This window comes from Furfurilactobacillus curtus (assembly GCF_054657915.1).
The window spans coordinates 1,438,527-1,496,197 of sequence record NZ_BAAHXU010000001.1 but is presented as its reverse complement, the minus strand read 5'-3'; the positions used below and the strand labels follow the sequence as shown (position 1 = coordinate 1,496,197).

Here is a 57,671-nt window from a genome sequence, read left to right as displayed (position 1 = left end):
CAGCAATTTCACCTCTACGCTGAAGCTTGTGGTCGTTTGCTAGCTATCGATCACTGTCAAACACCAACTGCTCCCATGATTGATGGGTACATTGATAACGACAAAGATTTTGATTTAGCGATGACGCAATGGGCAGAAGCCTATGTACCACAGGTGGAAGCTGATTACGCTGCATTTTTGAAGGAGCATCCTAACCACTAACCAAAATATCTCTTTCGTTGTAGCAATTCCATGATTATCCGGATCAACTTCAATAACTTTATTTTCCAACAAAAAATGGCCATCCCTTGAGATGGCCATTTTTTGTTGGTATTCCTTACCAATCAGCATGCTATTGCCTGTTTAATCGAAACTTGTTTCACGTGAAACACGCATTATTTTTCTGGACTAATCCAAATTTCAAAACTGTGCGGGGTACTCGTCTCACTGTCCGTTGGATCAGTAAACAACTGATCCACAACCCAATCCATCTTCGGACTATCAAAGTCGATGCGTTTATGTGGTTCATTACTCTTACTCATTTGTGGCTCACTCCTTCAGTCTTGTCAGAGTTCTAGTCAACAAAAGTAATTATACAGGTTCAAACGGCAATTCGTCAGTAATCGTGCTCAAAGCATGGCAAAACTTTATAATTACCGATTATGGTCATAAATAATTGATTAAAACGACTAGGCTAGCGTATGGTAACAGTATGGCAATGCAGATGTTTGAAAGGAGCTGTAATTATGGCAAATAATGACATGCACATTGAGGGGGTAGCGTTTGCCAATTTATCAAAAAATGAGTTGAATCTCTTTTTTGCGATTTTGACGCGAATGCACCACTTACGAACCACTTCTGTTGTTTTTAACTATGACGAACTGCAATGGTTAACTGGCGGTACTACAACCGACTTTAACCAACTGTTAACTACGGTCATCGATCACATCAGTCAGACCAGCACGACTTACGATCTTGGTGATGGACCAGTGAAACACGACTTTTTCAGTAAAATTGGTCTAGTTAATGACCAACAAATCGTCTCGGTTCAACTTAATCCTGATTTTGAATTTCTAGTGCAGATTGACGAAGCGCACTGGAAAAAATAAATTTTAAGCTTAATAACAATTAAGATTCACCCTGCTGATTTCGTGCCTGAAGGTGCTCAAGTCAGCATTTTTTTATGGAAACATCCTAGACAGCAATCCGTCCTATAAGTTATGTCATAATAAATTCAAAAATCAAATTGGAGGCAGTTAAAATTGAATAAGGAACGTTTAACCGCGTTTACAGACGCAGTTCTTGCCATTGCTATGACTATTTTGGTCTTAGAACTTAAGCAACCCGACGCAGCAACTTGGGCCGCAATTTGGGCATTAAAGCAAAGTTTTATCGCCTATTTTATTTCATTTATCGCCTTGCTGGTGATGTGGAATAATCAACATCACATTTTCCAACTTGTTCGCAGAATTAACGGTAGTGTCTTGTGGGCCAATGGGTTCATGCTGTTCAGCGCCTCATTTTTCCCGTATGCCAGTAAATTCGTGGATGAACACTTCAACGCTTTCCCGGCCGAACTTTTTTACGGTGTCGTCTTCATTTTGTTGTCCATTGGCTACTTTGCCTTAGAGTGGACCTTGGTTTTAGCAGATCCTGAAAACAAGAAATTGCGCTACGCCATCTCACGGCCTGGTAAAATTACGACTTACATTCTCATTCCACTGATCGGAATTGGAATCGGCTTTTGGTGGTCACCGATGATTTTAATCAGTACCTTCTTAGCCATCCTCATTTGGTTTATTCCTGAACGGCGGGTGGAAGAAGAACTTAATCGTCCGAATCATGATTAGGTTCTGTGTTCAACCGGGCTAATTGACCAGCGAATTCCGTTTGATGTTGGGCAATTTCACGCATTGAATTTTCACTATCGTCAACATGTTCACCATGTTCACTCTCATCTAGGCCCAGACGTTCGGCCGCGGGTGATACTCGCATTGAAATAACCAGTCGCAAACCCATCACGACTACCGTGCTCGCCACTGCAACTATGACAACTGTCAACCCAGTGCCTATCAACTGACGACCAAATAGCTGCCAACCACCACCATATAATAACCCGTTGCGCAAAATTGAATGATTGACCTGCCGAGTGGCAAAAACACCAGTTAAAATTGAACCGGTAATACCAGCAACGCCATGGCATCCAAAAGCATCTAACACATCATCAATCCCAATTTTAGCCTTTAAATAATGGACAAATCCATAACTAGCTAGCGTGGCCAACATCCCGATCCAAAAGGCCCCAGCCACCGTAACATAGCCAGCTGCCGGCGTGATCCCTACCAGACCACACAATGTTCCCGTACAAATTCCGGGGAGCGATACTTTACCTCGCAATGTCATTTCAAGTATCAGCCACACAACCATTGCGCTCGCAGTTGCCACAGTTGTCGTTAGCATGGCGGTCACAGCTATCTGATTAATGGCTAATGCGCTACCTGCATTGAACCCATACCAGCCAACCCATAAAATCGCTGTTCCACACAATACCCACGGCAAATTGTACGGATGCGACTCATCTGTTGATTGAGTCGTTTTTAGTCGACGTCCTAAAAAAGCCGACAAGACATAAGCTGTGACCCCGGCATTAATATGGACAACCGTACCACCAGCAAAATCAAGCACTCCTAAGCGAGCTAACCACCCATGTGTACTCCAGACTAGATGCACCATTGGGTAATAAACCAATAAGCTCCAGCAGATGATAAAAGCAAGAAGAAAGTTAAAGCGAATTCGACCGACTACCGCACCAACAAATAGGGCTGGCGTAATGATGGCAAACATCATTTCAAAGAGGAAGTATAACCCTTCTGGAATTCCGGTCGCGGTGAGCTTAGTTAAAGATACGCCATGTAGAAAGAAGTGATTGACGTGTCCAATCACACCAGCAAGGTCACCGTTGAACGCCAATTCATAGCCCACGACAATAAATAATAAGATTGCGATTCCACAGATAACAAATACGGATAGCATCGTATTCACAACATTACGTTTGCTGACTAATCCGCCATAGTAAAAGGCTAATCCCGGCGTCATGAATAACACTAAAATGGTTGCTAAGGCCATAAAGGCCGTGTTGGCTGCATTCATCTAACCACCCTTTTCTAATCTCTCTTTGCCTATGGTTGAGCAGTATAGAAGTCGCTTTGCGACCTGTAAAGGTAAATTCTCTAATTGGTATAGGTGAATGTTAGCTTTTATGACACATGTTACGGTCTTTTAATTCACCATTGGTTGCTATACTAGTTTTTCCATCAAAACCGCTTTAGAAAAACTTATCAAGTTTGTCGAGAAACAAAGTCACTTCGAAAATAACTGTCTGGTACATGAAATCCCGACACCACAGTTTTATTCTCATTAACTTCAATCGTCCATTGTTGCTCGAGCCCATGCCAGACTGGCTCAGGCAAAAAGATGGGATATACCTCGTGTGCACCTCGCTTAAAGCGAAGTTCCCGACGTATATCCCACCCACAAATCCTACAAGACATCTCTTTATCTCAATCAATTAACTGACGCCACTGGATCGGTTCGATAGGCCCACACCACCACTGCCAGATTAATTAAAACTAACCCAGTCGTCATCAAAAATACATATCGATAATCTAAAACTCCGGCTACTCCAGAAGCTAGCATTGGCCCAATTACCGAACCGATAGCTTGTGCTGACTGATTGTAGCTAAAGATTCGACTAACCGCTTCTTGTGGTGTATTGAGCGTCATCACCGTTTGTGTCACTGGCAATAAAGCGGCATCGGAAATGCCTACCAAAAAGCGGAGAATTCCTAACATCATTACCGTTGTTACAAAGAACATCGGCAAGAAAACACACCCACAAAAAATCAAACCGGCCACCAATACCCGTTGCGGACCAATGCGATCGCCCAAAGCCCCCAGTCGTGGCGCAGCAATAAGCGTCGCAATCCCTGGCAAGGCCGCAATTACCCCACTGGCCAAGGCAATATTTCCTTGCGCATGCATGAGTTCCTTAACAAATAGACTGATAATCGGATTAATGGAGGTCGTCGCCCCTTGAATGAGCATCGAGGAAACGATCATTGCCCACACGATTCGGACATGTTTGATCCCAGCAAAAGCACTGGCTTTCGCCCCGGCCTTTCTTGGATCGGCCGGCACAAAGTCTTCCTTTACAAACAGACCAGTGACGACTGAGGCGATTAACATTAGTAAGCCAAAGATAAAAAAGGGAATTCGAAACCCAAATAATCCAGCGATATATCCGCCAATAATTGGGCCAATCAGTTGACCACCTACTGAGCCAGTCGTCAATGTGCCCATTGTCTTGCCACTTTGTTCCATTGGCACCTCGCTAGCAATTAGCGCATAGGCATTGTTAACATAACCGGAAAACGCCCCCTGAATTAAACGCAGCCCAATTAAAATCCAAACATTAGTTGAAAATCCAGTGAGGGTTGCGGTAATCGTCATTCCCACGGCCGCTCGCAGGAGCATCGGTTTACGGCCAGTTCGGTCGGCCAATTTACCCCATAACGGCGAAACAACAGCTTGACTTAAAAACGTGACCGAAAAAGCTAGTCCTGCATAAAGCGTTAACTCCCATTTTGGATAGTGACCCATCTGACTAATAAATAATGGCAAAAATGGCAAGCTCATGCTAGCACCTGCACCGGTTACAAAGTTACCGATCCATAGTGCGTACATATTTTTTTGCCATTGTGCCATTTGCTTATGTTGCATTTCGTTCGCCACCCGATTTTCATTGATAATGAATACTATACCACGCGTCCCCAGTTCATTAATTGAAACAAACTGTCACGTCATCTAACGATTTGTTATAAAACCGCTTGTGAAAACAAGATAATCCGCATTACTAACATTTTGATTTATAGGGATTAAGATGTAAAAAGAAGGCGTTTACATTTTTCACAATAAAGTCTATGCTTAACCCATCTTATTCTGAAAGGGAGTTTTATTTGTGATTCAGCGACGCAGATTAAGGACAATTCATGGTTTATTATTGATCGGTTCATTATTGCTAGTGTTTGTTCTCACCGGTTGTGGTAAGTCAGCAGCGACAACAAATGACAAGGTCGCAACCCAAAAAACATGGACGGTCGCCACTTCAGGTACCTTATATCCAACTTCATATCACGAAAGTAAAGGCAGTGCATTGACCGGATACGACGTTGCCGTCGTTAAGGCCGTTGCTAAAGGACTACATAAACAAGTTAAATTCAAGGAAATGGACGTTGATGGGATGCTGACGGCCGTTAATAACGGCACTGTTCAAATGGCCGCCAACGATTTCGGCATCAGCAAACAGCGTGAGAAGCAGTTCGCACTATCGACCCCTTATAAATATAGCTTTGATAGCATGATTGTACGAAAAGATGACGACTCAGGCATCCATCGCTTTGCTGATCTTAAGGGAAAAAAGGCCGCTGGGGAAGCCGGCACAAATTATCAAAAACTGGCCAGTCAATTGGGTGCCAAACAGGTCAATTACGATAATGTCTCTAATGACGTCTATCTTCGTGATGTTGCCAATGGTCGTACTGATGTGATTTTAAATGATTATTACCTTCAGTCCATGGCCCTAAAAGCCTTGCCAAACTTACCATTAACCATCCCGAAGAACCTTTATTTCACCACACAAGATGATAAAAATGGTACGGGTATTTTGATGAAAAAGAGTAACTCAAAGTTACAAAAAGAAGTTAATCGTGAAATCAAAAAGCTGAAAGCTGATGGCACGATTGCTAAGCTATCTAAAAAATTTTACGGTGGTCAAAATGTCTCTAAACGTCCAACCGTTAAAACAACCTACATCAAGATTAAGTGAGTTCGCTCATGAATCAATTACTATCCTGGCTAACCATCCCTAATTTTTTTAATGCCCGTTTTGCTTGGCACGCGTTACCTTTTATTTTAGGTGGGCTACCACTAACCATTGAGTTAACAGCGGTCAGTTTTATCGGTGCGCTTATTTGGGGACTCATTTTAACGTTGGGCCAACTCAGTTCACGGCGGATCATTCATTGGTTAACGCGCACCTACATTTCCTTTATGCGTGGTGTGCCAGCGTTGGTCCTCCTATTCATTCTATACTTTGGCTTACCATACGCTGGTATTCAGCTAAACGCCTTCGTAGCGGCCGCAATTGCTTTCATTTTAAACGCCGCTGCATTCGTTTCCGAAGTTTTCCGGTCGGCCTTTATGGGTGTTGCCGCTGGTCAGTGGTCAGCTAGTTATTCATTAGGCTTCTCTTACACCAAGGCGATTCGCTACGTTATCTTACCTCAGGCCTTTCGGATCGCCATTCCTGCACTAGGAAACATCCTTTTAGACATGTTTAAAGGCACCTCACTGGCTGCCATGGTCACTGTTTCGGAAATGTTCATGCGCGCTAAGATTGAAGGCGGCAAACAGTTTGATTACATGACCGTCTATTTATTAGTCGCGCTCATTTATTGGGCCTGTTGCTCTGGACTCACAGCAGGTCAAGCATGGCTAGAAAAACGTTTGGCAGTATCGACAAACAATTAAATGTTGGCGCCCAATACGATATATATCGTATTGCCAATCTAAATAAACGCAGGACGTAAGCCAAGCGATGGCAGCTTAATGCTGGTCACTTATCAACTTATATCCCGCGTTTATTTGTCTTAAACCAAATTCACTTGTTAATTTTCTGTTTCTCGCCATAATCGTTCAAACGTTTGAACAATCGTTGAAACGGTGAACCCATATTGTTTAACCACCTCAGGTCCTTTGCCACTCATGCCAAATTCATTGACACTAATGTTGGTGCCATGCAGACCCGTGAATTCACCCCAGCCAAAGGCGCTGCCCATTTCAATGGAGATCCGACGAGATACATCTGGTGGCAACACGCTTTCTCGGTATTCAACAGATTGGGCTCGGAATCGCTCCATACTTGGCATGGAGACAACTGCCAAATCATAGGATCGATCTCGCAACTGCGCTTGTGCTTCAATTGCCAAACTAACTTCAGATCCTGTGGCGATTAAAATACCATCAGGTGTCTGACTTTTTGCTGGGGAAATAACGTATGCCCCTTTTTCGACATTAGCCACACTAGCACAGCTCAATTGAGGTAGTTTCTGCCGCGTCAAAACGAGAACGTTAGGCCGGTCATTAGTTTTACTGATCGTTTGCCATGCCCCCAACGTCTCCGAGGCATCTGCAGGCCGGAATACATTCACATTTGGAATGCTTCGCAAAGCCGCCAGTTGTTCAACCGGTTCGTGTGTTGGTCCATCTTCCCCAACTGCTAATGAATCGTGGGTAAAAATAAATGTAGTCGGCAATTTTTGAATGGCAGCTAATCGAATCGCGGCCTTCAAATAGTCACTAAAGACGAAAAAGGTGCTACCGAATACGCGACTGCCACCATGTAACATGATCCCGTTAAGCGCAGCGGCCATCCCGAACTCCCGGACACCAAAGAAAATATTGCGTCCTTGTGGTGACAGTGCTGTAAAGTCCCCAACGTCGCTTAAAAATGTCTTGTTTGAGGAGGAAAGATCAGCAGCGCCACCCCAAAAGTTTTCATTGTGTTTGGCGATCTGTTGGATCAAATCTGCGTTGATCACTCGCGTCGCTGTTGGTGTCGCATACTTCTGATCGTCAACCGTAACTCCAGCCATGTCTAACGTATTCACTGTTAGCCGCTGCGCTTGGTCAGGAAATCTGTTGGTGAAATCGGTGAACATTGTTTGCCAAGCATTGTACTGTGCCAGTTTATCGGGCATTGCATCGTGATAAGTTTGATAAATTGAATCTGAAATTTCAAACGGCTGGAAAGACCAATCATAAAAATGACGCATTTGGGTCAAATTAGCCTCACCGAGTGCTGCACCATGAACCTTATTGGTGCCGGCTTCGGGTGTCCCATAACCAATAACTGTTTTGACTTCGATTAACGTTGGCCGGTCGTTTTGCTTTGCATGGATCAAGGCTTGGCTAATTGCCGCCAAATCGTTACCATCAAGCACCTCTTCGTAATCCCACTGGGCCGCTTTAAAACGATCACGAACGCTATCAGTCGCGCTTAACGCTAACGGGCCATCGAGAGAAATGTCATTAGAATCATACAATACAATCAATTTATTTAAGCTTTTATTCCCAGCTAAATTGATCGCCTCATGACTAATTCCCTCCATGAGATCCCCGTCACCAACGATGGCATAGGTGTAATGGTCAATCACGTTATAACCAGGACGGTTAACCATCGCTGCTAAGTGTTTTTCGGCCATCGCCATCCCAACAGCCATACCCAATCCTTGCCCAAGTGGACCCGTCGTTGCATCAATTCCTGACGTTTCCGTCACTTCAGGGTGTCCAGGTGTAACCGAGCCAAGTTGACGAAATTGCTGCAAGTCAGAAATTTCGACCCCAAAACCATTTAAGTGAAGCAAACTATAAAGTAAGGCTGAACCATGTCCGGCGCTTAAAACAAAGCGATCACGATTTATCCATTTAGGGTCATGCGGATTAAAATTCATTAATTTTTCCCACAGAACATAGGCCATTGGTGCAGCGTCGATCGGTAGTCCTGGATGTCCACTATTCGCTTTTTCAATCATATCAACACTTAAAAAACGAATTGCATTGACTGCATCTTGATCTGAATCAGTAAAAGTCATGATTAACTCTCTTCCTTTCAAAAATGGCCCGGCAAGAGGGACTTGACCGGGTCAATAACGCGAGTGACTATTTGGCAGTGGATTTATCACGGCCGTTTAAGATTGCGCTAAGCACTAGCACGACTGCCAGGAAGCCAAGAATCCCAACGACAATCGCAACTGTACCAAGATTACCAAGATTACCAAGCAAGATCCCTGGTACTAAATAATCTGTATCGGCGAATGTGGACGCTGCCAATTTCAGTGTGCCCAACACCGGTAGAATAAAGAGTGGCAACCAGCTAATGATCAGACTATTCACTGATGCTCCGATAATCGCACCTCGACGGCCACCAGTTGCGTTGCCGTATATTGCCGCTGCGGCACCACAGAAGAAGTGACCGACCACACCGGGGATAATCACTGTGGTGTGTAATGCGATCATGATAAACATGCTGATTGTCCCAACAATAAAGCTGGTAAAGAACCCAATTAACACAGCATTAGGCGCGTATGGGAAAATAATTGGCACATCCAAAGCTGGTTTTGAATTTGGAACCAGTCGTTGCGCTATTCCCTGGAAAGCTGGCACGATTTCAGCTAAAATCATTCGAACCCCTTGCAGTACAACCACAAAGCCCGCTGCAAATGTTCCGGCCTGAACGAGTGAGTAAACTAAATAATTAGTTCCTGCACTCAGCTTTGTTTCGACAAAATGGGGCCCGGTGATGATGGCCAATGCCAAATAAACAACACCCATTAACAAAGTAATCGATACTGTCGAGTCACGTAAAAAGCTTAATCCTTTAGGCATCTCGATGTCTTCGGTACTTTTTTCTTTATTACCAAACCACTGTCCCATCAGGCCAGCCGTTGCATACCCAATGTTCCCAGTGTGCCCCATGGCAACTTGATCACCGCCGGTAATTTTCCGCATGAATGGTTGACATAAGGCCCGCGTGACTGTTAATAACGTTCCTTCAAAGATGCCGCCCAGTAAAATCGTTTGCCAACCAGTACCTAACTTGGCACTTACTAAAATTACAGCTGTCAGACAAGACATGTACAGCATTGCCTGCCCCGTTAAAAAAATGTACTTAAAGCGTGTAAACCTGGCAAGTAAAATATTTACGATCATGCCAACCAACATAATTAACGCCGTTGTTGAACCGTATTTCACTAACGCAATGGCCACTACGGCTTCATTACTTGGTACGACCCCTTGAACGTGGAGTGCAAACTGAAACATTTTAGCAAATGGTGTCAAAGAAGCACTTAAGATGCCAGCACCGCCAGTCAGAACTAAGAATCCCGCAAAGGTTTTGATTGTTCCTTGAACCACTTCTGTTGTTTTTTTCTTTTGTAATAACAAGCCTAGCATCGCAATCAATGCCACCAGAATTGCTGGCTGCGTCGCGATGGAGACGAATAAGTTCAGTACACTTTTCATAATTAATTTTCCCCACTAATCATGTTGAATCTGGTTACGATCCAACACATCATTGACGTGATCTGTTGTTTCTTTTTTATCGATTAAACTCTTCAGCAAAACAACACGGTCTTCTGGAATACTACTCAAAGCATCAGCCAATGTGGATTCAACAAAAAAGTAATCGGCAGCGTCGGCAGTGGCACTACCTACATCTGAATGATCAACGGTAATGTTGTTTGCATCTACATCGACCTTTTCATCTTTTAAAATTTGCTGGACGTTCATTTGAACCATAAAGCTGCTACCAAGACCGCTTTGGCACACTGCTAGAATTTTCATTTTGATTCCTCCGTTGTGTTATCGATGGCTGAAATGATCTTGATCAAATCATCAACCGACGTGGCTGTTTTCAAAGCATTAAGTGCTGTCTCATTTGTTAATAACATCATCAATTGTCGAATAACTTGCAAATGACTCTGGTTATCCACTGCCGATAAGACAAACCAGAGGGTTACCGGATGCTCCTTATTAACCAAATCAACCGGCTCCGTTGTTTTCAGTAGTGCCAAAGAAATTCTATTCGACCCATTTTCAGGCCGAGTATGGGCCAACGCCACATGATCGCCGATGTTAATGTAAGGGCCCTCTTCATCAACAACCTTGATCATGGCATCGACGTATTGAGTCGTGACACTATCGTTATCAACCAACGGCTTCGCAGCCAATCTAATAGTCTCCTGCCAGGTTAATGCTTCTCCAGAAATCAACTGAATTGTCTCTCGATTTAATAAATCGCTGAGCATTCCTTCGCCTCCAATAATTGATGGTGCACTTATCGTATCATTGATGAAAACGCCAACAAGTGCAATACTTACACTATTGATAGTGCAATTTGTTCACTACACATGTAACATTTGCTTGGGGATATCGTGAAATGATTAACTACACAAAAATTAAACACGGCAATGACCTTTTGAACTTTCTTATCGAGCAAAGCGACTATGCCACAATTGATGATTTAAAGGTGCAATTGAATCTCTCACGAAGAGGTGTCTTTTACGTTCTGAAACGCGTTAATGAGGCACTGATTGCAGATGATTTAGAACCTATCACCAATATTCTAGGAGCCGGGTATTACATTCAAAGCGAGACCAAAAAATCGTTGCTTGAGCACTTTTCAAATGCTCAAGCAACGATTGACCAACTATCTAAATATCAACGCTGCCAACTAATTATTTGGGAGCTGGTTAATCACCAAGCACTCTCGTTAACTCACTTGGCGGCACGCTTTAATGTCTCAAAACACACAGTTATCTCTGACCTAAAGCAGGTTAGACAAACCTTAGCAGCCCATCGCTTAGAAATTGTCCAAGGTACCACTGGCAAGTTTCTTTCTGGTTCGGAAATCACCCAGCGAAATTGGGTTTTAGAAGCATTGAATGATCGAAGCTCCATTCTATACAGCCAAATTGATATTAATCCATCGCGATTAATTGCAATTAATACAAAAATTCATAAATTAGAAAAAATTACCGGCAACTATTTCACCGATGATGCTTTATCCACACTCGATGAGTTTATTCTGTGGTTTTTAGATCGCATCAAGGATCCACAAAATCAACTACCAGATTCACCGTCGAGAAGAACTACCGTTGATTCCTCATCAATCGACTGGTCCATTAACTTTCTTGCCGCTAATGATATCCAAAACTATAGCGAGGCTTATTTTCTCGGTCGCATTATTAACACGAGTCAATTTTATCGCGTGAATAAAACTGACGGCCTAATACAAAGAATTTTCCCGATTGCACGTGAGATAATCGACCGATTCAATGCTGCCTCCAGCGCCAGCATTTCCCCTGATAAGCTTGAGTTAACCTTATCCACTCATCTATTATCAGCTTTTTATCGGTCTAAATTTATGATTCCTTATCATCACCCGAACTTAGAGCAAATCACCGAAGGGTACCAAGAACTATTTTCTTTCACCAAATATGCAATTCGCCCATTTGAAAAATTTATTAATGGCCAACTTAGTGATGATGAAATCGCCTTAATTGCGCTCTATTTTGGTGGTGAACTTCGATCAATTGAAAATGAGCAAACTGTTCAAACGGATGTTTTAGTGGTCTGTTCAAGCGGTATTGGTACCTCGTATATTCTACAACAGCAGTTAACCCAACGATTTCCAAACATTGCCTTCTCACAACCACTCAGTGTTTTGCAATTTAAAAATCACGACTTGGATCATATCAAACTCATTATTAGTACCATCAAATTGACCGTCCCTCTAGAAATTCCGGTAGTAACCGTATCTCCGCTGCCGAACCACCGCGATTGGGAAACGATCGGTAAGGCTCTAGTCAACGCTCATTTATCAGATATCAACTTTAATGAAGCCCGAATAAATGCTTTACTCGATATCATCAGTAACTACGCGCGAATCGAAGACTTTGATGGCCTAACAGGCGCACTGCATGGTTATCTTAATCAATCCAAACATCCACACCAAGCTGAAACTGATGAAACATTAAGCAGTCTGCAGCGCCTTCTGCCAACAGCCCACATTAAATATTCAACTGATGTTTTGTCTTGGCAGCAGGGTGTCAAAATTGCGCTTAGTCCCTTACTACATGATGGCCTTATCCATACCCATTATTTAGAGCAAGTGATTAATCTAACCAAAAAAAACGGGCCTTATATGGTACTAGGTGATGGCATTATGTTAGCTCATGCCACACAGAATGATGGTGTCAACGATTTAGGAATGAGTCTACTGCTCTGTCAGCATCCAATGACGATTCAAATTGAAGGTCATACCCCTGCAAAAAAGATTCAGATAATCATTGGTCTAGCACCAGTTGATGCAACATCACATCTGGCCGCGCTTTCACAGCTGCTTCAGAAAATTCAAGACGTGGCTTGGGTTAAGGCAATTAAAGCGACTCACTCAGTGGCTGAAATAAGTCATTTGCTCGAAGTCGCCCAGATGTAATCGGTTGCAGACTTTTACACACAACATCTGCTTTTTGGAGTAAAATGTAACGGTTCTCACAAGTCACCACCCGCCCGTTTAGAGGCCTTAAAGGAGTTTACATACATGAAAAAATCGCTAATTTGGGGTAGCCTTTTAGTCGTTCTAGCCGTGACATTGGCTGGTTGTACGGCGAAGCCCAAAGCCAAGGCTAAGCCGATGGTTAAAAATCCGTACGAGAAAAGTGAAATGATCATGGGGACGATTTGTACCCTATCAATCTACGATAAGGGTAAAAAAGATGTGATCAATAAAGGCTTTAAAGAAATTCACCATATGGATGATGAATCAACATTAACCCGGGGCGGTTCGCAATTAGATAAAATTAACGACAATGCCGGAATCAAACCGGTTCGGGTTCCCGATGACTTCTATCCGATGGTTAAAAAGGCTCTATCCGTTTCCGAGAATTCTGAAGGTAGTTTTGACATGGCGATCGGTGCCGTTACCAATTTATGGAAAATTGGTCTACCTGGTGCGCGGGTCCCAGCGCAATCAGAGATTGACGCTGCTTTACCACTCGTTGATTATCATGATGTTCAACTTAACGATAAGGAACAGACCGTTTACTTAACGAAAAAAGGGATGCGCCTCGACTTTGGCGGGATCGCGAAAGGGTATATCGCTGATCAAGTCAAAAAAGTCTTCAAGAAAAACGGGGTCACTTCCGCCATCATCAACCTTGGTGGCAATATTATTGTCATGGGTCACTCGCCTGAAGGTCACAATAAGCCGTGGACAGTTGGCATTCAAAACCCGGTTAAGCCTCGTGGCGATGCGGTTGGCACCATTAAAGAAAGCGACATGTCGGTCGTGACGGCCGGAACCTACGAACAATATTTAATGTCTGGTGGGCATAAATATATTTATCTTTTTGATGCCAAAACTGGTTACCCTTATGAAAACAATTTAGCCAGTGTGACTATTGTTTCAAAGAAATCCATCGATGGGGATGCTTTATCAAACGCCGCTTTTGATAAAGGGCTTAAAGATGGTTTAGCGTATATGAATCAGAAAAAGGACATTCAAGCCATTTTCATCACGAACGAAAAGAAAATTTATGTAACTGATGGCCTGAAGAAACGGTTTAAGCTTGATGCCAGCACTGGCTACACTATGGGCAACTAATCGGATGCTCATTAGCGCTGACAGATAAACAGTCGTGTTTGAGATATAAAACCACAATCTAAATTCCACTTTCAAACTAAATAACTAAAACGCGGAACATAAATCAAGTGGCGCCACTTAAAAACGAGCTTTGCATGATGACTAGATTATCATCATGCAAAGCTCGTTTTTATCTCATCACTTACCGATTTATATTCCGCTTTTTTAATTTTGTATTTTATGACTGTTTGATGTATTCGAACACTTGTTGACCAGCTTGACGACCAAAGATTACCGTCTCAGCAATCGAATTTCCGCCAATCCGGTTGTTTCCATGAAGACCACCAACAACTTCCCCACCGGCAAATAACCCGTGGATGACTTGACCATTCTCATTAAGGACTTGCGTCTTGTGGTTCGCTCTTACGCCACCCATCGTATAGTGAACCGCTGGCGCAATGTGAATCGCAAAGAATGGTCCTTCGGTGATTTGTCGATCCATCCCCGTCGTTCGTGACCACTGGGTGTCCCCGTTTTCATCCACAGCTGCATTCCAAGTTGCCACTGTATCGGCCAACTGCTCACTTGGCATTTTTAATGATTGAGCTAATTCGGTCAAACTATCACCAGTGACCACTAAACCAATACTATCGTAAAATTCAATGGCCTTTACTCGGTCCCGAATGCCTTGGTCAAAGATCAAATAGGCACTATGTGCTGGCAATGCAGTAATGGCATCAGAAACGACTTTTCGTGTATCTAATTCGTTGACAAAACGTTGCCCCGCTGCGTTAACTAAGATCGCACCTTCCCCACGAACAGCTTCACCAATCAAGAAAGCATGTGGGTTATCTTGCTGGACGGTGGGATGCACCTGAATTTGATCCATCTGCACTAGTGCGGCTCCCGCCGCCTGGGCCAACTTCAAGCCATCACCAGTTGCACCGGGTTGGTTCGTTGTCTTGTAACCTTTTAGATCCGGACGGTAAGTTTCGATCATTGCCTCATTTGCACCAAACCCGCCCGTGGCCAAAATAACGGCACCTGCATTAATCTGCGTTTGCTCGCCATCTGGTAAGGTAACCGTCACCGCGTTGACAGTGTCAGTCTCATCTTTATTCAAATGAGTCACTGTCACTTCAGTAAAGAGTGGTAATTGCTGATCCTGAACTTGCTTGAGCAACTCAGTCACGAGAAATCCACCAATCGGGGCCATGCTTGCGGGGCGATGGGTCCGCATCTTACTCATCCCCCCAGTAATGGTAATATCCTCAAGCCGAATTCCATGATCAGCTAACCAATCAATGGCGAGGGCAGCATGTGTACTGAAATACTGGAGTAGATCTGGATCATTGAGATTGCCGCCGCCCTTGAGCGTCTCGTCATAAAATTCTTCATAACTATCGACAACCCCATGATGTAATTGAACGTTTGTCTCCGCTGCATTCATTCCGGACGAAGCCCGCGTTGTGTTGCCGCCAATTTTAGGCATTTTCTCTAAAATGACGGGCTTTAATCCCAGTTCGTGCGCCTGTAAAGCGCTAACCAAGCCAGTGCTACCAGAACCGATGATCACCACATCATAATGTGATTGCAATGTGTCAATACTGCTTGGTTGAAACTGAAATTTTTCGGCCATGAGATTACCCCTTTTCACTTTTGCTTCAGCATCTTTGTGCTTTAATTCACTTATTGTAATTGACGGTGACTTGCCGTTCACACCCCACATCATACTGAGTGACCCCGACTATAGTCAAATGGTTGTGAAACAATTACTTTTATTTATAACTCACGACCTCAACAACGCTCTTACTCGGTTGTCGGCTCTTTTTTAACCACCATCACATTTGCCGTGGCTCGATTGACGACATACCCAGTAACTGACCCTAAGACAGCTTGACTGAAAGTATCTAATCCAGTTGCCCCAATCACAATCAGATCAATTTGATGTGCTTGTGGATAATCAATCGCAATCGTTTTTTTAACGTTGCCTTGAACCAAATGATTTTCCACATTGCTGACGCCTTTTTCTGATAACTGAACGACCTTGGCCTCTAGATAACGTTTACCTTCCATAATCATATTGTTATCAAACCCTTTAACGGCTTCACTCACGTCGACTGCAGCTGATGCGAATGCCGGATTGTAGACCCGGATTAAGTGCAGGCGGCTGTCAAATTGCTGGGCGATGTCGACAGCGACTGCCAATGCTTGTTCAGAATTTTCGGAGCCATCCAAAGGAACTAAAATTTGTTGTGGTTTAAAAGTCATCATCGTTTCCTCCAATCATCTTTGTATCCGTTTCCACCATCAATATACTTGATTTTCCAAATGGATACCAAATCTTCCATTCGTTGAGTTAGTTTTAACTAAATATACGATAGTGGAAGCAATTTTAAATAAAAGGTGAGGACGATTTTACGATGGATTTTTCACCTTACTTGGCGTTTCATAGTCAATCCAATGCCAAAAACACAGATCTAGTTATTCACAGTGCTTTACCGGTAAATGAACATTTCAAAATCTCAGCCTTGGATGTCATTCCAGGCGCACCAGAAGTTCAACCTGGACAAACTAACTGTCTCAATGAGCCTTAGCTTTAATGCTATCGAAGCAGCCAACGAACGATTCAGTCAGTTCGCAACGCGCGGCCACGTCATCATTGTTTTCACGATCAAAGAATGCGGTGGCTCATTCGGAGTTGTCGAAGATCAGTTCGATGTTCGCTGGAATATTGGTACCTAAAAAAACCACCGCAGCGATAAAAATGCGACGGTGGTTTTTAAAACATCTAATTGCATGACTAATACAGTTCGCTTACTTGTTTTTGAACAAATTCATGATTTAAAAATTCGTCATAATTTGTTTCGGCGCGCTCAACAATTCCTCGGTCACTGACTTCAATTAAATGATCGGCGATTGTTGAAATAAATTCATGGTCATGGGAAGTGAACACCACCGCACCTTTGAAAGCAATGAGACTGTCATTCAAGGCGGTAATGGATTCCAAATCTAAATGGTTAGTGGGATCGTCCATCAACAGAACATTGGCTCGGCTCAACATCATTTTTGATAGCATTGCCCGAACCTTTTCGCCACCAGACAGGACATTAACTTCCCGCAATACATCTTCGCCAGAGAATAACATTTTGCCTAGGAAACCGCGAAGAAAGGTATTGTCATCCTCACCCTTTGGCGCATATTGACGCAACCAATCTAAAATTGTTAGATGGCTGTCTGCAAATTCACTATTGATGTCCTTGGGCAAATACGTCCTTGTGGTTGTCTGTCCCCAGGTCACCGTCCCCGTATCCGGCAATATTTCCCCGGAAATAATCTGCATCAATGTCGTCGTAGCCAAATCTGAACGACTTAGTAGCGCCGTTTTTTCATTTGGACGAAGGGTAAACGTAATTTGATCGAGAACTTTCACCCCGTCGATAGTCTTTGACACGCCATCCACTCGAAGCAAATCATTACCAATCTCCCGGTCTGGCGTAAATTGGATAAAGGGATATTTTCGCGACGACGGTTTGAGATCGTCTAGTGTAATCTTATCAAGTTGCTTCTTCCGCGAAGTTGCCTGTTTAGACTTCGAAGCATTTGCACTGAAGCGAGCAATGAAATCTTGTAATTCTTTAATCTGCTCTTCTTTTTTCTGGTTGGCGCTATTTCGCAGCTTCGTTGCTAAGGCGCTACTTTCCATCCAAAAATCGTAGTTTCCAACGAACAACGTAATTTTGCCAAAATCCACATCACACATGTGTGTGCATACTTGATTTAAAAAGTGTCGGTCATGCGAAACCACGATCACCGTATTCTGATAGTCTGCTAAAAAGTTTTCTAACCAACCGATCGACTGAACATCCAGACCATTTGTTGGTTCGTCTAACAATAGAATATCAGGATTACCGAATAGCGCTTGGCCTAGGAGCACCTTAACCTTCTGTGATTCAGTCAGTTCGCTCATTTTTTGTTGATGCATGGCCTCGTTAATCCCGAGTGCCTGCAGCAACTGATTAGCCTCGACCTCCGCATTCCATCCATCCAATTCAGCAAACTCTGCTTCTAATTCTGCCGCCTGCATCCCATCCTCATCGCTAAAATCAGCTTTCGCATACAACGCATCTTTTTCGCTCATGATCTCATATAACCGTTGGTGACCACGAATAACGGTGTTCATCACCGTTTCATCCTCAAATGCAAAATGGTTTTGGTTTAAACTGCTCATTCGTTCATTAGGCCCAAGGCTGACGGTCCCGGTTGTTGGCTTGAGCTCACCTTCAATTATCTTTAGGAAGGTGGATTTTCCGGCACCGTTTGCCCCAATCACACCATAACAATTGCCAGGGGTGAATTTTAAATTAATATCACTATAGAGTTTATGGGTACCAAACTGCATACTGACGTCGTTAACTGTTAACATAACTACCTCGTCTCTTTACTAAAAACCAGCCGCGCCTAAACCACTGCACGGTTGGTTTTCTAACTGATGTTCACTTGTCGTCTTAGCCTATCATACTTTTGGCTTTACGTCACCAGCATGGCCGAGAGCGAAGCATGGTTAACCTCAGCTTCATTAAGCTTCATCAGTCGCGTCGCTTTGGCGGTGATAGAATGCCATTACGCTTCTAGCTATGGGTTGCGCAATAAAGCCTTCGACAATAAATGCAATTGTGAAATTACGCGGCCAGATTTGAAAGAAGTGATTAATCGGGGCCATCGTGATCTGTCGTGTTCCAATCCATGTACCGAGAACGGTTAGGACTAGTGACATCAAGAATACTTGGCACATAGCCCGAATTAGCATCGTCGCCTTAAATGATGTGCCAGGTTCCAAAATCAAATTTGCCAGCTGCCCACTCGGTTTATCTGTTAAGAAGACTAAGGCAATGACAAATAGCCACAATAGTGGAATTTGTTGGAGGACTCCCAACCAATGGCTCATTGAAAATCCAATCTCTAGTCCGGTGATGAGTGGTGCGATGATATTTACCGATAGAACTGAAATCACTAACATAAATAAGACTGTTTCTTTAAAACTGTGTGGTAACCGTTGTTGAAATTCCAAAATACAGACCTCATTCTTTAAATTTTAAGCAAAAAAATTCAGCACAAGGAGAGAGAAATCCTTGTGCTGAACCATTATACGCACGCTTATTAGGGTTTAAATGTACCATAATTTTGCGAGCCTTCGCTAGTGAAAATTTAATTTTTAGCAGACCGCGTTAACTATTGCTGGTTGGCTGTTTGGACGATCGAGGTAAGGTAATTGTTGGTGTCAACTAGGGTTGCTCCAGACACAACATCCGTTTTTTTACCTTTGCTGTCGTTGACCGTGTTGGTTAAATCACTCGCTGTTTTACCCGCAGCAAATTGATCGATCGCCTTAATTGACTTCATCCGTGATTGCGTTGATTTAGCTTCTTTCTTCATCAGTGCCGAGTAGCCCTTATCATTGGCTTGCTTGGAAATAAGCATCTGACCACTCTTGTAACCTTCTTTACCAAACTTCGCGTTACTATTCGGTACACCAGTAAAGTCTTTGCTGCCCTTTTTAACGAATTGGAATTCGTCAATGCTCGTTGCGGCAATCTTGTCGCCACTCATCGCCACAGTAGTGACAGCAAATGCCTGTTTTCCATGCGGCGCCGTGTCCATTTGCTTCAAAACAACATTATCATCATCTACCGTGGTCCCTTTAGTGGTGTACCCCTTCTTGGCCGCATTAGCAATTGCTTTAACATAGCCATTCGTGCTGGCCAGTGTGGCCCCTGAGATTACTTTCTTTTGCATGGCTTTATTTTTCTTGGTAGCACTTAGCAACTGACTAGCCGTTTTGCCTTTAACATAATTTTCAATGGCTGTCATTGAATCAGCGCGAGACTTGGTCGCTTTAGCGTTCTTCTTCATCAGATCAGAATAGGCCGCATCGTTAGCATTCTTTGAAATTAACATTTGCCCACTCTTATAATCCTTGCCGAAGTCGCTATTACTATTCGGCACACCGGTAAAACCTTTACTACCTTTCTTCACAAACTGAAATTCATCAATTTTGGCGGCTAAAATTTTATTGCCTTTCATAGCCACCGTCGTCACAGCAAATGATTCATTGTTATGTGGCGATCCGTCAAGTTGTTTTAAGACAACCTGCTCGCTATCGTCCGCATTAGCTCCCGTCGTTGGAATCAAAAACAGAGAACTACCCATTGTTACCGCCGCTGCTAAAGTTGCCACTTTCATACCTAGCTTTGCCATAATGAAATCCCCCCATTTGTGAAAACAATTTCAAATTTAATACGAGTTCATTTTATCATCACAAATTTGTTTTTCCTAGTCTTTTTGTAAGCGCTTACTAAAATGAAGTCAGCGACTGCGCATCATAGTTGCACCATGCCACCAGCTTGACAGCTTAGTTGCATATAAATTACTAGTAATTTATTATTAAAATGTCCCATAACCCACCAAGCTACCTTGTTCCATTAAGGAGATTTTACGCATGACAGATTATTTTCAACAATTACGCCAATCGATTCATATTTTGAATCAAACACAAGATCAGTTCAAAGAACATTTCTGGCAAACTGCCATGAATGAATTTAAAGACCAATTACCAACGGCGACAATTACGGAGCTTGAACATTTGCACCTCAATCATTCAGAAATGCAACTGCTGGGTTATATTGACCAGGCCCCTGATCAAACACTGGCCTATCAGGTCTTAGTCACCCAGATTGATTTTTCTCAGGGTCTACTATCTAGATACATCAAACGTCTAGAGGCGGCAGGGCTAATTGACCGATTTCATCCGGCCGATAACCAAAAAGCCGTTTCAATCAGGATCACGGCGCGTGGTCACTTGATTGCACCGCTGCATACACGAATGCATGAAGCAGAACGACAACGTTACCAGACTGTTTTGGCTCAATTTGGTGAAGATCAACTTCAGATAGCGGTTGAGGTCCTATCAGCGATGGCTAACGTCAATCTATCCAGCGAAAGAGCTTAATTGCTTTCGTCGTCGAGTCACAATCTAAATGTTCGCATCTTACCGATTAATTCCCCATAATGGGGGTACTAAGCATTACAGGAGGTTCATGATGACGACAATTTATGATTTTAAAGAAACCGAATTAAGTGGCCAACCACTTAAACTTTCAGCCTATCGTGGCAATGTCGTTTTAATCGTGAATACAGCAAGCAAATGTGGGCTAGCTCCGCAACTAAAAGGTTTGGAAAAGCTATACCAAAATTATCAAGACCAGGGATTAGTCGTACTCGGTCTCCCTTCAAATCAATTTCATCAAGAGCTAGCGAACGATTCTGACATCAACGATTTTTGCCAAGTACACTATGGGGTCACGTTTCCAATGACCCAAAAGATCCAAGTCAATGGTGAGCAAACTGATCCTTTATTCGTTTATTTAAAGCAGGCTTCTGGTCATGGTCGAATCAAATGGAACTACACAAAATTTCTAATTGGTCGAGATGGTCACCTCATTAAACGCTTTGCTCCGACCACGACACCAGAAAATATCGAAGACAGTATTATCAACGCATTAGAAACCAACAAATAAAGCGATTCCCTCTTTGAGGAAATCGCTTTATTTGTCGACTAGTCATGAAGACTAATTCATTGCAATTGGGAACTGTTCCGCAGCCCGTTGGTCGACCGGCGTCACTCGTTGACGTAAAATCGTTTGCCACTGCGTATTTGGCAAGGTGCTGATATCATTTAAATAGAGTTCTCGATGGGCACCTTCTGTATTATCGATTGCAAATGGACTCTCCGCAACAAAAGCCTTTAATTGTTGCACGGTGGCTGCGTCAGTCAGACCAACATGACCAATTTGTGCCTCGAGACCTTCCTCAAACCGACCATATTTAATCTGTCCCACCACTGGATCACTTTGGGCTAATTGACCAATAGCCTGTTCAACAGCCGTTGCCGGCATGAAGTTGGGGTGCTTCATCAACATCTGATAGTCTCTATGAGGTTCGCCAATGTTGCCTACCCAGCTAACATTTAGCGGATAATGAACATAGTTACGGAAATCATTAATTTCGATGTGATGTTGTGGTGCCTCTGTTAAGTACTGACCTAGTGCTAACATCGCTTTAGCTTGCGTCATGAACGTTTCACTATGCTCATCACCAGTTCCTGATAACATAATATAATTTCGTTCGCCCAATTGAACGACTGAGCCTTGGGTGACATCGTGAGTATATTCTTCGGTTTCCATCTTTGACCAATCAAATAAAAACGCCATGTTGCCATCTCCTCACACTCTTGATGAGGCAAATGTAACACATGGCGTTTTATTAACGTTGAAATAGTCCTTATAACATTCATCATCTTGTAAGTGTTTCACGTGAAACACGCTCAAACAAAACTTCCGGTGGTGATGCTGTGAACCAATGCAGCCTCGGCACAAGCGAGTTAGTCTTTAGTCTCGTTCTCTGCTGCTAAATCTTTAGGATCAATTGACTTCAAGCGATCCGCTAAGTCAAACATTGCCGTACGAGAGCTAACATAGGTTTGATCATCAAACCCCAGCAAACTCTGACAATCAGTAACTTGTGAATAAACTTCATCACGCTTTGATTTAGCCATTGGTGTTAGGCGGACGATCACTTGCCGTTCGTCAATCTTTGAACGGGTCCGTTTTACCCAACCGTTTTGTTCCAACCGCCGTAATAGTGGCGTTAAAGTACCACTATCAAGGTTCAAGCGGGAACCAATTTCATTCACCGTGAGCTTATCATGTTCCCACAAAGCGCAGAGCGCGATGTACTGGGGAAAGGTTAAATTATACGGTTTTAACGTTTCAATATAAAAGTGGTTGAATAATTTATTTGCGTTATAAACTGCCACGCAGAGTTGTTCATCAATTAAGCGTGGCTTGACTTCTGGATTCGATGCCATTTTCGTGCCTCCATATTTACTTGAGTACAATTTACTGAGTACTACTGTAATAGCTATACGTTAGCACATTCATCCACTAAAAAGCCAGTCTTCTGACTAATCTGAAATGGTTCTAAGGAACAAGTTGTAAAATTCCGTCACGCGTTGTTATTAAAGGGTTTTCAGACCGAACAAAAGTAAACAGATCCCCTCAATTCCAACCTTAAATGTCAAAAAAAGGGACCCCAATCGGCTGACAGCGCTTACCGACTTATGCTCCCTCTTAATTCGTTATTTAATGTACGTATACTTGTAGTTCCACTGAGTTCCTGCCGTATTATGAATGATACCATGCACATCCTTTTGCTGAAGATAAGCATAATTGGCTTGATACAGTGGGGTAAAACTCTGTACTTCATTGAGTCGTTGACTTGCACTCACTAAATCTTGCCAACGTCGTTCTGGAGTATTCGCATCAGCTCCTTCCGCTCGACTAATGAGCTCGTCGTACGTTTTATCCGACCATTTACCATAGTTATAAGCCGTGTTACTTTGGGGAATTTGGAGGAAGGTGATGGGATCATTAAAATCGCCACCCCAACTGGATAGACTTATGTCAAAATCACCTTTTTGCCCTTGTTGGTTTGCGGCTTTTCCTGGAATAGATCGGATATTTAGCGTGAAGTTTGGTAACGTTTTTTCTAACTGACTCTTTAAGTATTGGGTCACCACGGTGCTCGATGCATCGTCATCAGCAGCGAGGAGGGTCAAATGGACTTGCTTCTCACCAATTTCTTTCAATCCAGCTGCAAACTTTCTTCTAGCCAGGCTCGGATTATAAGTCACTGTGTCCGGGACTGCTTGTTCATCAGCAAAGTCTCGCCCATTTTTCGGATCATGAGCTAATCCTCCCGGGACAAAACCAGTTGGTACCCGTGACCCGTCACCTAAGACCTTCTCCGTCAATTGTGGTCGGTTAATGGCTAACGCAACAGCTTGACGAATATTTTGATTATTCGTGACTTTATTATTAGTTTCATCCGGGTCATGAAAATTCCACTTCAAATAGTTGATTAAGGAGTATGGGTACTCTTTGAATAATGAACTGTTCTGATAATTCTTGACCTGTTGATTCGACAACAACGTTAAACTCAGCTTCTTTTGTTGAAAAATTTCAACACCAGTGGTCGGATTGCCCAGCACCTGATAGGTAATCTTATGTAGCTTAACAACTTTTTTATCCCAGTATTGATCGTTTTTAACAAACTGCCAGTGATTACCAGTACCGTTCCAGTTAACCAGTTTAAATGGCCCGCTATAAACCATGTACTGTGCCTTGGTCGCGTACTTTTTACCATATTTATCAATAACCCGTTGATTCTGCGGCGCAAATAGCGGATATGCCATCAACAATTTGAAATATGCGATCGGTCGGTCAAGTTGCACAACCACGGTTCGAGAATTTGGCGCGCTAATGCCCAGCTTTTTGGTGAGAGGCGCCCTTGATTAACGGCAGTAGCATTTTTTATCCCATTAAACAAATAAGCATATTGTGATTTTGTCGCCGGTGTTAAGGTTCGCCGCCATGAATAAACGAAATCTTTTGCTATTAAAGCATCCCCATTACTCCACTTCAAACCAGGACGCAGGTGAAATGTGTACGTTTTACCATCCGAACTTACTTGAACCGATTTTGCTAATCCTGGTGTGAGTTTCCCTTGTTTGCCTAATCGATAGAAACTTTCGTAAATATTTCCAGTTTGACCGTAACCTGTCGCCTTCGCTAAATCAATCGTGTCTAATGGTGCCTGTGCCGACAATCGCAAGGTTTGCTGATCACTAGCGCTAGTCTTCTTTTGACCACAGGCGGCTAACACAATCGTCAATAAACCGAGGCTGGTTACTATCAAAAGCATACGTGTCTTAAATGACTGCCTTTTCATCTTATTTTCCCCTCTAAACGTTCTTGAAATTCAAGTGTGGGCGCTAGTCATTAAAATGAAGACAACAAAAAAACGGCCTTTGCCCACACGCGGGCAAAAGCCGTTACACAATTTTTCACTGAATTTGCCGATGAAAGTCATTTAATCATCGTTAATCATTGAAAAATTCCATCGTGTTAACAGGCCTGTTTTGCCGCGATTAGTATCGTTTGGCTTGATAGACGGGTGTAACAACAACAGAATTGTGACAATGACATCATGATTAAACACTCCTTTCAAAAATTAAACCGCTTTAAAATTAATATGTGCATAGCGTACCCGATTACTCATTATTCGTCAATTAAATTTTCATCTGGCATTTCAACGTAAATTGCTTGACCTACACTAAGTTAATAATCCCCATAATGACTGGTACCACGATAATAAATAGTGTTGAAGTCGCAACGACAATGTTAGTCGCAAATTTAACGTCACTGTGATAAGTATTAGCTAGAATAGGCAATACTGCCAATGCGGGCGTTGCAGATTGAATAATCAAAGTCTTTTGAAATACGCCGACCATTGGAACTCCGGCATGTAACCCAACAAAGATGATGAGCGCCATAATAATTGGTGATAACACGAACCGACCAAGTAGCGTCAAAATAACATGACCATCAAATGACATATTTTTCAAACCAAAATTACGCAACATAATGCCGATGTAGATCAAGGATAGTGGTGTCACCAGTCCACCAATGGCTGTTAATGTAGTAGTAATAAAACTTGGTAAACTAGTCGCCGCTTGTGGCCAGAAAAAGATAAATGGCAACGCGACGATGAAGCCCCATAGTGGCACCGGCAATAAGTGATGCCAATCAAATTGGGCTTTTTCACCACTAGTGGTTGGATCATCAGCGGCGATAATCCACACCCCAACAGTCCAGATTACGACCGTATTCACAATATAATAAACCAAAAGGTACGGTACCGAGGGTTGACCGAATAAGGCCACATTCAAGGGTAATCCAATAAAGACCGTATTTGCCCCGTTCATCGCCGTCATCATTAAACCCCGTCGTCCCTTGGGTACTCGGAATAACCGCGTTAAGAACCAAGCCAATAAATAGCCAATGACAACCGCTAAAATAACGTAGAGCAAGCCAGTGGAAAGTGTGGCCAATTGTGCCGGTTTAAAACGTTCAAGCATCGCCATAAAGATGGAAGCCGGTAACCCGATGTTCATAATTATCTTTGATAACGCACCAGAAAACTTGTCATCAAACCAGCCACGTCCTTGCGCCCAATAACCGACCGCAATCATTAATACAATTGATAAAACACTCTGAATCGACGTCCAAAATACTGCCATTTTTAATCACTTTCGTTTCTATATAAATTTTGTCGGCCTTGTGAGTTCACAATTACTTGACTTGAACATGCTAACACGAAAACGCTTTAAATACTTCAAATCAAGCTCCCTATTTTTTAAAAAATAAAAGAAGCAATTTGATAAACATCAATTTTTCCATAATAGCTTTAACAACTAGCAAACTTTAGCAGGTCAATGTTTAAGATGGCTCACTAAACGGCGATTTTGTGAAAAATGTTAATTATGTATGAAAGCGCTTTTATAAAAGTCAGGCGACTGTAACGGTTCATATACATTGATACAGCAGACTTTGTGAATGTTCAAAAACACTATTGATAATTGTAAGTATTGAAGTTATAGTTTACTTGTGAATGAGTTAGTTAGTGTTCGCACAATTTTGGAAAGAAGGTTCTTCAGTTATGGCTGAACGCAGTTATGATTTTTTGATGCCAAGTGTCAACTTCTTTGGCCCTGGCGTGATTAGTAAGATTGGTGAACGTGCCAAGATGTTGGGTATGAAAAAGCCCGTTGTGGTTACCGATAAATTTCTGGAAGGTTTAAAAGATGGCGCCGTTGAACAAACACTGACCTCCTTGAAAGCCGCTGGTGTTGACTACATTATTTATAACGGCGTTGAACCTAATCCAAAGATTCGCAATATTCAGGAAGTGAAGAAGTTATACGAAGAATCAGGTGCCGACTCTATTATTACGGTCGGTGGTGGCTCTGCTCACGATACAGGTAAAGGTGCCGGAATTATCTTAACGAACGGTGACGACATCACTAAGTTAGCTGGTATCGAAACACTCGATAACGCGTTGCCACCACTGATTGCTGTCAATACGACGGCTGGCACTGGTTCAGAATTGACGCGTCACGCGGTGATCACTAATGAAGAAACACACTTGAAGTTCGTTGTTGTTTCTTGGCGGAACATTCCATTGGTTTCTTTCAACGATCCAAGTTTGATGTTGGACGTGCCAAAAGGCTTAACAGCTGCCACGGGAATGGATGCTTTCGTACAAGCAATCGAGCCATATGTTTCAGTAGATCACAACCCGATCACGGACTCACAATGTATTGAAGCGATCAAGTTGATTGAAACTTCCTTACGTGAAGCTGTTGCTAACGGTCATAACCTTGAGGCTCGGACCAAGATGGTTGAAGCAGAAATGCTCGCCGGTATGGCCTTCAATAATGCCAACCTAGGTTACGTTCATGCCATGGCGCACCAACTCGGTGGTCAATACGACGCGCCGCATGGTGTCTGCTGTGCCCTATTATTGCCATATGTTGAACAATACAACATCATCGCTGACCCAGAGCGGTTTGCTGAATTAGCTGAAATTATGGGTGAAAACACAGAAGGTCTGTCCACTCGTGACGCCGCTGAATTATCCATCAAAGCCATGAAGCAAATGTCACAAGATGTTGGTATTCCAAAGTCGATCAAAGAAATCGGTGCTAAGCCTGAAGACTTTGAATTGATGGCTGAAAATGCTTTGAAAGACGGTAACGCCTTCTCCAACCCTCGTAAAGGGACCAAAGAAGACATTATCAAGATCTTCCAAGCTGCTTATGATGCAGAATAAGGCTTGAAACCCAAAAATCACTCAAAAGATCGGCTCATGCAATTTTGCAGGGCCGATCTTTTTGAATCTAAGAACATATCAGGTAGAAAATCAGTTCAAAACAAACTACTACTGCCGATTGCAGTTGGCCAATTTGTGGTCGTTAATTAAGTGCCGATGGTCCTGAAGAGCCACAAAAATCCGCTAAGCACCTCGTTCAAGAGGTCTGCTTAGCGGATTTTTGCTTGTCGCTGATTCATTTACACATTACCACAGATACTCAACCGGATTCTTAATCAGCCGGTTATAAACATCACGAACGATGGCCATCTGTTCATCCGTTAATGCTGGTACATCCGATGCGCTAACATTACGCGCAATTTGGCCTGGGTTGGAAGCACCGGGAATCACGGTTGTTACCGCATCGAACATCAGAATCCACCGCAATGCCGTTTGAGCTAACTGCTCCGTCCCCAAACGTTGCTTGAGCTCATTGGCAGCTTTAACGCCAGTCAGATAATCGACACCAGAGAATGTTTCACCCTTATCAAAGGCGGATCCATCGCGATTATAGGAACGATGATCTTCAGCACCAAATTTCGTTTCGGCCGAATATTTCCCGGACAATAATCCAGAGGCCAGTGGCACCCGGGCTAAAATACCAACATTTTTAGCTTGTGCTAACTTGAAGAATAAATTTGCCGGCTTTAATCGAAACATGTTGAAAATAATTTCAACAGTCGAGATGTCATAATCTAATGCTTTGATCGCTTCTTCAGTCTTCTCGACACTGACACCATAATTGCGGATTTTACCGATTTTTTTGAGACGATCCAGTTCGAACCAAACCTCCGGATTGTAATAGACTGCTGTCGGCGGACAGTGCAGCAACACATTATCGAGGGCGTCTACCTGCATGTTTTGTAAACTTGCATCGACGAAGGCATCAATATTGGCCGGTGTATAGCCAGCTGCCACATGGGGGTCAAGCTTACGGCCAATTTTGGTTGAAACGTACACTTTGTCCGTCTTCCCCTTTAAAAAGGTCCCAATGGCCTTTTCACTAAGTCCCTCTTGATAAATATCCGCCGTATCAAAAAAATTAACCCCGGCATCATAAGCCGCCGCTAGCGTTGCTTGGGCATCCTGTTCATCAAAAGGGGCGCCCCACTTACCGCCCAGTTGCCACGTACCTAACGAAACATCACTAATTTTAAATCCTGTCTTTCCTAATGTACGATATTTCATCAAAAGCTCCTTTTATAATTCCTGCTTCTATCGTTAATGCTATGTCTCAAAAGTAATCTCGTCTTTATTGGTAACCTTGTCCATCCTAACAAGTTAATTTATTACCAACAAGTACGCACTTTGAGGTAACTATGAACTGTTAAAGCAACCCGACTTGTGTTTTATGAATAAGTTTAATAATATTAATATATAAGAAATGGAGACTATTATGGGTAAAATCAAAAAATTCATCCTGGCATTGGTCTGGATTATCGCAATTCTGGAACTAATTCTCTTCTTGGCTCAAAACGCAACTTTTATTCCGGTTGCCACCACCTTCTTCATGGCAACTTGTGTCACAATTCTTTTTAAGACTTCCGGTTCAGTTTAATATCAGGACCTGAAGATATTTTAAATGATCTAGTATAAATTCCATTTTATCCCTTGAGCAATTAAGGCTGTTGTGCCTGTATTAGCTCAAGGGATTTTTATCGAAACGTGAGTGATGCAATCTCGCTCCTTAAGTTAAGCTATTAAGTTGCCTAATCTAGGATTTCGATATGATCACCCCGTTACTGATTGGCTGAGTATTCAAGAACTATCCGAAAATCTATCAGCTCGCCATGAATCGCTTAATTTAAAACACTTTAAATAATGGTCCTAAATGGCAACCATCAGAAATGAATTAACATTAAGGCCTAGATCTTTTAATGTTTCCAACGTTATGCCAAATCAAAAGACATCTATTTTCGTCTTAGATCCGGTTAACTTTAATGAAATGATCTTCAAAAAGATGATTGACACCCTCTATATTAACAATTATAGTATGAAGCGTCTTTTATACTATAATTGTTAATATGAATTGAGGCGTTTTAGAATGAAACAAACCAATTGGCTACTCCTTTTAACCATGTGTATCGGTACATTCCTATGTATGTTAGATACAACAGTAATGAATATCGCTTTACCGGCCATTCAAAACCATATGAATGTGCCACTCAGTCAGTTATCTTGGGCTCTTAATATTTACACCATTACTTTTGCAGCGCTTACCATCCCCTTAGCTCGGGCTGCAGATTTATTAGGTCGCAACAAAGTTTATCTAGGTGGTTTAATTATTTTTGCTATAGGTTCTTTTGTTTCAGGACAAGCGGATGTACCTAGGATGCTCATTATTGGTCGAGGCGTTCAAAGCGTCGGCGCGGCAATTATCTTTCCAACAAGTATGACAATTGCGATCGCGACTACCCCACAAGCACAACGCCGCTTGGCACTATTATCGGTCGGTTTAACTCAAGGATTAGCTGCTACATTAGGTCCCACGATTGGTGGCATAGTAACTCAATTTCTCGGCTGGCGCTGGGTATTTTACGTCAATTTACCATTAGTTGCCCTAGCTTTAATTGGTGTTCTAATTCAACTACCGATTCAAAAAGAACCACGGATCAATGCAAAGGTTGATTATGGTGGCATGCTATTGCTCATCATTACTTTATTGTCACTGACAATGGCTTTAACCCAAGGTCCAACTTGGGGTTGGTCTAGCAAAACTGTCATTAGCTTATTTGTCTTAACAATCGGATGCTTAATTAGCTTTATTTTCGTTGAACATCATGTCACATCACCCATGATTCGATTAGATCTGTTTAAAGATCGACAATTTTCTGGCGCCGCAGTGACCGTCATTCTCGCTGGTTTAATCATGGTAGCCGTTATGGTGGTTATGCCAACCTTCTTTACTCAAGTACAGGGCAAGTCGGAGCTAACTGCAGCGTTATTGATCACCCCCGCATCGTTGGCCATCTTTATAGTTTCACCAATTTCGGGAACTTTGGTCGAAACTCTTGGGCCAAGAATCATCATTTTGCTAGGTTTCGTTAGCATGTCAATTAGTTATAGCGTTTTAGGGTTTATGGACCCAGATCATTATTGGCAAACATTTATCGGTTTAGCTTGTTTAGGTATTGGCTACGGGTTAGTTATTGGCCCGATTACCGTCTTAGCAGCCTCAGATTTTGAGGGCGAAAAACTAACTGCTTCGCAAAGTGTGATGGGTGTCTTACGACAAATTGGGAATATTTTAGCGGTGGCAATTTTTATCTCACTACTAACGAGTAATATTAGTAACGCGAAGACAGCCGCTTGGTATCAAGTCCAGACTACTGTGGGTAAAACCAGTTTGCCAAGCACCGTGAAGACAGCAATTTTAACGACAGCACATTCACGAATTTCTAGTGACCATGTAAAAACGACTCGTCAACATGGTAGTGGTATTACACCTGCACAAACACAGCACTTAATTCAAAAGGAAACTCAGCTTGCTTGGAATAAAGACAAAGTAAATCAGTTGCCAAGCCAACTTCAACCAACGGTTAAGCAAAAGATTAGTCGTACTGTCACCAGTCAGGTTAAGGCAACTGTCGCCCACGATAACGGGCAAGTTAATCAAACAACGCACCAGATTACTACTTTAACTAAATCACATATAACAACTGCTTTTTTAAAACTCTATCAATGGTTCCTTCCATTAACGCTTTTGTCCGTACCAGTTTGCTTACTCTTTTATCGCCGTCGAAATTACCTTAGATTGTTACACCGATCTCACAACGCCGCCGATTGAATTTTTGTGCTAAACTAAATCCAATCAATTGAGGAGTAATTTCAACATGAAAAGTCGTCAAATTGTTTTAGGTATGCTCAACCGGCACCCTATGACTGGTTATGACATTACCCAACTATTCAAGACTAGCTTTGCATTTTTCTTCGATAGTTCAGCTGGTATGGTTTACCCGGTTCTACGTGGTCTTGAAAAAGAAGACAAGGTTACTAAAGCAGTCATCGAACAAACTGGGAAACCTGATAAAAAAGTTTTCTCAATTACCCAAACAGGTCGAGCCGAATTTCAGGCTTATTTAACTTCACCTGTCGAACCCGACATCCGTAAGTCAGATTTTTTAGCACGACTCATGTTCGGTGATAATCTCACTGATTCCCAGCTGGTCAAGTTAGTAGAACAAGAAATAAAACGTGAAAAGGTTGAAAATCAGCAACTACAAGATCGTTTAGCGGAATACTTGCCCAGTAATTATGAATTATCAACTGGCGAGCAGTTTGCTTACGAATATGGTCTTCATGCTAATCAAGCAAAAATTGATTTTTGTACTGATTGGTTAGCAAGGCATACCGATAAATAAGGTAAAATCCACTAAATCACAAAAGCAATCCTAGTCAGCTGATAACCCCCAGTCGGCCAGGATTGCTTTTGTGATTATCCTTTTCTTTTGAGGGCTTGTTTCACATGAAACATTTCGCTCACATTGCCTTTAGCCCAAAACTCCGCGACTCCAATACCGTCAACAATGCTGCCACTGTGTCTAAAGCCGTGAATAGCGGGACCGCATTTTCGATTGCGGCTTGGCGAATTTGTTGACCATCCAATTGCGTGCGTTGACTAGGCTGAGTGGTATTAATCACCATTTGTAAATCGCCGTGGTGTAAAGCAGTCACGGGATTATCTGTCGAGTCAGCTACTTTACCGAGGCACTGGATCGTTAGCCCAGCGTCGGTGAGTGCCTGGGCAGTTCCCGCAGTGGCGACCAGTTCGTACCCCAACTCGTTAAAACGTTGCGCTAATTCAATCGCCGCCGGTTTATCCGGATCCGCCACTGTAAATAAAATCTTACCCATCGTTGGAATATGAATTTTTGCCGCTTCAAAGGCTTTATACAAAGCTTTGTCAAAAGTGGTATCCGCCCCCATAACTTCACCAGTTGATTTCATTTCTGGTCCCAATAATGAATCAACCGCTGGCAGCTTCGTGAATGAGAAAACCGGCGCTTTCACAAATACTTGTTTTGCTTCGGGTAATACCCCCGTCGTAAAGCCCATTTCTGCTAACCGTTCACCCATCATCACTCGCGTTGCTAACTGAGCAATCGGAGTGTGCGTGACTTTAGAGATAAACGGTACGGTTCTCGATGCCCGAGGATTCACTTCGATGACGTAAGCGCAATTTTGGTGAATCACAAACTGAACATTCATCACCCCACGAATGTGTAACGCTTTAGCTAGTGCAATAGCAGCATCTGCCATCGCCACTTGCACTACTGGACTCAACTGTTGTGCTGGGTAAACAGCCATCGAGTCGCCCGAATGTACACCAGCTCGCTCAATGTGTTCCATAATACCAGGAATAACGACCGTTTCACCGTCAGCTAGCACGTCTAGTTCCGCTTCTGAGCCGGTCAGATACGAGTCAATTAAGACCGGGTGATCCCGAGACACCTTGACTGCCCGGCCCATGTAATCCGTGAGTTCATTGGCATTTGTGACAATTTCCATGGCGCGACCACCAAGCACATATGACGGACGGACTAAGACGGGATACCTGATCTGAGCGGCGGCTTGCAGTGCCCCCGTCACCGTGGTCGCTGTTTGCCCCAATGGTTGCGGCAAGGCCAGTTGCTTAATCACTTGGTCGAAGTCTTCCCGATCTTCTGCTCGATTTAAATCGGTAACGCTAGTGCCCAAGATATTAACCCCCTGCTCGGCTAGCGGCGCCGCAAGATTAATGGCTGTCTGTCCGCCAAACTGAACAATTACACCCACCGGTCGTTCCAAATCAATCACATTTAGCACATCTTCAACCGTCAGGGGCTCAAAGTAAAGCTTATCTGAGACAGAAAAATCCGTTGAAACTGTTTCTGGATTGGAGTTCATGACAATTGCTTCATAACCAGCGGCTTGTAAAGCTTTGACCGCATGGACGGTCGCATAGTCAAACTCCACCCCCTGGCCAATCCGAATTGGACCTGAACCGAGCACTAATACGGAGGGTTTGGTAGAAACATTTGCTTCATTGATTTGCTCATAAGTCCCATAATAATACGGCGTTTGTGAAACAAATTCGCCAGCAGCTGTATCAACCATCTTATAAACTGGTTTAATACCTGCTGACAATCGTTGTTGGCGCACCGCCAAAGCTGTCTTCTGCCACAAACGAGCAATACTGTTGTCAGAGACGCCATTTTGTTTAGCCTCTTTTAGGATGGTTAAATCATTGGGATGTTGCTGCAATGCGATTTCTAAATCGATCAAGTGGGCTAACTTATCCAAGAAAAAGACATCAATACCCGTTTGCTCATGCAACGTTTCAATCGTTTGACCGCGTCGTAATAATTCCAATAATTGGAATAAACGATCATCGCGCGCCGGCATCAGACCTTGCAATAAATCATCGCTGCTAACTGAAACATAATCAGGAGTCGCGCCTAATTCTAATGAGCGAATTGCTTTATTCAGTGCCTCTTCTAGATTCCGCCCAATGGCCATCACTTCGCCAGTTGCCTTCATCTGGGTGCCAAGATGTCGGTCCGCTGTTGGAAATTTATCAAACGGCCAACGAGGGATTTTAACTACGACGTAATCCAACGCCGGTTCAAACGCAGCCGTCGTACTACCAGTTACTGGATTAGTTACTTCGGCTAGTGTCAGCCCAACAGCGATTTTAGCCGCCATCTTAGCAATCGGGTACCCAGTGGCCTTCGAAGCTAGGGCCGACGAGCGAGAAACCCGTGGATTCACTTCAATGATATCGTAGTGAAAACTATTGGGATCCAACGCCATTTGAATATTGACACCACCTTCGATGTTTAACGCACGGATAATCTTCAAAGCGGCATCACGCATCATTTGATAATCACGGTCAGATAATGTTTGGACTGGAGCGACGACCAGCGAATCACCGGTATGAATGCCCACCGGATCGATATTTTCCATTGAGGCAACAATCAACGCCGTATCTTGTGCATCGCGCATCACTTCAAACTCGATTTCTTTAAAACCGGCGATTGAACGCTCAATTAACACCTGTGTCACTGGCGATAAACTCAACCCATTAGTCGTAATTTCGCGTAATTGTGCTTCCGTCTGGGCAATTCCGCCACCTGTACCACCCAAGGTGTAAGCAGGTCGCACAATCACCGGATAGCCGATTTCGTTAGCAAAATGCACCGCCGCTGCAACAGTCGTCGCAATCGTTGATTCTGGGACAGGTTCACCCAATTTTTTCATCAAAGCCTTAAATTGTTCCCGATCTTCTGCTGCTTCAATTGCTGACAACGGTGTGCCTAATAATTCGATGTTTAATTCTGCTAAAATTCCGGATTCTGACAGCTCTTTGGCTAAATTCAAGCCCGTCTGCCCACCGAGTGTGGGTAAAATCGCATCAGGGCGTTCACGTCGTAAAATACGCGTTAAAAATTCAGCCGTTAATGGTTCGATGTACACTCGATCAGCGACCTCCTGATCAGTCATAATTGTCGCTGGATTAGAATTAACTAATACCACCTCGTAACCTTCCTCACGTAAGGCCATGGTCGCCTGCGTGCCGGAATAGTCGAATTCTGCCGCTTGACCAATCACAATTGGACCGGAACCGATGACGAGAATTTTGTGCAAGTCTGTCCGTTTAGGCATGTAATTGCTCCTTTTCTGTGACTACGCTGGCAAGAAAGTCATCAAATAATGCGCTAGCATCGTGAGGACCAGGTGTGGCATCGGGATGAAATTGCACCGAGAACGCCGGTCGATTTTTTAATCGCAACCCTTCAATCGTGTGATCGTTAATCTCTTCATGTGTAACAACCAGATCAGTTCCAGCCAGTGACGCTTGCGCCACCGCATAACCATGATTTTGTGCCGTAAATGCCAGCTGTCCGTCAGTTAAACGTTTAACCGCATGATTGAAGCCACGATGCCCAAATTTCATTTTGTATGTCTTTGCACCATTGGCTAAGGCAAACAACTGATGACCTAAGCAAATGCCCATCAGTGGCAATTGGGCCTGCAGACGACGGATCAATGGCAGACTCGCTAACATTGAGGCAGGGTCGCCTGGCCCATTGGACAATAAAACGCCATCTGGCCTCTCAGCTAATACCTGTTCGGCTGTAACATCTGGTGGATAAACCGTTACTTTCACGCCACGACGAACAAGCGCATCTACAATAGATGCTTTCGCGCCAAAATCAATCACTGCAATCGTCAGATCAGTGGTTACTGTCGACTGATTTGGTGATAAAACTGGTTGGTGAGAGGCGACTTGATTCCTCGGTAAAGACAATGATTGTAACTGGCTTTTAATCGCCGGTGTAACTTCATCTACCAACATGGCTTTCATACTGCCATGGTCCCGTAATTCTTTAGTTAAAGCCCGCGTATCAATATCTGTTAACCCTGGCAAACCATATTCCGCTGCCCAAGCTGGTAAAGTCGTTGACATGCGCCAATTACTAGGGCGGCGAGCAATTTCATGGACAATCACCGCACTAGCGCTCGGCGTAGGTGCCTCGTTATCCTCAGCGCAGATGCCATAATTGCCAATCAACGGATAGGTAAAGACCAATATCTGCCCAATATAGGACGGATCGGTGATTGATTCTTGATACCCAGTCATCCCAGTATTAAACACCAATTCACCGGCAACACTGGTCGTCGCCCCAAAAGCGGTTCCCGTATAAACTGACCCATTCTCCAAAATCAAATGCCGCCGCATCATGTCCTCCTAATCTGCTCGATAAACGAGCTGTCCATCGACAATAGTTGCCACTGTCATGCCGTAAACTTTTTCGCCAATAAAAGGTGTATTCACACTTTTAGACGCGAACTCATCTGCTTGAATGGTGTGGGCATGTTCTAAATCAAATAGGGCCAAATCAGCTTTTTGTCCCACCCTAATCGTTGTCGGTGCCGATAACTTAAAAGCCTTTGCTGGTGCTTGATTTAACCAACGTTGGACTTGAGCTAATGTTGCAATGCCGGGACGCACCAAATGGGTATATAGCAACGGAAAGCACGTTTCTAATCCAGTGATGCCAAATGCTGCCGACACCATATCGCCTGCTTTATCCGCCACCGTATGGGGAGCATGATCTGTCGCTACCATGTCGATGGTGCCATCCAATAATCCCGCCACTACGGCTGCGCGATCAGTTGGCGTGCGTAATGGCGGATTCATTTTCAAGTTCACATCTTTTCGAGTGTGAATCGCAGTCGTGTCTAGTAGCAAATGATGTGGTGTCACTTCCGCAGTGACGTGAACCCCGTGTAGTTTAGCTAACCGCACGAGTTCAACGCCGTTCTTAGTTGACAAATGTGCCACGTGATAATGGGCACCAGTCGCTTGCGCTAACACCAAATCCCTAGCTAGTTGACTCGTTTCGGCCAAGGGGTCAATCCCAGCAACCTGCAATTGATCAGCAACGGATTGATCAACGACGCCATGGCCCATTAAGTCGTTATCTTCAAGATGAGCTGATATCACACGATTAGCTTTCACTGCTGCTTTCATAGCTGCTAACATCGTGGCTGCAGATTGAACACCTTTACCATCATTTGAAAAGGCGACCGCACCAGTCTGCGCTAGGCCAACCAAATCGTTAATGGACTGATCGGTTAGTTCAGCCGAAACCGCTGCGTATTGTTCAATGTGAACCAGCCCTTTTTCATGATTGTGAATTACCATCTCGTGGAGTGTCGCTGCCGTATTTGGTACTGGCTGCACATTGGGCATTGCTAACACCGTCGTAAAACCGCCGCGTGCCGCTGCCTTAGAACCAGTGGTAATGGTTTCCTTGTCCGTTTGTCCTGGGTCACGGAAATGGACATGAACATCAACCAAACCAGGCATAATCAGTGCCCCACGTGCATCGATAACTTCGACTCCAGATACTGCCAGTGACGAACCAATAGCCGCGATCTGTTCATCTTCAATTAAGACATCGATTAATTGCTCTGGCTGTTCGACCATCTGAGCATGCTTAATTAGTAGTCGTGTCATGTTAATCCTCCATCAGCATTGTTAGCATGGCCATTCGTGCAAAGACACCGTTTGTCATCTGTTTAAAAATACGTGATTTGGGGGCTTCAACTAAGTCACTAGTCATTTCAACGCCGCGATTAACGGGAGCGGGATGCATGATGATCGCTCGATCCTTTAAACGATCATAACGAGCAGTTGTTAACCCAAATTGACGATGATAATCCGCCTGATCAAAGTGCTCGTTGCTTAAGGTCGTCATCCGTTCATGTTGCACCCGCAATAGCATGACAATATCGACATCAGCTAACCGATCATCCAGGTCAACAAACTGCCCAAATTGGTCGAAGTCGCTGGTGTACCATGCTAACGGGCCACTGAAGGTGACACTTGCGCCAAGCCGTTGCAAGATCTCCGCATTGGAACGAGCAACTCGCGAATGCGCTAAGTCACCGACAATTCGCACCTTAAGTCCTCGAATATGCCCGAATTCTTGTTGAATCGTCATCAAATCCAGCAGGCTTTGCGAGGGATGTTGACCGGAACCATCGCCGGCGTTGATTAGTTTCGGCAACAATGGAGACTGTTCCACCAGCAACGGTTGGTACCACTCTGTCTGAGCATGACGGATAACGGCCACTTCAACACCAATGGCTCCCAAAGTCTTCAGCGTGTCCGAAAAGCTTTCCCCTTTTGCCGTTGAACTAGTTGCTGGATTGACTAAGATACGCTGCCAGCCTAAACGAAGTTCTGCCATCTGAAAGCTGGTTTGTGTTCGCGTGGAATTTTCGAAAAATAAGTTTGCTACATAATGTGGTTCCCGTGGAACTGGACAGGCCCCTGTCTGATAATCCAAAGCGAGTTGAATTAATCGAGTTAGTTGCTCATCTGTTAAGTCATTGAGATTTGTTAAGTGATCCATCCTCGCACTCCTTTTGACCAAAATCAGTGCCACAATAAAATGCCTTCAGAAAATTCCGAGAATTCTCTAAAGGCATTTGCTTTAACAATTAAGTTCAGTTGAACGGTCTCAACATTTTTGCTGGACCAATCCCTCTGCGCATGCGCCTTTTAAGTCTCTCGGACTTAATTAAAGGTCAATTTGATTGAAGTAAGTGTATCACTTAGTTGACAGAAAACAAGCCATTTTTAACAATTAATCATCAAAAAGCGAACTCCAACGAACATTATTTTTAAATGAGCTGGAAAATGTATATAAATACGAATTATATCTTAAATATAAAACCTTTAATTCGTGTTTATCATCCAACCACCCCTTAACGTCTCCGTCATCCGAGACTTTACGCGGTCGAGTAACCAATAAGCCCGGTTCAATTTACTTCCACCAACTCATTAAAGCGGTAAACTCAGCATAAATGAGGAGGTGTTAAAGATTAAAATTGGCGTCAGCCTGAACGGGCACTATCAAAGCACACAGTTATTCTCGGCATTAACTGTTTAGCACACTTTTGGATCCCTGGCTGCGTTCATTTTTGTATCGAAACTGTGCCTGAGGCATTAATTAACATCGTGAAGGGATTCAATGATAGTCGACGAAATGGCCATTAATAATTATTTCCCAGGAAATAGCACGACTATAGTTCGTGTTGATAGTCAATGCGACTCTGTCCATTGGCAAGGGCAATCACTTTCAACTGGTCCGGAATTTGTTCTTGTAATTCGGTGACATGACTGATGATCCCAATCATTCGGTTCTGACCTTCGATGCTCTGTAACGCTTCCATGGCCATCTGTAGAGCTTCTTCATCCAGCGATCCGAACCCTTCATCCACAAACAGTGCCTCCATCGCAATCCCGCCAGACTCACGTTGGATCACTTCTCCAAGGGCTAAGGCCAACGATAATGCCGCGATAAAACTCTCACCGCCGGACAATGTATGAACACTGCGAACCTTGCCGGCTTGGTCATCAAAAACATCAATCTCCAGCCCTGTATCAGTCGCATGAGAGCCAGCATTAGGATCTAACCGAAATTGATAGCGGCCACCTGTCAAACGACCTAAGCGACCGTTGGCTACTTGTAGCACTTTTTGCAGATAAGTCTGTAAGATATACCGCTCTAAGCTCAGCTTCAAATCGCCCTTCCCGTTGGCAGTATTAGCCAACTGTGTCATGTCGGCCAATTGCTGTTGGGCGGCCTGATGCTCAGTTAATGTCTGGGTGATTTGGTCTGCCACTTGCTGATTTTGTTTGACGACCTGTTCATATTCATAGTAAGCCTTCTGCGCCTCATCACGTTGCTCGGTTTGACGGCGTTGGGTCTCAGCTAATTGTGCGAGGTCAGGTAAGCTTTGGTCACCAATTTGCTGAGCCAACGTCGCCAACTGACTTTTAACCGAAGTTTGCTCATCTAAATAGGCTTGATACTGCTGCTTTAAGGTGACCAAGGTTGGAATTGCTTCCGCCAAAGCGGCAAACTTAGTTTTAGTCATCCCTTCATCTTCACTAACCAATGCCTGTTCGAAGGCTTCTGCGGCCATGGCTTTCTCATTTGCTTGCGAATTCAAATCAACCGTCAGCGAATCCTGATTGGCCTGTAAACGCGTCACAGCCTGTTGCGCACTATTCTCAGCTTCTTGTAATGCTTGTTGATTCTTCAAAAAGGCTGAACTAGCCGCTTCAAGTTGGGTCAGATGCTGGTCAAGGGCCGATAAATCAGCAAATCGTTCAGGGAGCGATTGTTTTCGATCACTCAACTGAGCCTGTAAGCGAACCAGCTGTTGGGCTTGAGTTTGTACTTTTTCCTGCAGCTCAGTCAAACCAGACTGTAACTGTTCAACCAGTTGCTTTTCGTTGGTCAAGGCGGTCTCTGTTTGCCCTTTCTGCGCGAGTGCCTGGCTTAATTGAGCCTGTGCTTGGGTTAATTGGTCAAGTTGCTGCTTCAACCAAGCGACTGCTTGATCAACTGTCATCTGACTTGAAACTGCCTGATTAGCCGCAACATCAGCTAGCCACCGTTGCGTTGTTGTCTGCAGCTCAGCTTGAGCTTGCTGCCAGTGACCTGTCTGTGTTTCAAGCTCGGCCGCTAAACTAGCCACTGCCGATAAAGCCACTTGCCGTTGCTGTTCGGCCTGTTTCACCTCAGCTTCAGTAATCGCAGTTTCCGTTAAAACGGCCACTTTAGGATGGTCGGTAGCCCCACACACTGGACACGGCTCACCAGGAACTAGCTTCGCACTCAGCCGTTTGATTTGAGTGACTGTCCAAGCATGGTCAGCGTTTTGATAAGCCACTTCCGCTTCGGTTTGTTCCTGCTTGGCATGTGCCAAACGCTGACGTAATTCATCAAGATGCTGTTGTTGAGCAGTCACCGCTTGTTGGTGTTGTTCAAGTGTGGTCCCTTGTTGCTGCCACATTGTAACCTGCTGCCGTTTGGCTTGCACCGTCGTTAATTCGTTTTCTTGATCGTTAAGTTGGGTCAGCGATTGTGATAATCGCATGACCTGTTGTTGTGCTTCGGTTAACTGACGCTGTCGTTTGGTGATTGAGGTTGTCGTTTCATCAGTTAAAACTTGTTGTACCTTTACTTGGTCGCTTAACGATCGAACTTGCTCGTATAGTGGGCGGACTGAAACTAATTGCGTCAGTTCCTGTTGCCGCGCTTGTTCTTCGCCTTGACGCGCTTTCATCTCAGCTAACTTTGTGGTGGCTTCAGTTAATTTCGTCGTGCTTGCCGTCAAATCAGCATTGGTGGTCGCTAATCGTTGTCGCGTCTGTTCGACGAGTTGGGCTGTTTCCCGTCGTTTATTTTGCAATGGAACCAGCGTTTTCGCCCAATCAATCTGGGCGATTCGATTTGCTAGATCGGCCATCGTCGGTGCCCGCTTGGCTAAGTTTGCCTGGTGCTGACTAGCACGCTCACGTGCCGTCATTAACGTTTGCAGACTTTCAGCTGCTTTCAGCGTTGCCATGGTTTTGGCAAGCTGCGATTGACTCAGCTCTAAGGCAGCTTTTCGTTGCTGCACCTCCGGAGTCATCTGCTCAGCCTGCCTCGTTAATGCCGTCAAAACATCTTGGACGGGCACGTCCTTTGCTGGTGCTGATTCGGTGACCCATTCAATCATCTGTGTCATAGTGGCCAATTTTGTGCTCTGCTCACTAGCGGCCTGTTTCATTTCCCGTAAACGGTCGTTTAACTGATTAGCCCACCGCGCGTATAGATTTGTGCCAAATAAATCAGCTAATAAAGCTTGTTTTTCATTACTGTTAGCTGCTAAAAATTGGCGAAATTGTCCCTGCGGCAATAAGACAATTTGGGTAAACTGCGCTGGTGTTAAATGTAAAAGATCATATAATTTGGCTTCAACTGTATTTTTCTTAGTCCAGCTTTGTTCTTTACCGTTGCGGTCTGTGACAGTTAGATCAACACTCGCATTTTGGGTTGTCGTGCCAGTGCCCCGTTTTTTAGCTAAGGTTTGCTTCGGTGACCGCGTAATCACATACTGTTGCCGGTGATGTTCAAAGATTAAGGTGACAGATGTCGGTTCACTATCCGCAGCAAAATCGGATCGCATCGCTTCCGGATCGCGATCACCGCCAGAAGACTGACCGAATAAGGCAAAACACATCGCATCAAAAATCGTCGTCTTACCACTTCCGGTTTTCCCACTAATGAGAAAGAGTGGAACTTCATTGAAATCTTCAAAGTCGATAACTTGATCGCGGTACGGGCCAAAATTAACTAAATGGAGTTGTAAGGGTCGCATCTTTATTCCTCCCCATCTTGGGCAGCGCTTAGGCTAGCTTTGGCCCACGTCAATTGCTGCTCATTTAATTTCGTGTCATTAACCTGCTCAAAAAAATGCTCGAATAACGTCAACGGGTCAAGTTCTGGATCAATGGTAACGACAGTCGGCAAATCTTCATGCCCATTTAATCGCTCTAAACTAACAATATGTGGATAAACAGCTCGTAGTTGATTCATAACATCTGGAATAATTGCTCGGTCCGTTAACGTGATGCCATAATAAGCATCACGATCTAAAGTGTTGTAATACGTATCATCAGTCAAATGAGCAAATGAATCCGTCAATGTTACCACCTCCCGAAATGGCTTGATGGGGATGTAGATTGGTTCGGATTTGTCAGTATCAACAAGCCAAACTCCTTTTTGTTCACCAGCTTCTGACAATGAAAATTTCACTGGTGAGCCACTGTACCGAATTTTCGGTTGGTTTAACGCGTGATGGTTATGCAAGTGCCCTAAGGCAACATAGTCAAAGGGTGCCAAAATATCTAATGGCACTGCGTTCAAGCCACCCACGATGACGCGCGTTTCAGAGTCCGTTTGACTACTGCCCGCCGCAAAAAAGTGCGCCACCAGTACGTGCTTCTTACTGGTATCAAAAGCGGCGACTTGCTTTTTGACGATCAAACGCATGGCTTGTTCAACCGTTCGAATCTGGTCATCGCCAAAGTAGTTGCGCGCCTGCCAGGGTTCAAAATATGGCAACAAGAAAAATTGCGTGTCCTCTAACTCGACTGGGGTAAAAGCACCAGCCAACTCCGTATTTAAATAGTACTGCGTATTGGCGTACCACTCACTGCCCACGTGTAGTCGTGTCGCACTATCGTGATTGCCACTGATTGCTAATAGTGGCAGCTGATGGTGCAAATTCAGATCAACCAGCATCCGATTTAATTCTGCAACGTTAGCTTCGCTTGGCAGTGCTCGATCATATAAATCGCCAGCAATCACAATCGCATCTACTGCTTGGTCCTTGGCGATCGTTAAAATCTGCTGATAGGCGTCCGCCTGCTCTTCCATCAGATCAAACCCATGTAACTTTTTGCCAATGTGCCAATCCGCCGTGTGTAAAAATTTCATCTTTCAACCTCGTCTAAGCATTAGGATCACTATTGGATCTAAGTTTACACCATGTTTTTCAGAAAAAACGGCTCGCCAGCTGACCAAAAAAAGCCGACACATAAAAATTTGCGTCGACCTTTCTATGATTCGCTTAATTAATTTTTGGGCCAAGTAAGCTGATACTGTGCCAACACCGTCGGAATCTCTTCAGCGATTTTGACACAGGCCAATGGATCACCAAAGGTGGCCGCGCCAACCTGCACCGCACTGGCCCCTGCTAGCATCATTTCAACCGCATCCTTACCATTCATCACACCCCCGACTCCGACAATTGGCAAATCCAGGACTTCATGGACTTGGTGAATCATCCGCATCGCCAGCGGATGAATGGCTTGGCCAGACAAACCACCTGTACCATACGCCAAATGGGGCTTTTGGGTGGCTAAATCAATTTCCATTCCCATTAGTGTATTAATCATCACTAATCCAGCTGCTCCGCCAGCAGCTGCCGCTTGAGCAATTGCGACAATGTCTGTCACATTAGGCGTCAATTTGACAAACACCGGTTTGGCGACTGCTTGCACAACACGCTGGGTCAACTCACGGACAGTTTGTGGATCAGTACCAAAGGCCATTCCCTCATTAGCGACATTTGGACAAGAAATATTCACTTCGATAAATGCGACATTCACCGCACTCGCCAGCTGTTTCGCAACATCAACATACTCCGCAATATCAGCGCCAGCCACGCTGCCGACGATTGGCAAATTTGGATAGTTAGTGGCTAACCACGGAAGCTTTTCGCGTATGACAACGTCAATACCAGGATTCTTTAACCCAACTGCATTGAGCCAACCAGCCGATGTTTGAGCGGTGGTTGGCCACGGATTACCCGTTCGTGGTGCACGGGTCGTTGATTTAATGACTAAGGCGCCAAGTGCATTTAGGTCAAAATGCTGACTCATTTCTTCGCCATAACCAGCCGTACCGCTGGCTGCCATAACTGGATTACGTAATGAAACACCCGCTAATTTAATTCCCGTTTGCAACATGAGTTAGTCTTCCTCCGCTTGAATTGCATTAACAGCAGGTTGCCAATGCCATGGATCCTGATGCCAAGCTTTGGCAGAGGCTAGGGCTGTCGCCGATAAAACAGTTTGTTGCTGCAGATACTTCAATAGTTGTGGGTAGGTAATTACTGGTGCCAATGGCAATTGTTGCTTAGCAAAATTGGTTGTCGCATCAGGAAGAGCGTAACTAAAAATAGCCGCCACGCCAAGGACTTTGGCGCCAGTAGCTTCAACAGGCGCTACCGTCTTCAAAACACTACCACCAGTTGAAATCAAATCGTCAATCAAGACAACTTGATCATCCGCCGTTAATGTTCCTTCAATTTGCTTACCAGCGCCATGGTCCTTGGCCTTTGCACGAATGTAGACGAGGGGTAAATTGAGCACATCGGCCACCCAAGCGGCATGCGGAATGCCAGCGGTCGCCACTCCACCAATCGCTGTAACCGTTGGATAATGTTTTTGAATCATCATGACTAGCCCTGCTACAATGTGGTGACGCAGCCGTGGTGCACTAATTGTCATTCGTAAATCAGTATAAATGGGCGACAACATTCCACTCGCATAACGATATGGCTTCGTCGGTGTTACACTAACTGCGTTTATTTTGAGTAGTTCACTGATAATCTGAGCTTGCAATGATTCATTCATGACTGGTCCACTCCTTTACAATTTGTCGATAAGCAAATGCGGGATTTGATGCTTGGGTGATTGGTCGGCCCACTACGATCGCACTGCTACCAGCTTGAGCAGCTTGTGCCGGAGTCATCACCCGCTGTTGATCACCAGTTGCTGAGCCAGCCGGCCGAATCCCTGGGGTTACGAGCAAAAAGCTGGCCGGCAGTGCCATTCGTAAAGCGACAACTTCCTGAGGTGAGCAGATTACCCCGGCTGCACCGCTCTTGGCAGCTAGCTGAGCTAGACTCACCACTTGTTTGTCCATTGACAAGCTAACATGTTGTTCATTGACCAACATTGCTGGCGAAATCGAGGTCAACTCCGTCACCGCTAATAACTTGGGAGGCTCTATGCCGGCCTGCCTAGCACCGGCAGCTAAACCATTAACGGCGGCGGTCATCATTGTCTGTCCGCCGAGAGCGTGCACCGTCAGATATTGAACATTGAGTTTTCCCAATTGAAACGCAGCTTTTTCCACGGTATTGGGAATATCGTGCAGTTTAAGATCCAAAAAAATTGGATATCCCTGTTGCTGCAACCAAGTAATCACCTCAACACCAGCTGCATAAAACAATTCCATTCCCACCTTGATGGTCGGCTTATCTTGTGAATCCAACTGCTGTATGATTTGCTTTGCTGCCACCAGATTTGTGACATCTAGTGCTACTATGACTGATTCCAACACTGCCCTCATTTCCGCCGCTTGGACACAAGACCTCAGGTTGAAGCAAACTGATTATGGTTTGTTTTGCTCGACAAAAAAAGCCAATGGTCTTCTGCCCGGCTAACCGTTCAGTCTCCCATTGGTGTCATAATCATGGATGATGATCAAGCTAGCTTTTCAAACTCACAGGATTGAATTAAAGCGGCATGTATTTGATTGATTTAATCATACTGAAGTTTTGGGTTCTGTCAACGCTAATTATTTTGATCACAACGAAAAAGCTTATCCGATTGATTAATTGCGGCCTTAATTTGGTGCCAAACTGGTTAAACAAGTTAGTTTATAACCCGCCTTTCATTTTTTGTTCGGATTTAAGCCACGTTGATTTATCAATTTATGATTGCAATTGTGGTTTCTACGTGGCATGATAAACGACAAGAAAAATAACGAATGCCTGTGAGCATTCATTTTGGAGGGTACAACCATGAGTCAAATTTCGCTTGAATCAACAGCTGCAACATCAAATCAGCAACGCTGGACCTTAGCATCCACTAGTGCTGGCTTTGCCTTAGAAAACATGGATGTGATGTTACTCTCCTTTGCCCTTAGTTCCATCATCACTGACCTGCATTTATCAGCAGGTCAAGCTGGCTTGATTTCTTCCATCACTAATGTGGGCATGTTAGTGGGTGGTCTCATATTCGGATTAATTGGTGATCGTTATGGCAGGGTGAAAACCTTCTCATATACGATCTTTATTTTTGCCTTCGCGACGACGGCAATGGCATTTGCCAACTCAATCAACCTAATCTATCTATGTCGTTTCCTAACTGGTATCGGTGCCGGCGGCGAATATGGCGTCGGGATCGCATTAATTTCAGAACGCTTCGCCAGCAACCAAATTGGTCGGAAAACTTCTGTGGCCGCGATTGGTGGGCAGATTGGAGCTGTGTTCGCGGCAATTTTAGCCGCGATCATCTTGCCACGTTTAGGCTGGCACGCCCTCTTCTTAATCGGCTTAATTCCTGTTGGGTTAACTTACTTTGTGCGGCGGCATGTGCATGAAACGCCAGCCTTCATTCAAGCCCATCAAACTAAGTCGACGGCCCACTTCACAATCGCGCCATTGTTCAACTCACCACGCATCGCTTATCAAACTATTGCTTTAACCGTAATGTCAGTGGTTCAAATCGCCGGCTACTTTGGCTTAATGAATTGGCTACCGGCAATTATGCAAAAACAGTTGCATGTTTCCGTAGCTGGCTCTTCCATTTGGATGTTAGCGACGATCGGCGGCATGATTATTGGTATGATGACATTCGGTCAAATTTTGGATCACTTTGGTCCTCAAATTGCTTTTGGCCTCTTTTTAACCGGTGCAGCGCTATCTGTCTATATTTTTACACTGGCAACTAATATTTCGACCATGCTGCTAGCCGGCGCCCTGATTGGTTTCTTTTCAAATGGCATGTTCGGCGGCTATGGTGCCGTGATTAGCCGCCTCTACCCAACCGATGTGCGTTCCACCGCTAATAACGTGATTGTAAATATCGGTCGGGCCATCGGTGGCTTCTCATCGTTAGCAATTGGTGTGTTAATGGAACACTTCTCCGTCAGTGTGGTCATGATGTGCTTAGCGGGCATGTACCTCGTGAGCTTAGCCGTTATGTTAACCATTCCAGCGCTTCGTCATTTCAAACAAGGCAGGGCGGTAGCAGAAGATTAAGGTTTCACGTGAAACAAGACTCTACCAAATCATTTCATTAGAAAACAGGGCCTTCTCAAATTGAGAGGGCCCTGTTTCTTACTGATTGCCGTTTTTCAAAACTTTATTCCATATTGCTGTGCGTATTAGCAGCGGATCCGTTTGACACATGATCGCGTTGGCTCAACTTAAGGCAAAGCACATCAAGCGTAATGTGCACACTTTGGTCAAATAGCGTGCTCAATAGTTGAATCGATTTAACACCATCGCCCGCTTTGGTCGCACCTGGAACAACGATTGTCGCATCAGCTAATTCACCCAACGGAGAATCAGCACGGCTCGTCACCCCAACAATCGTGACCCCATCCGCCTTAGCCTTTTCAGTTAATTCGACAATGCTACTCGTCTTACCTGAACCTGAAACAGACACTAGCACATCGCCAGGCTGAATTGATGGCGTAATGGTTTCTCCGATCGCGTAAACAGTGTAGCCAATGTGCATCAAGCGCATCGCAAAGCCTTTAGCCATCAACCCTGACCGGCCGGCACCTAGGACAAAGATGCGTTCATCCTTCGTAATCAGCTTTTCAGCTTGGTCAATTTGCGTCTCATCAACTAGACTCATCACTTCATTAATTTCTTTCATAACTGGTTCAATTAATGTCATTTGATCACCTCCATAAATTCTTTAGCGGCAGCTACTGGATCATCGGCACCGGCAATTTTGCCACCAACAATCGCGATTTCAACAATTCCTTGTTCAGCCAGCTTGGCGGCCTGACTTACATTAATACCGCCAGCCACGGCAATATGTTCGACATTGGGAAAAGCGGCGTGGAATTGTGCCACTGACGCCACTGCATCAAAGTTGCCCCCCGTATCCTTTGAGTGATGCAGGCCAAAAATGGCGTGGTTAAGGTGAGTCAACCGTGCGATCTGGTCATCGGAAACCTCGAGTAAATCGATAAAGGTCTGTCGACCTAACTTTTCGGATAACGCGTACACCTGCTCAATCGTGTCAATCGATGCACTCGCCATAACAGTTAAAATGTCTGCCGGTAGCTCAAATCCCTTAGTAAACTCATAAACACCTTCATCAATCGTCTTCAGATCAATCAACAATTCCGATTGCGTCAATGCCACACCACGTTCATTTAATGTCTTTAAACCAAAGTCCTTTGGAATCGATGTGCCTAATTCAACGATATCGACTACGCCATCTAATGCATGGGCCAAATAGACCGCTTGATCTAGTGATACCCGATCAATCGCAGCTTGTAATTTCATTCGTCTTCATTAACTCCTTCCTTGGCATAAAAAGAGGCTAATCCTGCTGGATCAGGATAACCATCATTATCGCCGGGTGTTTGCACCTGAAGTGCGCCAACAGCATTCCCGCGTAAAATAGCAGACTTCATTGGCTTGCCGTCCAATAAGGCCGTAATGACACCGAGTGCAAAACCATCGCCAGCACCAACCGTATCGACCACATGATCCACCTTAAATCCATCAATCGTGTAGCTTTCACCTTCAACCGTCTTGACAAAGGCTCCGTTTGCCCCGACTTTCACAATCACTGTCTGAGTGCGTGCACCCTTTAAGAAAAAATCAGCAATTGCTTCCGGGTCATCGCTGCCCATTAATATCTTACCTTCTTCAACACCAGGAAGCACGATATTAGCTGATCCAGCGAGCTCATTGATCGTTTTGATCATCGTCTCTTGGTCTTCCCATAAGGATGGCCGCAAATTAGGATCAAACGTAATGAGAATGTCTTTAGCCACCAATCGATCCATTAACCGTCGAAACGATTGGCGTGAAGTTAATGACAAAGCAGGAAAAATACCTGACATATGGGCGATTTTCACATCACTCAAATCGACATCATCAATCACAGCATCTTCAAGGTTGGCTGCTGCCGAATTTGTTCGGTAGTTAAAGGTCTTGGGATCTCCTTTTGAGACCAATTGTTTGAGCTGATGACCCGTCCAATGATTGGGATCTTGAGAAATATAGCGGGCCCCGACCTGATGATCAGAAATCGTCTTAATCACATAATCGCCCATTGGATCAGTCCCAACCTGAGAAATATAATCCACCGAATGACCGAGACGTTTAACTCCGATGGCAACATTCAATTCAGCGCCACCCAAGATCTTCTTGTAATTGATTGTATCTGCTAATGAGGCGTCCATATCAGTTGAGGCAAACGTCACAACGGGTTCGCCAATTGTAATCACATCACTCATGTGTTGTTAACTCCTTATCATTTTCACTTAGCCAAAGAAATAAAAGACGAGCAATTCATTAATAATTGAAACGACCCACATAATCGGAATCCCGTGTTTGAGGAAATCCTTTGACTGAACCTTCATGTAATCTAGGCCCCAAACATTCCATGATTGGGTAATATCCGTCGAAACCGCCATTAATGTTGGTACGTACAATAACGGTAATAGAAAGGCATCGTTAAACAATCCGGTTCCTGACAGCACCGCTGCGGTTGCTGCACCAGCACCCCAGACATGTAATGGTCCTCTAAACAACGCCAATGGTGCTAAAACACCCAACGCTAACGCCAAAATCAAGTGGTTGCTGGGCAAAATGGCCTCAAACAGTGGCTTGAAGCGAACGGCGTTAATTGAGGCCGCGCCACTAAACATGATTAATGACATCAAGAACATGATTAAACCAGCAATATCGCCGATTGCTTGTTTAATTGAACTATCCAAAAAGCTGACGAATTTTTTGTATGACTTGGCATTCCCGGTGATAAAAATTGCTAATAACGTCGACAAAGTTAAGGCCGGAATGGCATCCCACTTGAACAACATGTTCATCAACACAGGGATGATCGGGATCACAAAGGCTAGTTTGGGAACAGATTTGACTTCAGCAGCATCGTTATTCTCCGCCCCGATGGCTCGCAAATTGGCTTCTGCTTGACTAGGATTAATCTTCTTACGGTTCCAAATCAGGAAAATCACCACGGCGATTAACTGAATGGCAGCGGCGATACACCCGAAGACGAGGTATTTACCACCATATTCTGCTTTAGGGAAAAAGGCTTTGATCTGATTAAAAAGGACCACGTTAATGTACATCGGTGCACCGATGGCCAACGAAAATGCTGACAAAGCAATATCTCTTGGCATCCCAACCGATAACATAATTGGTAACAAAATAACCCCGATCGCAATCACAGAACCAACCCCGTACGCACTAACGAAGATAAAGGCGGTTACCAGAATCACAAGAATCGCCGCTAACAAGGGACGTTTCTTACCAACTTTGTTCGTCTCTTGGGAAATGGCTGGCGCAATGCCACTATCCACCAAGACACGCCCAAACCAAGAACCAAAGACAATATAGATAATTGTTGGACCGTACTTTAATGCTGGTTCAGCAAAGACCTTCTGAATGGCGGTATTGAACGGGACCAAGCCAATGACAGACCATAAGATGGCCATCACGAAGAACCCGATCATTAAGTTGCCGCCCTTTAGGATGTAATAAATAAATCCACCAAAGGTGACCAATAATAAAATGGCAATAATTGTTGATGTCATCAGCTCTCACCTACCTCAGTTCGTAATAATGCTAATTGCTGTTTAATTGCTTCATCTGATTTCATGGGAAATTCTAGGGCAAATGGAACGTTACTTGGCATGATTTTCAAAAGTGCTCGCCAGTCGTAAAGTCCAGTATCTAAATCGTCAGTCGTCACTAAGCTGCCATCAGCTTCGGCCGTATTTTTCAAATGAATATAATGGATAAATGGCGCTAAGGCTTCTGCACTCGCCGTTGCGTCTCCGTGAGTAAACGCCCAGTTACCCAAGTCGTATACATATCCAAGGCTAGTCAACCCAGCTTCATGAGCAGCGGTCAGAAATGTCGTAATGGCTGATACAGTACCTGATACTGGCGTCTGATCATTTTCAACGTTTAGTTCGATCTGGTCGAGTGGCAACTCAGCAAAGGCCATTGCTAAATCGCCTGTGAAGCGGTCAAAATGACCGGTATTAAATTTGATTTTCGAAATCCCCATCGTTTGCCCTTCAGCAAAGTATCCCGGTAGTTTAGGATTAACGGTGCCATCATCCAAAAACAATTGATCAGGCACACTAAGATTGACGATAAGTCCATGAGCCTTGGCCTTTTCGCCAACCTGTGGTAGTTCTGTAGCTAAATCAGTAAAGTATTCTCGTCGAACCTCAATGCCATCCGCGCCCAGTTTCGCAACACGATCAACTAGATCAACCTGTGAAACACCGCGTTTGACGTCTTGTTCAAACACCCACGTATTTAAAATGACTGTCATGTTCGATTCCCTCCAAAATAATTGTGATTAGTGATCCAAAGATGGCGTCAGCCAGCTAAAGCTTGGTAAACGTTTGCCAACACTTTCGAAAGCTATGGTAAACGCTTTCCCAAATAAACGCAAGCTTTAAATTGCGTGTTTTAGAGCGTACTTCGTGAATTATGTCGCTGAATTGACTAGAATTTTGGTAAACGTTTTCCAAAACAGCTGAAATACATCGCTTTCATTTACCTTCCGTCTGAAAGCTAAAATTTCACAAACTAACGAAAAAAATAACTTTAGGGCAACCGTTGCCAAGTGCACGCCTTGTCCACTATAGTTAAGAAAACTAACCTTATGAGGTGACACGAATGGCGCAAAAAAAAGCCGCAACCATGAAAAACGTTGCCGCACTGGCAAATGTGTCAATTGCGACCGTCTCGCGGTTCTTAAACGGCAATTTAGACCGCATGTCCAAAGCGACGGCTAGCCATATCCAAGATGCGATTAACCAACTAAACTATGTGCCGAATTCTGCCGCCCGCCAAATGATCACTCACTCGAGTAGTATGGTCGCCGTGGTGGTCGCCAATATTGATGACTATTTCTCGACAGAGTTGTTCAAGGGTATTAGCGATATTCTTGAAGCTAACCACTACACTGGTGTGTTGTTTGACACTGACTCAAATCGGCAACGAGAAGTCGACTTAATTAAAACTGTGAATGAGCACACGTACGATGGCCTAATTCTTCAACCGTTCACTAATGACGTGGTTCAAGTTCAAAATCTAATGCGCCGCAACATTCCTGTCGTCATCGTGGACCGAGAATTGGAACGCTCGCCATGGACACAGGTCGTCACCGATAATTTTGACGTGGCCCAGAAAGCGACTCGTTATTTTTATTCACGTGGCTACACCCACGTTGTTGTCCTAACTTCTAAAATTGGTCAAGCGTCTACTCGACGGGAACGTTACGCAGGTATAAAGTCAGTAGCCGCTAACGTCGATGTGCTAGAAGTATCGGAAGAATCTTACAATCATACCCAAGTACATCAAAAACTCGTTGAATTAATCACCAATTCTACTGAAAAAACGCTGGTCTTTGCCCTCAAAGAACGTTGGTTGTTAGAATTTATCCCGAGCCTCATTTTTCAAGGATATCTCGATAATGAACACGCCACTGCCACTGCCTTTTCTGACACGGCAACGGCCAAAGATATTGAACCACGTCTCAAACTCATTTCACAGAATCCCTATTTAATGGGTGCCAGTGCCGCAGAAGTGTTAGTCAACACCCTGACCGGTAAGGATGATCATCCACAAGGGAAATTAGTAATTCCGGCGCATTTAAAATAAATTAAATCACTATCACAAGCAATCCAACGACTGGTTCCGCCCATTCTTTCAGTAAAATAGTTTCACGTGAAACAAAATAAATAATTTTAAAAGTCCTTGGCAACTTTGAATTCACATGAGGGATTCAAAGTTGCCAAGGACTTTTTGGTCTTATTAAAACCTACCATTTATCCTAAAGATCGTCTTTAATGATAAAAAGATTTAAATTCCAGATTCTTGTTTACCAAGCAGGCAGGGTATTACCCTTGTAGTACTTCTGGATGTTCTTCTTAGTCGCTTCTGTCTGATAAGCTTTAACGATTTTCTTATATGTGGCGTTATTTTTATCCTTCTTCAAGGCTGAAACAACGTTGATGTACTGCCCACCCGTCTTTAAATGCTCTGCGTAAAGTGCCTGCTTCAGTGACAATTTTGCCGCCGATGCGTAATTTCCGTTTACAACGGCAGCGTCTACACTTGTTAATGATCGCGCGGTTTGCGCAGCATCCACCGTTGTAATCTTAAGTTTCAAGCGGTTCTTGATGATATTCTTAGGCGTTGCCAAATTCGTCTTATTTAATTTAATTAGTCCAGCGCGCTGTAATAAAATTAAAGCACGCTCCTCATTGGCCGCATCATTCGGAATCGCGATCTGTGCACCTTGTTTTAAATCAGCCAATTTCTTTGCTTTCGATGAATACAACGCTAACGGCTGAAAGTAAGTGTTGCCAATGGCCACAATGTTCGTTTTGTGGGCTTGATTCCATTGACGCTGGAAATTATAGCTTTGAAACGCATTGATATCGATACTATGGTCGCTTAGAGCGGCGTTAGGCTGCGTATAGTCGGTAAAATTAACCACCTTCAAGGTAATGTGGTCTTTTTTGGCCAGCGTCTTAGCGACATCTTTCCAGATGGACGCATCCTCATCACCGACCACTCCGACTTTGACTGTTTTAGCCTGGTTAGCGCCACACCCGGCCAAGGTAAACAATAGAATTCCCAACACACTGATGAAACTCAATAATTTCCATTTCTTCTTCATAATGAATATCCTCCCTTGATCACATCTTGAAAAATGGCCTAAGCCCAGTGGCATCGAACCTTAGCCTAGACAACCGGCCAAGTGGTTCAACGACAAAAAACGCTTCTTAAAGAAATCTCTTTAAGAAGCGCTACCGCACGTTACCATTCTCATTTCACTGAAATTCACACTCCAATGCTCACTAACCGCTAAACCAGCCGGTGTGCGAATTAAAGGTCGCCACCCATCACAATTTCACCAATGCTCAATCGTGCCGATCACAGGCCATCTTCATTGAACGTCAGTCTCCTCATTTCACCACGTCTGAGGCTCGCTAAATACTGACAAATTCAACTACTCTCCTGATCAGATCGTTTTACTATTCGAATAGACATAATATACGACGTTTATAATTAAAAGTCAATGAGAATAACTTGAAAATTTTAATTTAGTTTATCATTACCCGTTCTAAAATTCGGGCAATTTGGTCTGATTGGGCCAACTCAAAACGGGTCGTTTCTAACTCATTAAATTGTTGAACCAGTAGCAATGCTTCTAGGTAAACGGTTAATTGCCGCTTTAAATAACGTTGATTTGATTCATCGGTCTGCTTGGCGTTTCCACCCAGCACTGCTAAAGCGGATTTAGTTGGGTCAACATGGATTTTATCGTGATCACTGTACATGCTCTGGTGCTCCTTCAATCGTTGATTGAGCGTTTAATTCGTCGGTCATAACTTCAGAAGTTGTTGTTTCCTGCTGATCCTTTTGCAGCCGTGCTTCCAACTGACGCATTACTTTTTCATGTTCTGATTCATTTAACTTAACTTTGAAGAAGAAAATAACTGCCGCAAGAACAAGCAAGATCATCGGAACATAAAACATAAACGTGTTGAAGCGTTGGACGCCAGCTGCACTGATATCACTTGGCTTAGCATTACCGGTCATACCAACCACGACGGCCACAATCCCAACGACCCCGTTTGAAAAGGCGCCAGCTAGCTTATCAATTAACGGTCGTACAGATAATGTCACCGACTCATTGCGTGAGCCACTCTTCAACTGCCCATATTCCACACTATCGGTAATCGCCATCAAGGTTGCCAAGAAGATGAGTGGATACGGGAAGAATAATAAGGCAACAGCCGTTAACACTAGGGGTAAGTTTGCTCCGGCGAAAACAAAGAGCATATAGCCGATCAACATCATCCCAATGCCGCCGATATAAATTGCTTTACGGTGAATCGCTAATTCTAAGCTTGGGAAAAGTGCGACGGAAATGACGCCTAAGATACACGTAATCACCCCAACCCATGTATAGGCTGTGACGTCGCCCAAACGATAGCGGAAGTAATACATAATCAGTGAGTTAGTCACCACGTAACTAAACGCGAACAAAAAATATGACAATGCGATCCACAATAATTGGTCGTTACGTCCGATTACTTTGAAAACTTCAGTAAACTTCGTGTGTTTAACATTGGCACGAATCAAATTGTGTTGTTCATTGGTATTCAACACTGTCAACAAGGCGCCACCGGCACATAAAAGTGCAACCACAATCGCGTAACCAAGCCAACCAGCTTGTGTCTGTTGACCATTCTTCGCACCAGAAAAAAGTTTTGAAAATAGGGCAATGGTTGGTGTGATGATAACAATCACTCCTTGTGCACCAAGGGTTGAACCAAATCGACCAGCGGTACCAAAGCGCGTCCGTTCCTTACTTTCAATACTTAGCGCTGGTAACATTGACCAAAACGCAATATCACTGAAGGAATAAAAAATATCCAAAATTAAGAATGTGATTCCAAATAAAACTAAGTAAAACATCGGATTACTGGTCGCTAAGCCACCATAATCAGAAAAGATTAAGATTAAACCAATAGAGGCAATGACTGATCCCAACAAGATCCATGGCTTGAATTTACCAAAGCGGGTCTGGGTATTGTCGACGACCCCACCGATAATCGGATCAAACATAATTTCACCAATCCGGATACAGACAATCAGCGTCGTCACAATTCCGACCATCGCTGCATCACCCTTATTCGTAAATAATTGACTCGTCACAAACATCATGAAATAAATGCTTAGTGTGTTATAAAACGCATCATGACCAAATGCGCCGACCGCATAAGACACAAACTTTTTCAAAAGAAGTCCCTCCTGGAACACAGGTCAACCATCCACAGCATGACCTATGTCATATTAGTTACAAAACAAACTGCTTAGCCCATCAATTTAAACAAAGTAGTTTTATAAAATTGTATTTCTTTTCTGCCACATTATAAATGTAACCGATTTCATTTTGCAACCATCTGCGGTAAATTCGTTGTCTAGCTCATTATTGAGCAACAACTAAATTTGCTTGGCTTATACGGATAATATCTAATATATTCGACAAATATCTCCCAAACCAAATCGACGCAATGAGGAAAAAATATAAAAATAAGTCAACTTTGTGACATTAGTAACGATTCTGTGTTTCTCATTAAACACCTGGCAACTTGATTGTGTATTAATGCCAACAAAAAAGACGGCAACTAGCCGTCTTAATTTTTTATTGAATTGTTTGAAGCGCGGCCTTTATCAAGGGAATAGCAGCTCCTGTCGAGACCGGCCGATTCCTGACCGTTCCTAATTGGACATAATCACGATCCTCAGGAAATGCCGTGATTTGACGAATTCGCTGATTCACAGTCGTTAATACAGCGTCATCAAGGTACTGAACTAAGTCGCCAGCAAGGACAATGCGATTATCTACAAACATGTGCAGATTATTAATAACTTCGGCTAGGTCATCCAAATATTGTTGCCAACGAACACTAGCAGCTGGTTCTCCGGCCGCAACTTGTTGCATAAATTGATCGATAACTTCGCCTGGTTGTAGCAGCGCACTCAACGCGCTATAAGTTTCTAAACACCCTTTTCGTCCACAGTAACATTGCTTACCTGTCTGAGAATTTAAGGTAATATGCTCCATCGTTCCGCTACGACCATTTTGACC

Annotated in this window: 50 protein-coding genes and 1 pseudogene (2 of these 51 cut by a window edge); 16 read left to right on the top strand and 35 right to left on the bottom strand. The window is 43.9% G+C overall.

The features are described from left to right. Nucleotides 1-201 carry the end of a DUF2252 domain-containing protein gene (locus ACYQ0Y_RS07040; protein ID WP_407882756.1) on the top strand. The gene continues 1,158 nt to the left of window position 1, outside the view, so the window shows 201 of its 1,359 coding nt (coding positions 1,159-1,359); its start codon lies beyond the left edge, outside the window; it ends in the stop codon at nt 199-201. A gap of 173 nt (nt 202-374) precedes the next feature. Here ACYQ0Y_RS07040 and ACYQ0Y_RS07035 read toward each other — a convergent pair whose 3' ends face one another. Further along, nucleotides 375-521 carry a hypothetical protein gene (locus ACYQ0Y_RS07035; RefSeq protein WP_407882755.1) on the bottom strand — a complete coding sequence of 49 codons (147 nt, stop codon included), beginning with the start codon at nt 519-521 and terminating at the stop codon, nt 375-377. Between the two features lie 204 nt (nt 522-725). Between ACYQ0Y_RS07035 and ACYQ0Y_RS07030 the strand changes: the two genes are divergently transcribed. After that, the gene (locus tag ACYQ0Y_RS07030) at nt 726-1,088 is read left to right on the top strand and encodes a RepB family plasmid replication initiator protein (protein WP_407882753.1); all 363 of its coding nucleotides are present in this window, start codon (nt 726-728) and stop codon (nt 1,086-1,088) included. Between the two features lie 153 nt (nt 1,089-1,241). Beyond that, entirely contained in the window at nt 1,242-1,829 is a 588-nt protein-coding gene (locus ACYQ0Y_RS07025; RefSeq protein ID WP_407882751.1) for a TMEM175 family protein, read from the top strand. On the opposite strand, the gene ACYQ0Y_RS07020 is transcribed toward ACYQ0Y_RS07025, so the two are convergent. Further along, the gene (locus ACYQ0Y_RS07020) at nt 1,807-3,129 is read right to left on the bottom strand and encodes an ammonium transporter (protein ID WP_407882749.1); all 1,323 of its coding nucleotides are present in this window, start codon (nt 3,127-3,129) and stop codon (nt 1,807-1,809) included. The two genes, ACYQ0Y_RS07025 and ACYQ0Y_RS07020, sit on opposite strands and share 23 nt — an antisense overlap. A gap of 414 nt (nt 3,130-3,543) precedes the next feature. Further along, the gene (locus ACYQ0Y_RS07015) at nt 3,544-4,758 is read right to left on the bottom strand and encodes an MFS transporter (protein WP_407882747.1); all 1,215 of its coding nucleotides are present in this window, start codon (nt 4,756-4,758) and stop codon (nt 3,544-3,546) included. A gap of 238 nt (nt 4,759-4,996) precedes the next feature. Between ACYQ0Y_RS07015 and ACYQ0Y_RS07010 the strand changes: the two genes are divergently transcribed. Further along, nucleotides 4,997-5,863 carry a transporter substrate-binding domain-containing protein gene (locus ACYQ0Y_RS07010; RefSeq protein WP_407882745.1) on the top strand — a complete coding sequence of 289 codons (867 nt, stop codon included), beginning with the start codon at nt 4,997-4,999 and terminating at the stop codon, nt 5,861-5,863. Nucleotides 5,864-5,871: 8 nt separating this feature from the next. Then, the gene (locus ACYQ0Y_RS07005; RefSeq protein WP_407882743.1) at nt 5,872-6,567 is read left to right on the top strand and encodes an amino acid ABC transporter permease; all 696 of its coding nucleotides are present in this window, start codon (nt 5,872-5,874) and stop codon (nt 6,565-6,567) included. Between the two features lie 137 nt (nt 6,568-6,704). Here the strand turns inward: ACYQ0Y_RS07005 and tkt are convergent, their stop codons facing one another. The 4 genes from tkt to ACYQ0Y_RS06985 form a co-directional block, all read right to left on the bottom strand. Next, complete coding sequence (gene tkt / locus ACYQ0Y_RS07000; protein WP_407882741.1) at nt 6,705-8,690, bottom strand: transketolase; 1,986 nt, start codon at nt 8,688-8,690, stop codon at nt 6,705-6,707. A 67-nt stretch (nt 8,691-8,757) separates the two neighbouring features. After that, nucleotides 8,758-10,119 carry a PTS ascorbate transporter subunit IIC gene (ulaA, locus tag ACYQ0Y_RS06995; protein WP_407882740.1) on the bottom strand — a complete coding sequence of 454 codons (1,362 nt, stop codon included), beginning with the start codon at nt 10,117-10,119 and terminating at the stop codon, nt 8,758-8,760. A 15-nt stretch (nt 10,120-10,134) separates the two neighbouring features. Next, nucleotides 10,135-10,440 carry a PTS sugar transporter subunit IIB gene (locus ACYQ0Y_RS06990; RefSeq protein ID WP_407882738.1) on the bottom strand — a complete coding sequence of 102 codons (306 nt, stop codon included), beginning with the start codon at nt 10,438-10,440 and terminating at the stop codon, nt 10,135-10,137. Continuing rightward, nucleotides 10,437-10,904, bottom strand: coding sequence for a PTS sugar transporter subunit IIA (locus ACYQ0Y_RS06985; protein WP_407882736.1), 468 nt, complete (start codon nt 10,902-10,904; stop codon nt 10,437-10,439). Before ACYQ0Y_RS06985 ends, ACYQ0Y_RS06990 begins: the two co-directional genes overlap by 4 nt. A gap of 131 nt (nt 10,905-11,035) precedes the next feature. Between ACYQ0Y_RS06985 and ACYQ0Y_RS06980 the strand changes: the two genes are divergently transcribed. Both ACYQ0Y_RS06980 and ACYQ0Y_RS06975 read left to right on the top strand, forming a co-directional pair. Then, complete coding sequence (locus tag ACYQ0Y_RS06980; protein ID WP_407882734.1) at nt 11,036-13,096, top strand: BglG family transcription antiterminator; 2,061 nt, start codon at nt 11,036-11,038, stop codon at nt 13,094-13,096. A gap of 105 nt (nt 13,097-13,201) precedes the next feature. Next, nucleotides 13,202-14,263 (top strand): FAD:protein FMN transferase, encoded by a 1,062-nt coding sequence (locus ACYQ0Y_RS06975; protein WP_407882732.1) that lies wholly within the window; start codon nt 13,202-13,204, stop codon nt 14,261-14,263. A 217-nt stretch (nt 14,264-14,480) separates the two neighbouring features. Here the strand turns inward: ACYQ0Y_RS06975 and ACYQ0Y_RS06970 are convergent, their stop codons facing one another. Both ACYQ0Y_RS06970 and ACYQ0Y_RS06965 read right to left on the bottom strand, forming a co-directional pair. After that, entirely contained in the window at nt 14,481-15,881 is a 1,401-nt protein-coding gene (locus ACYQ0Y_RS06970) for a flavocytochrome c (RefSeq protein WP_407882730.1), read from the bottom strand. Nucleotides 15,882-16,051: 170 nt separating this feature from the next. Beyond that, nucleotides 16,052-16,516, bottom strand: coding sequence for a universal stress protein (locus tag ACYQ0Y_RS06965; protein WP_407882728.1), 465 nt, complete (start codon nt 16,514-16,516; stop codon nt 16,052-16,054). Nucleotides 16,517-16,665: 149 nt separating this feature from the next. Here ACYQ0Y_RS06965 and ACYQ0Y_RS06960 point away from each other — a divergent pair, with 149 nt between their 5' ends. Further along, a complete protein-coding gene (locus ACYQ0Y_RS06960; protein WP_407882726.1) occupies nt 16,666-16,839 on the top strand; it encodes a hypothetical protein in 174 nt (57 codons plus the stop codon). Nucleotides 16,840-17,045: 206 nt separating this feature from the next. Here ACYQ0Y_RS06960 and ACYQ0Y_RS06955 read toward each other — a convergent pair whose 3' ends face one another. The 3 genes from ACYQ0Y_RS06955 to ACYQ0Y_RS06945 form a co-directional block, all read right to left on the bottom strand. Next, nucleotides 17,046-18,668 carry an ABC-F family ATP-binding cassette domain-containing protein gene (locus ACYQ0Y_RS06955; protein WP_407882724.1) on the bottom strand — a complete coding sequence of 541 codons (1,623 nt, stop codon included), beginning with the start codon at nt 18,666-18,668 and terminating at the stop codon, nt 17,046-17,048. Between the two features lie 153 nt (nt 18,669-18,821). Further along, entirely contained in the window at nt 18,822-19,313 is a 492-nt protein-coding gene (locus ACYQ0Y_RS06950; protein WP_407882722.1) for a DUF2798 domain-containing protein, read from the bottom strand. Between the two features lie 161 nt (nt 19,314-19,474). Beyond that, a complete protein-coding gene (locus ACYQ0Y_RS06945) occupies nt 19,475-20,500 on the bottom strand; it encodes a hypothetical protein (protein WP_407882720.1) in 1,026 nt (341 codons plus the stop codon). Between the two features lie 241 nt (nt 20,501-20,741). On the opposite strand from ACYQ0Y_RS06945, the gene ACYQ0Y_RS06940 reads away from it, so the two are divergent. Together ACYQ0Y_RS06940 and ACYQ0Y_RS06935 are read left to right on the top strand one after the other, a co-directional pair. Then, nucleotides 20,742-21,251 (top strand): MarR family winged helix-turn-helix transcriptional regulator, encoded by a 510-nt coding sequence (locus ACYQ0Y_RS06940; protein ID WP_407882718.1) that lies wholly within the window; start codon nt 20,742-20,744, stop codon nt 21,249-21,251. A gap of 91 nt (nt 21,252-21,342) precedes the next feature. Next, complete coding sequence (locus tag ACYQ0Y_RS06935; RefSeq protein ID WP_407882716.1) at nt 21,343-21,819, top strand: glutathione peroxidase; 477 nt, start codon at nt 21,343-21,345, stop codon at nt 21,817-21,819. 51 nt (nt 21,820-21,870) lie between these two features. Here ACYQ0Y_RS06935 and ACYQ0Y_RS06930 read toward each other — a convergent pair whose 3' ends face one another. The 4 genes and pseudogenes from ACYQ0Y_RS06930 to ACYQ0Y_RS06915 all read right to left on the bottom strand — a co-directional run bounded on the left by ACYQ0Y_RS06930 (nt 21,871) and on the right by ACYQ0Y_RS06915 (nt 26,441). Next, complete coding sequence (locus ACYQ0Y_RS06930; protein ID WP_407882714.1) at nt 21,871-22,512, bottom strand: hypothetical protein; 642 nt, start codon at nt 22,510-22,512, stop codon at nt 21,871-21,873. 170 nt (nt 22,513-22,682) lie between these two features. Beyond that, on the bottom strand, nt 22,683-23,168 hold the full coding sequence (locus ACYQ0Y_RS06925) for a MarR family winged helix-turn-helix transcriptional regulator (protein ID WP_407882713.1): 486 nt from the start codon (nt 23,166-23,168) through the stop codon (nt 22,683-22,685). A gap of 270 nt (nt 23,169-23,438) precedes the next feature. Next, nucleotides 23,439-25,090 (bottom strand): annotated as a pseudogene (locus ACYQ0Y_RS06920) (peptide ABC transporter substrate-binding protein). Between the two features lie 379 nt (nt 25,091-25,469). Then, nucleotides 25,470-26,441 carry an AEC family transporter gene (locus ACYQ0Y_RS06915; RefSeq protein ID WP_407882711.1) on the bottom strand — a complete coding sequence of 324 codons (972 nt, stop codon included), beginning with the start codon at nt 26,439-26,441 and terminating at the stop codon, nt 25,470-25,472. Between the two features lie 419 nt (nt 26,442-26,860). Here ACYQ0Y_RS06915 and ACYQ0Y_RS06910 point away from each other — a divergent pair, with 419 nt between their 5' ends. Continuing rightward, a complete protein-coding gene (locus ACYQ0Y_RS06910; RefSeq protein WP_407882709.1) occupies nt 26,861-28,033 on the top strand; it encodes an iron-containing alcohol dehydrogenase in 1,173 nt (390 codons plus the stop codon). A gap of 246 nt (nt 28,034-28,279) precedes the next feature. On the opposite strand, the gene ACYQ0Y_RS06905 is transcribed toward ACYQ0Y_RS06910, so the two are convergent. Next, the gene (locus ACYQ0Y_RS06905; RefSeq protein ID WP_407882707.1) at nt 28,280-29,260 is read right to left on the bottom strand and encodes an aldo/keto reductase; all 981 of its coding nucleotides are present in this window, start codon (nt 29,258-29,260) and stop codon (nt 28,280-28,282) included. Nucleotides 29,261-29,468: 208 nt separating this feature from the next. Here ACYQ0Y_RS06905 and ACYQ0Y_RS06900 point away from each other — a divergent pair, with 208 nt between their 5' ends. The 3 genes from ACYQ0Y_RS06900 (at nt 29,469) to ACYQ0Y_RS06890 (ending at nt 32,433) form a co-directional block, all read left to right on the top strand. Continuing rightward, on the top strand, nt 29,469-29,630 hold the full coding sequence (locus ACYQ0Y_RS06900) for a hypothetical protein (protein ID WP_459935468.1): 162 nt from the start codon (nt 29,469-29,471) through the stop codon (nt 29,628-29,630). 486 nt (nt 29,631-30,116) lie between these two features. Beyond that, nucleotides 30,117-31,859: an MFS transporter gene (locus ACYQ0Y_RS06895; RefSeq protein ID WP_407882703.1), complete on the top strand. Its 1,743-nt coding sequence runs from the start codon at nt 30,117-30,119 to the stop codon at nt 31,857-31,859. A 46-nt stretch (nt 31,860-31,905) separates the two neighbouring features. Then, entirely contained in the window at nt 31,906-32,433 is a 528-nt protein-coding gene (locus ACYQ0Y_RS06890) for a PadR family transcriptional regulator (protein ID WP_407882701.1), read from the top strand. A 118-nt stretch (nt 32,434-32,551) separates the two neighbouring features. Here the strand turns inward: ACYQ0Y_RS06890 and carB are convergent, their stop codons facing one another. The 9 genes from carB to pyrF all read right to left on the bottom strand — a co-directional run bounded on the left by carB (nt 32,552) and on the right by pyrF (nt 46,317). Next, complete coding sequence (carB, locus tag ACYQ0Y_RS06885; protein ID WP_407882700.1) at nt 32,552-35,716, bottom strand: carbamoyl-phosphate synthase large subunit; 3,165 nt, start codon at nt 35,714-35,716, stop codon at nt 32,552-32,554. After that, a complete protein-coding gene (locus ACYQ0Y_RS06880; protein WP_407882699.1) occupies nt 35,709-36,797 on the bottom strand; it encodes a carbamoyl phosphate synthase small subunit in 1,089 nt (362 codons plus the stop codon). Before ACYQ0Y_RS06880 ends, carB begins: the two co-directional genes overlap by 8 nt. 6 nt (nt 36,798-36,803) lie before the next feature. Next, on the bottom strand, nt 36,804-38,078 hold the full coding sequence (locus ACYQ0Y_RS06875) for a dihydroorotase (RefSeq protein WP_407882698.1): 1,275 nt from the start codon (nt 38,076-38,078) through the stop codon (nt 36,804-36,806). 1 nt (nt 38,079) lies between these two features. Next, on the bottom strand, nt 38,080-38,979 hold the full coding sequence (locus tag ACYQ0Y_RS06870; RefSeq protein WP_407882697.1) for an aspartate carbamoyltransferase catalytic subunit: 900 nt from the start codon (nt 38,977-38,979) through the stop codon (nt 38,080-38,082). Nucleotides 38,980-39,652: 673 nt separating this feature from the next. After that, nucleotides 39,653-42,784: an AAA family ATPase gene (locus ACYQ0Y_RS06865; protein ID WP_407882696.1), complete on the bottom strand. Its 3,132-nt coding sequence runs from the start codon at nt 42,782-42,784 to the stop codon at nt 39,653-39,655. Between the two features lie 2 nt (nt 42,785-42,786). Beyond that, nucleotides 42,787-43,905, bottom strand: coding sequence for an exonuclease SbcCD subunit D (locus ACYQ0Y_RS06860; protein ID WP_407882695.1), 1,119 nt, complete (start codon nt 43,903-43,905; stop codon nt 42,787-42,789). A gap of 137 nt (nt 43,906-44,042) precedes the next feature. Then, on the bottom strand, nt 44,043-44,939 hold the full coding sequence (locus ACYQ0Y_RS06855) for a dihydroorotate dehydrogenase (protein WP_407882694.1): 897 nt from the start codon (nt 44,937-44,939) through the stop codon (nt 44,043-44,045). 3 nt (nt 44,940-44,942) lie between these two features. Continuing rightward, nucleotides 44,943-45,608 carry an orotate phosphoribosyltransferase gene (gene pyrE, locus ACYQ0Y_RS06850; RefSeq protein ID WP_407882693.1) on the bottom strand — a complete coding sequence of 222 codons (666 nt, stop codon included), beginning with the start codon at nt 45,606-45,608 and terminating at the stop codon, nt 44,943-44,945. After that, nucleotides 45,601-46,317: an orotidine-5'-phosphate decarboxylase gene (pyrF, locus tag ACYQ0Y_RS06845; RefSeq protein ID WP_407882692.1), complete on the bottom strand. Its 717-nt coding sequence runs from the start codon at nt 46,315-46,317 to the stop codon at nt 45,601-45,603. Before pyrF ends, pyrE begins: the two co-directional genes overlap by 8 nt. Nucleotides 46,318-46,783: 466 nt before the next feature. Here pyrF and ACYQ0Y_RS06840 point away from each other — a divergent pair, with 466 nt between their 5' ends. Then, nucleotides 46,784-48,025 carry an MFS transporter gene (locus ACYQ0Y_RS06840; RefSeq protein ID WP_407882691.1) on the top strand — a complete coding sequence of 414 codons (1,242 nt, stop codon included), beginning with the start codon at nt 46,784-46,786 and terminating at the stop codon, nt 48,023-48,025. Between the two features lie 103 nt (nt 48,026-48,128). Here the strand turns inward: ACYQ0Y_RS06840 and hxlB are convergent, their stop codons facing one another. Genes hxlB through ACYQ0Y_RS06815 form a run of 5 tightly spaced genes read right to left on the bottom strand, consistent with a single transcriptional unit; the run spans nt 48,129 to nt 52,325 of the window. After that, nucleotides 48,129-48,671, bottom strand: a complete 543-nt coding sequence (gene hxlB, locus ACYQ0Y_RS06835; RefSeq protein ID WP_407882690.1) for a 6-phospho-3-hexuloisomerase — start codon at nt 48,669-48,671, stop codon at nt 48,129-48,131. Then, entirely contained in the window at nt 48,668-49,291 is a 624-nt protein-coding gene (locus ACYQ0Y_RS06830) for an orotidine 5'-phosphate decarboxylase / HUMPS family protein (protein WP_407882689.1), read from the bottom strand. Before ACYQ0Y_RS06830 ends, hxlB begins: the two co-directional genes overlap by 4 nt. After that, nucleotides 49,288-50,253, bottom strand: coding sequence for a sugar kinase (locus ACYQ0Y_RS06825; RefSeq protein ID WP_407882688.1), 966 nt, complete (start codon nt 50,251-50,253; stop codon nt 49,288-49,290). Before ACYQ0Y_RS06825 ends, ACYQ0Y_RS06830 begins: the two co-directional genes overlap by 4 nt. A gap of 27 nt (nt 50,254-50,280) precedes the next feature. Next, entirely contained in the window at nt 50,281-51,573 is a 1,293-nt protein-coding gene (locus tag ACYQ0Y_RS06820) for a gluconate:proton symporter (protein ID WP_407882687.1), read from the bottom strand. Beyond that, complete coding sequence (locus ACYQ0Y_RS06815; protein ID WP_407882686.1) at nt 51,573-52,325, bottom strand: sugar phosphate isomerase/epimerase family protein; 753 nt, start codon at nt 52,323-52,325, stop codon at nt 51,573-51,575. The genes ACYQ0Y_RS06820 and ACYQ0Y_RS06815 overlap by 1 nt, the downstream gene beginning before the upstream one ends. A gap of 350 nt (nt 52,326-52,675) precedes the next feature. On the opposite strand from ACYQ0Y_RS06815, the gene ACYQ0Y_RS06810 reads away from it, so the two are divergent. After that, nucleotides 52,676-53,662, top strand: coding sequence for a LacI family DNA-binding transcriptional regulator (locus tag ACYQ0Y_RS06810; protein WP_407882685.1), 987 nt, complete (start codon nt 52,676-52,678; stop codon nt 53,660-53,662). A 220-nt stretch (nt 53,663-53,882) separates the two neighbouring features. Here the strand turns inward: ACYQ0Y_RS06810 and ACYQ0Y_RS06805 are convergent, their stop codons facing one another. From ACYQ0Y_RS06805 to ACYQ0Y_RS06790, 4 genes are all read right to left on the bottom strand, one after another. Next, the gene (locus tag ACYQ0Y_RS06805; RefSeq protein ID WP_407882684.1) at nt 53,883-54,686 is read right to left on the bottom strand and encodes a MetQ/NlpA family ABC transporter substrate-binding protein; all 804 of its coding nucleotides are present in this window, start codon (nt 54,684-54,686) and stop codon (nt 53,883-53,885) included. A 427-nt stretch (nt 54,687-55,113) separates the two neighbouring features. After that, nucleotides 55,114-55,350: a hypothetical protein gene (locus ACYQ0Y_RS06800; RefSeq protein ID WP_407882683.1), complete on the bottom strand. Its 237-nt coding sequence runs from the start codon at nt 55,348-55,350 to the stop codon at nt 55,114-55,116. Then, nucleotides 55,340-56,818 carry a glycoside-pentoside-hexuronide (GPH):cation symporter gene (locus ACYQ0Y_RS06795; RefSeq protein ID WP_407882682.1) on the bottom strand — a complete coding sequence of 493 codons (1,479 nt, stop codon included), beginning with the start codon at nt 56,816-56,818 and terminating at the stop codon, nt 55,340-55,342. The genes ACYQ0Y_RS06800 and ACYQ0Y_RS06795 overlap by 11 nt, the downstream gene beginning before the upstream one ends. 406 nt (nt 56,819-57,224) lie before the next feature. Next, nucleotides 57,225-57,671, bottom strand: the final stretch of a protein-coding gene (locus ACYQ0Y_RS06790) for an ROK family transcriptional regulator (protein ID WP_407882681.1). Its footprint extends 675 nt past the window's final position; 447 of the gene's 1,122 nt are visible here — the last part of the coding sequence; its start codon lies off the right edge, out of view; the stop codon is at nt 57,225-57,227.

Bases quoted from the DNA above. Each gene is read 5' to 3' on its own strand.
- ACYQ0Y_RS06985 (WP_407882736.1), bottom strand. From the start codon at position 10,904: ATGCTCAGCGATTTATTAAATCGAGAGACAATTCAGTTGATTTCTGGA.
- ACYQ0Y_RS06840 (WP_407882691.1), top strand. From the start codon at position 46,784: ATGAGTCAAATTTCGCTTGAATCAACAGCTGCAACATCAAATCAGCAA.
- ulaA (WP_407882740.1), bottom strand. From the start codon at position 10,119: ATGAAAAGTGTACTGAACTTATTCGTCTCCATCGCGACGCAGCCAGCA.
- ACYQ0Y_RS06975 (WP_407882732.1), top strand. From the start codon at position 13,202: ATGAAAAAATCGCTAATTTGGGGTAGCCTTTTAGTCGTTCTAGCCGTG.
- ACYQ0Y_RS06910 (WP_407882709.1), top strand. From the start codon at position 26,861: ATGGCTGAACGCAGTTATGATTTTTTGATGCCAAGTGTCAACTTCTTT.
- tkt (WP_407882741.1), bottom strand. From the start codon at position 8,690: ATGACTTTTACTGATTCAGATCAAGATGCAGTCAATGCAATTCGTTTT.
- ACYQ0Y_RS06805 (WP_407882684.1), bottom strand. From the start codon at position 54,686: ATGAAGAAGAAATGGAAATTATTGAGTTTCATCAGTGTGTTGGGAATT.
- ACYQ0Y_RS06925 (WP_407882713.1), bottom strand. From the start codon at position 23,168: ATGGCATCGAATCCAGAAGTCAAGCCACGCTTAATTGATGAACAACTC.
- ACYQ0Y_RS06940 (WP_407882718.1), top strand. From the start codon at position 20,742: ATGACAGATTATTTTCAACAATTACGCCAATCGATTCATATTTTGAAT.
- ACYQ0Y_RS06820 (WP_407882687.1), bottom strand. From the start codon at position 51,573: ATGACATCAACAATTATTGCCATTTTATTATTGGTCACCTTTGGTGGA.
- ACYQ0Y_RS06980 (WP_407882734.1), top strand. From the start codon at position 11,036: ATGATTAACTACACAAAAATTAAACACGGCAATGACCTTTTGAACTTT.
- ACYQ0Y_RS06900 (WP_459935468.1), top strand. From the start codon at position 29,469: ATGGGTAAAATCAAAAAATTCATCCTGGCATTGGTCTGGATTATCGCA.
- ACYQ0Y_RS06800 (WP_407882683.1), bottom strand. From the start codon at position 55,350: ATGTACAGTGATCACGATAAAATCCATGTTGACCCAACTAAATCCGCT.
- ACYQ0Y_RS06970 (WP_407882730.1), bottom strand. From the start codon at position 15,881: ATGGCCGAAAAATTTCAGTTTCAACCAAGCAGTATTGACACATTGCAA.
- ACYQ0Y_RS06935 (WP_407882716.1), top strand. From the start codon at position 21,343: ATGACGACAATTTATGATTTTAAAGAAACCGAATTAAGTGGCCAACCA.
- ACYQ0Y_RS06865 (WP_407882696.1), bottom strand. From the start codon at position 42,784: ATGCGACCCTTACAACTCCATTTAGTTAATTTTGGCCCGTACCGCGAT.
- ACYQ0Y_RS06955 (WP_407882724.1), bottom strand. From the start codon at position 18,668: ATGTTAACAGTTAACGACGTCAGTATGCAGTTTGGTACCCATAAACTC.
- ACYQ0Y_RS06905 (WP_407882707.1), bottom strand. From the start codon at position 29,260: ATGAAATATCGTACATTAGGAAAGACAGGATTTAAAATTAGTGATGTT.
- ACYQ0Y_RS06965 (WP_407882728.1), bottom strand. From the start codon at position 16,516: ATGATGACTTTTAAACCACAACAAATTTTAGTTCCTTTGGATGGCTCC.
- ACYQ0Y_RS06830 (WP_407882689.1), bottom strand. From the start codon at position 49,291: ATGAAATTACAAGCTGCGATTGATCGGGTATCACTAGATCAAGCGGTC.
- ACYQ0Y_RS06890 (WP_407882701.1), top strand. From the start codon at position 31,906: ATGAAAAGTCGTCAAATTGTTTTAGGTATGCTCAACCGGCACCCTATG.
- ACYQ0Y_RS06875 (WP_407882698.1), bottom strand. From the start codon at position 38,078: ATGACACGACTACTAATTAAGCATGCTCAGATGGTCGAACAGCCAGAG.
- ACYQ0Y_RS06815 (WP_407882686.1), bottom strand. From the start codon at position 52,325: ATGACAGTCATTTTAAATACGTGGGTGTTTGAACAAGACGTCAAACGC.
- ACYQ0Y_RS06915 (WP_407882711.1), bottom strand. From the start codon at position 26,441: ATGGCAGTATTTTGGACGTCGATTCAGAGTGTTTTATCAATTGTATTA.
- ACYQ0Y_RS06860 (WP_407882695.1), bottom strand. From the start codon at position 43,905: ATGAAATTTTTACACACGGCGGATTGGCACATTGGCAAAAAGTTACAT.
- ACYQ0Y_RS06855 (WP_407882694.1), bottom strand. From the start codon at position 44,939: ATGTTGCAAACGGGAATTAAATTAGCGGGTGTTTCATTACGTAATCCA.
- ACYQ0Y_RS06810 (WP_407882685.1), top strand. From the start codon at position 52,676: ATGGCGCAAAAAAAAGCCGCAACCATGAAAAACGTTGCCGCACTGGCA.
- ACYQ0Y_RS07035 (WP_407882755.1), bottom strand. From the start codon at position 521: ATGAGTAAGAGTAATGAACCACATAAACGCATCGACTTTGATAGTCCG.
- ACYQ0Y_RS06930 (WP_407882714.1), bottom strand. From the start codon at position 22,512: ATGGCGTTTTTATTTGATTGGTCAAAGATGGAAACCGAAGAATATACT.
- ACYQ0Y_RS06990 (WP_407882738.1), bottom strand. From the start codon at position 10,440: ATGAAAATTCTAGCAGTGTGCCAAAGCGGTCTTGGTAGCAGCTTTATG.
- ACYQ0Y_RS07030 (WP_407882753.1), top strand. From the start codon at position 726: ATGGCAAATAATGACATGCACATTGAGGGGGTAGCGTTTGCCAATTTA.
- ACYQ0Y_RS07020 (WP_407882749.1), bottom strand. From the start codon at position 3,129: ATGAATGCAGCCAACACGGCCTTTATGGCCTTAGCAACCATTTTAGTG.
- carB (WP_407882700.1), bottom strand. From the start codon at position 35,716: ATGCCTAAACGGACAGACTTGCACAAAATTCTCGTCATCGGTTCCGGT.
- hxlB (WP_407882690.1), bottom strand. From the start codon at position 48,671: ATGACATTAATTGAACCAGTTATGAAAGAAATTAATGAAGTGATGAGT.
- pyrE (WP_407882693.1), bottom strand. From the start codon at position 45,608: ATGAATGAATCATTGCAAGCTCAGATTATCAGTGAACTACTCAAAATA.
- ACYQ0Y_RS06960 (WP_407882726.1), top strand. From the start codon at position 16,666: ATGGATTTTTCACCTTACTTGGCGTTTCATAGTCAATCCAATGCCAAA.
- ACYQ0Y_RS07005 (WP_407882743.1), top strand. From the start codon at position 5,872: ATGAATCAATTACTATCCTGGCTAACCATCCCTAATTTTTTTAATGCC.
- ACYQ0Y_RS07015 (WP_407882747.1), bottom strand. From the start codon at position 4,758: ATGCAACATAAGCAAATGGCACAATGGCAAAAAAATATGTACGCACTA.
- ACYQ0Y_RS06945 (WP_407882720.1), bottom strand. From the start codon at position 20,500: ATGGCAAAGCTAGGTATGAAAGTGGCAACTTTAGCAGCGGCGGTAACA.
- ACYQ0Y_RS06825 (WP_407882688.1), bottom strand. From the start codon at position 50,253: ATGAGTGATGTGATTACAATTGGCGAACCCGTTGTGACGTTTGCCTCA.
- ACYQ0Y_RS06870 (WP_407882697.1), bottom strand. From the start codon at position 38,979: ATGGATCACTTAACAAATCTCAATGACTTAACAGATGAGCAACTAACT.
- ACYQ0Y_RS06895 (WP_407882703.1), top strand. From the start codon at position 30,117: ATGAAACAAACCAATTGGCTACTCCTTTTAACCATGTGTATCGGTACA.
- ACYQ0Y_RS06880 (WP_407882699.1), bottom strand. From the start codon at position 36,797: ATGATGCGGCGGCATTTGATTTTGGAGAATGGGTCAGTTTATACGGGA.